Raw genomic sequence first — 57,671 nt, 5'->3', positions numbered from 1 at the left:
TTGAGGAATATTCTCCACCCATCACATCATGAGCATTGAGGTCAGCATGAACGTTCCCCTTCTGGATCTGCATCCGCAGACCGCCGCCCTGCGTGACGACATCCTGCGGGCTGTCACCGAGGTGGTTGATTCCACCGCCTACATCCTCGGCCCCAAGGTCATGCAGCTTGAGCAGGATGTTGCGGCTTACTGCGGCGCAGGCTTCGGCATTGGCGTGAGCAGCGGCACCGATGCCTTGCTGATGACGCTGATGGCCTTGGAGATCGGGCCGGGCGACCGCGTCCTGACCACGCCGTACAGCTTCTTCGCCACAGTCGGTGCAATTTTGCGGGTGGGTGCCCTGCCGGTCTTCGCCGATGTTGCGGAAGCAACCTTCAATATTGACCCCGACAAGATGGCGGAGCTGCTCGCCGACGATGCCAAGAACGGCAAGACCATCAAAGCCATCATTCCGGTGCATCTCTTCGGCCAGTGCGCGGACATGGGCAAAATCATGGCATTGGCGCAGACATACGGCATCCCTGTGATTGAGGACGCGGCCCAAGCTATTGGCTCAGAATATCCGATGCAGGAGAAAAATGGCTCCACAGTTTGGCGCAACGCCGGAGCAATGGGCTTGGTCGGCTGCTACTCCTTCTTCCCGTCGAAAAACCTTGGCTGTTTGGGCGACGGCGGCATGGTCGTCACATCGGACAAAGCCTTTGCTGAAACCTTGCGCTGCTATCGCAACCACGGCGCACAGCCGAAATATTATCATGCCAAGATCGGCGGCAACTTCCGTCTTGATCCGATTCAGGCCGCTGTCCTCAGCGTCAAGCTGCCGCATCTCGAACAATGGCACAAGCAGCGGCAGAAAAACAGCCGTATCTATTGCGAACTGTTCGCCCAGGCCGGACTGACGGACAATCCAGTGATCCTGCCGAAAGCGGTTCATGCGGCCAGCCCGGACGCGGCGGCGCACAATCACCATATCTACAACCAGTTTGTCATCCGCGCGCCGCGCCGCGAGGAGCTGCGCAAACATCTTCAGGAAAAAGGTGTGGGCTGCGAGATCTATTACCCGGTCTGCCTCCACAAGCAGGACTGCATGAAAAAATACGGCAGCAACGAGCTGTCCATGCCCATTGCCGAGCAGCTGGCGCAGGACTCGCTCGCTCTGCCGATTTTCCCGGAACTGCGCCGGGAGCAGCAAGAATACGTGGTCGAAGTCATCGCCGAGTTTTACCGCGCGTAAACACGGCAGCAGCAAAGAGCTTTTCCTTCCCCTGCGGCTTCAGCTGCTGCGGAGGGATTTTATTTTCCGCACATCGCAAACCCATTGAACAAGGAAGAGGAACGCAGCATCATGGTTGAACGCATCCCCATGTCCAAGAATGGATACGCCAAGCTGAAACAGGAGCTGGAGCGGCTGGAGAAAGTTGAGCGGCCTGACGTGGTCAACGCCATCGAGACCGCCCGCGCTCACGGCGACCTGAAGGAGAACGCTGAATATCACGCGGCCAAGGAGCGGCAGAGCCTGCTTGAAGGCCGGATCATGGAGCTGAAGGACAAGCTGGGCCGGGCCGAGGTGATTGACTGCACCAAGGTCAGCACCAAAAGGGCGGTCTTCGGCGCGGTCATCACCTTGCTGGACATGAACACTGACGAAAAGATCACCTACCAGCTGCTGGGGCCGGAAGAGGCGGACGTGAAAAGCGGCTCGATCTCCGTGCTCGCGCCGCTGGGCCGCTCCATGCTCGGCAAGGCCGTGGGCGATGAAATCGTCGCCAAAACGCCGGGCGGCGTGCGTGAATTCGAGGTGATTGCAATTCAGGCCGGAGCGGTCTGCTGAAGTGCGGGCGGCAGCAACTGAGCAGAAATTATGACATTGTCCAACGCTGCTCCTTGGCTGCCGCCACAAGTTCCCTTTCAAACCTGCTGAACGCGGACAATTGACGCAGTGGTTCAAAGGTGCTTATCCGATCTGCAACGCGATGTGCCATTCTGCCCGGATCAAAATTTCTCCTGCGGCTGATCGGCCCGCTTGCCGTCCGCAGCAAGTCATAAAGAGTTTGTTTCGGATCGGGCAAATTTTCAACGCTGCTCATTTTTGGCAATGACAAAGGCTGCCGACCATTTGGATTGCTTGCCGCCTGCCGGATGGCAGGCTCATCATGCAGCAGCCACGCTTCCGTCATTCTGACTGGCACAACACAGACTGTCGGCGGATGCTCAGTGTCTTGCAAAGCGGTTTGAATCTCAGCAATTCTTTCCTCCAGCTCCATTTTTTCAGCATCTCTATGAATAAACAACACATCGCATGGATAAAGCTCAATGCTAAATCTGATGCGATCCGGCAACGTTTTCACAGTTCCTTTGGGAAGCCTATACAGGTCTGCCCATGCTTTCTGAACAGCGAAATCTGGACAATGCTCCCGGAAGAGCCATGAAATGATTGGCAGCAGGGCTTTGTCAGAACTGCCGTCAGTAAGAAGTGTGCAGCGTATTTCTTTCATTTGGAAAAACCGGGCAGCCATTGCTGCATCCTGTCAACAACTCTGCGGCGACTGCGTGACGACTGTTCATTTTTTGTAGTTTTATTATTAGAAGGATCGGTTTCTTCGACTGTATCTTTTTGAATTTCCTTGGATGGCTCAATTGGATTGAGATATGAAAGCAGCTTGCCTCTGGAAACAATTTTTTGCCGTAGTTCTAATTTATCACGCCATGTGTCATCAAGGCAGCTTAACGACAGACCTCTGCCTCGTTTTCCATCTTGATTCAAATATTCATTTAATTCAGCAATAAGAAGACAGTCATCTGGTATTTGCGCCACTACAGCCGGAGAGTGGGTGTTAATAATCACTTGATTTAAAGGGTTGTCTGCGTCAAGCTCTATGTCAGTGTTTGTCGAAATCTCTTGAATAAGTTGAATTATTGCAGGAATTCGTTCTGGATGAATGCCATTTTCAGGCTCCTCCAAACAGAGAACTCCTTTTTCCTCTTTGTCCATGCCGAGTATTGACAAGGCCAGAAAACGCAAAGTCCCATCTGACAAAGAACGGGCCGGGTGAGCAGTTCCGTTGCGGTCAACTACTTCCAGTGTCAGCAAATCCCGTTTTTCATCGCGATCAACCCTCACTGTATTAACATCATCAATTAATTCAGACAACTGGTTTGCAAGCTCAGCGTAGACTTGACTTTCGATGTCAGTTTGTTCCCCATCAGATTGCTTTGCCGCATCTTCAGCATCCTGCTGACTGCATCCCGCCAGCCGATAAAGCGTTGCAGGCAGATGTGCGCCATTTGCCCCCAGCCTTCTCGGCGAGGTTATATCGTCAGGCTTGCGAAGTGCTGAAGGTTCCAGCTGAAGCATCCGCCACGACTGCATTTCTCTTCTGACTAGCAAGGCTGTTGGGCTTTCTACTGCATTTGTAGCAGAAGAAAGAACCGTTCTGGGCAATGCCGCCGCCCGAAAAGAACGTCCACTGCCGCGCCGCCATTTTTTTTTCTCCCCATCACCGCTGCCTTGGTGCATTTGACCACCGCTGTCTTGGTGCATTTGAATGAGTTGATCGCTTTCTTTTTTTGTGGTTGAAATGAACGGACCGCCTGCACGTCGGCCTGTGATTGCAGAGTTTATCCATGTTCCAGCTTTCTGAGAAAAGAGAAAACATTTGGCAGCATCTCCTTTTTTTATAGGCTCTAAGCTCTCGTGAACGAGTTCGACCATTCCTTGAGAAGGATGGTTGTCATCTTGTTTATATGCAAGGATAATTTTGTACCTTAAGGAAGTTATGCTGGCTTTTGCAGGCTGCCCATAGTCATCAATTCCTTCAGCAGGGATGATTAGTTCGACTTCAAAAGACATAGTATTGCTGTAAATATCTCCATTCCTGTGAAAGAGATGCCTCACGTCTGAAGCCCGTCCGCCTTCTCCTCGCACAGACATCGCTGCTTCAATAAATGTTTTTTCAGAAAGAAAACTCAGAAAAGTGATCGCATCAAAAAGATTTGATTTTCCTATGCCATTCGCTCCGGCAATACAGGTGAATGGACCGAAATGGACATCAAGATCAACGATATTTTTGAAGCCTGATATTTTCATTCTGGTGATCATCTCGGCACCCGCTGAAAGCAAAAAAAATGATAAAAATAAACAAGGAGTTACTGCTGAATAATGCCGATGAACTTGACTGAATGCGGAAGAAAAAAAGGGGCCTGCTGGAACGCAGGCCCCCTGCTGCGGCTTAGAACTTCAGCCGCAGACCGCCGCCGAAGCGGCCATATTCGGCCAAGCCGTCAAACTCGTCCACCGCGCTGCGGATTTCGAGGAAGAGCGAGGCGTTGAACGCGTCGGGATCGCCATAAACGCGGGCACCGACATTGGCCATCACATCGATGTCCGTGTCGCCAGAGTCGTCATCCACGTCGCCGGAGGTGATCCAGCCGCCCACGCCCAAGCCGATCCAGCCGTCCACGTCACCCGCTTTCCAGTTGTACTGGGCGAACACGTCGAGCAGCAGCGCGTCGTCGCCGTCTGTGCCGCCGACCTGCGCGGACACGCCGAGCATGGCAAGGAAGGAGACATTCTCAAAATCGCTGCCAGCGGCAAAGGGACTCCATTCCGCGCCGATGCGGCCAAAGGCGTAGTCGGCAGGATCGGTCTGCTTGAAATAGCCGATGTCGCCGACAAAGCGGAGCGGGCCAGCCTGGCTTTCAGGTTTGGGATGGCAGTTCAGCTCCTGGCATTCCGGCGGGCATTGCTCAGGATTGTCGTTGCAGCTGGGCGGACAGTCGTCGCAAGTGACCTGCTTCACCGGAATGCACTGCTCAGGCACGCCTTTGCAGGCTTCCGGACATTTTGCCGGATCGTCAGAATTGTCTTTGCATGAGGCAGGACAGTCCTTGGGGAATTTGTCGCAGACATTGCAGCCGAGATCCGCGCAGGCCGGAGGACAACCGGGGCCGGACGGATTGATGATGCAGTCGGCGGTGCAGTCCTCGCAGGTGTAGCATTTGATGTCCTTGCAGATGTCGGGGCAGGCGGGATCAGCGGGATTGACCTTGCACTCCGGGGTGCAGTCCTCGCAGGACTGGCACTTGACATCCTTGCAAATTTCCGGGCAGCCTGCCGCGCTTGGGTTTTTTCTGCACTCCGGGGTGCAGCTGTCACAGGAAGCCTCCTGGCATTCCGGCGAGCGGCAGACAGCGGGGCAGCCCTTGCCGTAGGGATTTTTCAAACAGTCCGGCGAGCAGTCGTCGCAGGTGTAATTCTTATGTTTTCCTCCGGCCAAAGCTCCGCCTGCGGACAGAAGCAGCAGCATCGCGGCAGTCAGCAGCACCTTTGTTCTCATCTCCCAACTCTCCTTTTCGGTTGATTTTTCCCCTCAGCGGCGGCACCTATTCCGGTCAGTTCCGGAAGAGGCAGGCGCAATGAGGGCGCAGCTTTTATTTTGGTAATAAATATATAATCTATCCGGCGGTGAGGCAAGGCAAAAGCGCAGCCGGTTTCTGGCTGCGCAAGGAGAAAATGCGCGAAAGCGCAAAATTTCGTGCAGGACGCTTTTTTGTCAGCGCCGCAGACAGGCGGCGATTGCAAGATGCCATGTTCTGAGGTAAAATAAATGCTGCCGCCCATGTTCGGGTCAATTATCACGTTCAGACGCATGTCCCGCCTGCTCCGCCTCTGCCGCTCCTCTCTGGGCAAAAAATACATCATGGCCATGACCGGCCTGCTGCTCGGCTTGTTCCTGCTGGCTCACGCCGCTGGCAACAGCCTGCTGCTCCAAAGCCGTGAAGCGTTCACCGCCTATGCCGAACATCTGCGCGAATACCGCCTGCTGCTGCCGCTGGCGGGTCTGCTGCTGGCTGCTGTTTTTCTGCTTCATGCGCTGACCGGCCTCAGCCTTTTTGTCAGCAACCGCCGGGCCAAAGGCGGCAGGAGCACCGTCAGCGCCGCCGCCGGAGGACAGACCTTGACCTCGCGGGCCATGCCGTGGACAGGGACGGCGGTGCTGGCTTTCCTCCTCGTGCATTTGGCCACAGTGCGGTTTGCTGACCCAGCTCTGCCGACAGCCGAACGGCTCGGCAGGGCCTTGACCGAGCCGCTGCCAGCACTGCTCCACGTCGTCGGAGTGGCGGCTTTGACTCTGCACATCAGCCATGGCTTCTGGTCGCTGACGCAGACTTTTGGCCTCAATTATCCCCGGTGCAACGGCCTGATCAGAGCCTGCGCTTGGCTGGCCGTCATCGTGATTGCCGGAATTTTCGGCACTATCATTCTGCTTTATCTTGCACATGCAATTCAATTTTGAAATACTAAAACTTTGCAACATTGCCGACCAATATTTATGGAACGCATATCATGGCCAGAAAGACCGCGCAAACAGTCTCATTTTTCCTCAGCATCACAGCAAAATGCGTGTCAGTGAACAGGAGGCCGGTTTGCATTAGTCGAGGCACTGTGCAGAACAAGCTCATTGAAATATTCGGTAGAAACACCCACCACAAAAAACTACAGCTTTACAGGAAAGGATGAGGTTGCAGCTCGGATTGACTTGACTGTGTATAATACGGACGGCAGCCGTATTTGCAATATTGAATTTAAAGCGAAAGGATTCAGTTGTGAGAGGAAAGATCTTCTGTCCGTCAGCAAGGATGTGCAGAAGCTGCTGCGGGAGCCTGAGCCAGCCCTCTGGTTTCATCTTCTTGAAAGTGCTGACAGGACAACTGTGAGCAAGCTGCTGGACGTACTGAAAAATTGCATCAGCCAAACCAAAATGGACATTCATGACATAGACCAGCCAGAGATGACCGTGCATGTTTGTGTGCTGAAGCAGCAAGTTATCCACCAATTTCAATTATGAAAAAGCATATGAAAAAAACAGCAGTCCTCTTCCCCGGCCAAGGCTCGCAATATCTCGGCATGGGCAAAGCCTTTATTGAAACTGATCCTGAGGCTGCCGCGCTGATCGACATGGCCGAGCGCGTCTCCGGCTTTCCCTTGCGGCGGCTCTGCTTTGACGGCCCGCTGGAGGAGCTGACCCGCGTCCTCCATCTTCAGCCCGCATTGACCGCCGTCAACCTCATCTGCTGGCAGCAGCTGCGCAAACTGCTGCCCGGCTTTACTCCGGCCTGGGCTGCCGGGCATTCGCTGGGCGAATATTCCGCCCTGCACGCTGCGGGCGTGCTGTCCGCCGAGGATGCCATCGCCCTTGTCACCAAGCGCGGCGAGTTCATGGAGCGCGAGAACGCCGCTCATCCCGGCGGAATGCGCGCGGTGCTGGGCCTGAGCATTGAGGAAATTGAGCCTCTGCTGAACAGCTGCGCCGGGGCGGGCCTGGTTGTCGTGGCCAATCACAACTCGCAGCAGCAGATCATCATTTCCGGCGATGCTGAAGGGCTGGAGGGCTTCAGCGAAGTCTGCAAAGCCGCTGGGGCCAAGAAGATCGTGCCGCTGAAGGTGGCTGGCGCAAATCATAGCCCGCTGGTGGCTGGAGCGGTGCCGGATTTCGCCGCCTGCATGGAGAAAATCTGTTTTAATCCGCCCAAGTTGCCGCTGCTCTTCAACGTCACTGCTGCGCCGGAAAAGGATCCGGCGGCTATCCGCACGATCATGGCCCGCCAGATCGCCTCGCGGGTGCGCTGGCATGAGTCGGTCTGTCAGATGATCGCGGACGGGGTGGAAGTTTTTCTGGAGCTTGGCCCAGGCTCAGTGCTCACCGGTCTGATGAAGAAAATTCTCCCGGCTGGCAGCGCGGCAGTCTGCGTGCAGGCGGACAGCCCGGAATCGTTGGCAAAAGCCGCGCAGATCATTCAAGGCGGCTGAGTTTCGGCCAGCTTCGCCGGAAGTGCCATGAAATCCAGCTTTTTTTCTTCCTGCTTGACACAAGCCCGCGCATGAGGTAAATATTTTTGTTTCCTGCGCAGTCGCTGTTCAGGATGGCGGGGCATTATTTTCCTATCGGACTGATCATGTTTGAGAATTTAACAGAACGCCTTGAAGGGGTCTTCAAAAGGCTGCGCGGCCACGGCACGCTGACCGAAGAAAATATCGCCGAAGCCATGCGCGAAGTGCGCACGGCCCTGCTTGAAGCGGATGTCAACTTGCAGGTGGTGAAGGACTTCGTCGCCTCGGTCACGGAAAAGGCGGTCGGGCGCGAAGTGCTGACCAGTCTTGCGCCGGGGCAGCAGGTGATCAAGGTGGTCTATGAGGAGCTGGTCGCGCTCCTTGGCACCTGCGCCGAGCCGCTGCGCCTTGACGGACGGCAGCCGGTGGTGATCATGATGGCCGGTCTGCAAGGCTCAGGCAAGACCACCACGTCCGCCAAGCTGGCCCGTCTGCTCAAAGAGAAAGGCCGCAAGCCCTTCCTTGTGCCTGCCGACGTGTACCGTCCGGCGGCCATTGAGCAGCTGCACGTGCTGGGCGGCCAGATCGGCGTTCCGGTTTTTGGCTCCACCACCGAGCAGCGGCCAGCGGATATCGCCCGGCAGGCTGAGGCGCAGGCCAAAGCCGAGGGCTACGACACTGTCATCCTCGACACCGCAGGCCGCCTGCATGTGGACGAGGAGCTGATGGCCGAGCTGAAGGAGATCGCCGCTGCGGTGCCGCTCTCCGAAGTGCTCTTTGTCGCTGACGCGATGACCGGCCAGGATGCGGTGACGGTGGCGGCCAAGTTCAGCTCTGATCTTGACATCAGCGGCGTGATCCTGACCAAAATGGAGGGCGACGCGCGCGGCGGCGCGGCCCTGTCGGTCAAGCAGATCACCAAGCGGCCCATCAAGTTTGTCGGCGTGGGCGAGGCTCTCGACGCGCTGGAGGTCTTCCATCCTGACCGGGCCGCCTCGCGCATCCTCGGCATGGGCGACGTGCTCTCGCTGATCGAACGGGCGGAAAAGGTTGTTGATGAGAAACAGGCCCAGCAGCTAGCCAGCAAGCTGCGCAAGAACAGCTTCACGCTGGAGGATTTTCTCAGTCAGCTTCAGCATATCAAGAAAATGGGCAGCTTGGAGCAGCTCATGAGCATGGTGCCGGGCATCAACAAGCTCCGCCAGCTCAAAGACGCGCCCCAGCCCAGCCAGAAAGAGCTGCTCAAGACTGAGGCCATCATCCTTTCGATGACCAAGACCGAGCGGCATAATTACAAAATTATCAACGCCAGCCGCCGCATCCGCATCGCCAAAGGCTCCGGCACTTCGGTGGAGGAAGTCAACCGAGTGCTGAAAAGCTACGCCATGATGCTGAAGATGATGAAAAAAATCAGCGGCAAGGCGGCGGTGGTCAAAGACGGCCAGCGACGCAAGCTGCCTAAAGGGCTGCGACGCTGAGCAGGGGCGAAAAATCTTTCGCCCTTACATCTGCATCGCACAGGATTTTGCAAAAATTACCAGCCGGGCAACCGGACGCACACCATCCACAGGAGAACAGAAAAAAATGGCAGTACGAATCCGCCTGACCAGAAAAGGCCGCAAAAAACAGCCCTTCTACCGCATCATCGTCGCAGACTCCCATTCCTGCCGTGACGGCAAATTCTTGGACATCGTCGGCACGTATGACCCGATGCAGGAGCCTGCGGCCATCCGCATTGACGAGGGCAAGCTGTCTGACTGGATGGGCAAAGGCGCGCTGCCGTCCGAGACTGTCAAAACCCTGATTGATCAGAACAGAAAAGCAGCCGCCGCGACGGCAGCCTGAAGCCATGCAGCAGCTGGTCTCGTTCATCGCCGCCAAGCTGGTGGATGCGCCGGAGCAGGTGGAGGCTTCCCAGCGCGAGGAAGTCGACGCGGTGACGGTGGAGCTGAAAGTCGCCAAGGAAGACCTTGGCAAGATCATCGGCAAGCAGGGCCGCACCGCCCGCTCTATCCGCACTGTGCTGGCCGCTGCGGCTGAGAAGCGGCAGAAACGCTGCCGCCTTGAAATCCTTGAGTGATATGGACGAGGATAACAACGAGGGTCTTGTCTTGATGGGCCGGGTTTCCGGGCCGCACGGCATCAAAGGCGAGCTGAAAGTCCGCCCTTATTCCGGCGAACCGGAGAGTCTGCTTGGCTACAGCAGCCTGCTGCTTGTTGTCGGCGAAAACGCGGAGCCGAAGGCATGGAAGGTCGAGCAGTCAAGGGCGCACAAGAGCTGGACTTTAGTCAAGCTGGAAGGCTGCTCCGACCGCAGTGCTGCCGAGCTGTTGCAACGGGCCGATGTCTACATCCATGAGGACGACCTGCCGAAGCTGGAGGACGGGGAATTTTATCTCCGCGATCTGGAAGGCAAGACAGTCAAGACCGAAGACGGCCAAGTTGTCGGTGTAATCACCGGGCTGCTGAACGGCGGCGTACAAGATATTCTTCAAGTCGAGAACAATGGTCAGGAGCATCTGATTCCGTTAGTACCGGAATTCGTCGTCCGTGTGGATGAAGATGCCTTGATCATGGCGTTGCCGTCCGGTCTCTTGGAGATCAACGCCTGACGTGCGTTTTGACATACTGAGCATTTTCCCGGAGCTGCTCGCCTCGCCGCTGCAAGAGGGCATCATCCGGCGCGCCTTGGCTGCCGGGCAGATTCAGGTCCATTTGCACAACATCCGCGACTGGGCCGAGGACAAGCACGCCATGACCGACGACCGCCCATTCGGCGGCGGCGAGGGCATGGTGATGAAGCCGGAGCCGTTGGCCGCCTGTCTGCATGACGTGCAGGGTGATGCGCCGGGACGAGTGATACTGCTCTCGCCGCGCGGCGCAGTGTACAATCAGCGTACTGCTGAGCGGCTGGCCGGACTGGAAAAAATCGTGCTGGTCTGCGGGCGTTACGAGGGTGTGGATGAGCGGTTCTGCCGCTTGCACGTTGACGAGGAGCTGTCCATCGGCGACTACATTCTTACCGGTGGCGAACTGGCCGCTTTGGTGGTGGTGGATTCCGTGACCAGATTGCTGCCAGGAGTGCTTGGCTGCGCGGATTCGGCGGCTAAAGACAGCTTCAGTCGCAATCTGCTCAAGCACGGGCAATATACAAGACCGCGTGAATTCGCCGGACTGGAAGTGCCAGAAGTGCTGATGAGCGGCGATCACGCTAAAATTGAGGAGCACCGTTTTTTGGAATCGGTGCGGTTGACCTTGGTGCGGCGGCCTGAGCTGCTGGCTGAGGCGCAGTTTTCATCCGCCGAGCAAAAACAGCTGAAAAGGGCCGGACTTTATGCACAGGTGCAGCAGGCACGAGCCGGACATGGATGCTGAATTTCATCTCGATGTGGCTCTGATCCACCATCCGGTGGTCAACCGGCACGGCGAGATCATCGGCTCGGCAGTGACCAATCTCGATCTGCACGACATCGCCAGAGCAAGCAAGACCTTCGGTGTGAGCGCGTACTGGGTGGTCACGCCCTATCCGCTCCAGCAGGAGCTGGCCGCCGGGATCGTCGGCCACTGGACTGAGGGCTACGGCGGCGTGGCGGACAGCGACCGAGCCGCAGCTTTGTCCTTGATCAAAATACGCGCCAGCTTGACGGAGGTCATTGACGAGATGACCCGGCAGCATGGCCGCAGGCCCAAAGTGGTGGCCACCAGCGCAGCATCTGCCGATAAGAAGCGCGTCAGCTTCGCCGCTTTGCGCCAAGAAATCATCGGTGAAAAGTTGCCCGTGCTGCTGCTTTTTGGCACAGCGTGGGGGCTGGCCCCGGAAGCCTTGGAGCTGGCGGACGCGATGCTGCCGCCCATCTCCGGGCCGGGGGCGTACAATCATCTTTCGGTGCGGTCCGCCGCATCCATCGTGCTCGACAGACTGCTGGGCCGCCGGGAAGAGGCTGGTCAGCATTGCGACAACTACGAACCATCAAGCGGCAGGCCCGCGCAAGAGGACGAACATGAACATCATTGACAGAATTGACCAAGAATCCATGCGCTTCGACCACCCGGACTTCCGTCCCGGCGACAATGTCAAAGTGCATATCCGCATCATCGAGGGCAACAAGGAGCGGGTGCAGATATTTCAGGGCGTGGTGCTCAAGCGGAAGCGCGGCATGATGAATGCCAGCTTCACCGTGCGGAAGATTTCCCACGGCGTGGGCGTGGAGAAGACCTTTGCCACACATTCTCCCCGGATTGACAAAATTGAAGTGGTTTCGCACGGCAAGGTGCGCCGCTCACGGCTCTACTACCTGCGCGACCTGCGCGGCAAGGCAGCCCGCATCAGCGAGCGGCAGCGGAACAACAAGCAGGCTGGGGCCTGATGCCTGTTGGACGATGCCTTCCTGTTCCCGCCGCAGCCCGGCGGGAACACCTTTTTTCATGAACGCCGCCTGCATAAGCATGGTCTGCTCCATGTCGCCGGAGTGGACGAAGCCGGACGAGGTCCGCTGGCTGGGCCAGTAACGGCGGCCTGCGTCATCCTTCCCCCTGACAGCGACTATTCCCGCTGGAAAGATTCCAAAAAGTTGACTCCGCTCCGCCGCGAGCGGCTCTACAGCGATCTGCGCCGTTCAACCGCTCTGATTGGCATCGGCCTTGCTTCGGCGGAAGAGATTGACCAGCTCAATATCCACCGCGCCTCGCTGCTGGCCATGCGCCGGGCAGTCGAGAATTGCGCCGACAGCGCGGGAAAACATCCTGATTATCTCTTGGTTGATGGCCTGTTCAAAGTGCCGGTCAATCTGCCCCAGTTAGCCTTGGTCAAAGGCGAATCCAAAAGCGCGTCCATCGCCGCCGCCTCCATTGTCGCCAAAGTCATCCGCGACCACCTGATGGCTGACTGTCACGAGCACTATCCGCAGTACAATTTCCTCCAGCACAAAGGCTATCCCACCAAAGCCCACCGCGCCGCCATTGCCGAGCACGGCCCTTCCCCCATCCACCGCCGCAGCTTTCACGGCGTGCGGGAGTTTTGCCGCTGATCAGGCAAAGAAGCGATATTTTGCTGCGTTCCACTCAAATCAGATCATCTTGCAGATGCCATGCTTGTTGGGACAAAAAATCTTCCTCTCCTGCGGCGGATAACGGGCAGCCTTCGCATCTCGGCTTGGATTTTTTGCAAAACTCCTTGCCGACGCGGACGATGAGGGCATGGTACTCATTGAAAAGGGCCGCATCCTCTTCCAGATGGTCCATGAACAGCTCCTGCATCTGGAAATAGTCGCAGTCTTCGCTGATCAGGCCGTGCCGGAAGAGGATGCGGTGCGTATAGGCATCAACAACAAAGACCGGTCGGCCTGCGGCGTAGAGAACGATGGAGTCCGCTGTCTCCGGGCCGATGCCCTTCACCCCCAGCAGCAGCTCGCGCAGCATCGCGGTCGGCTGCGCCAGCAGGGTCTCCACGCCGCCCTGTTCCGCAATCAGGGCAAGCAGATTTTTCAGCCGGGCGGCTTTCAGATTGTGATACCCGGCTGGCCGGATTATCTCAGCCAGCTCTCCCGCTGACAAAGCGGCAAGCTGCGCCGGAGCGAGCAGCCCTGCTGCCTTAAGGTTGGCAATCGCCTTTGCAACGTTGCTCCAATTTGTATTCTGCGTGAGGATGGCCCCGGTCATGATTTCAAAGGGGCTGCCGCCGGGCCACCAATGCTGCGGGCCGAAATGCGCCAGCAGGCGGTGATAGATGTCGCGCAGAACTGCCGCCGTGCGCATGGCTATTCCCGGTCGCCGAGGCAGATGCCGATGGAGCGGGCGGTCAGCACCTTGTCGCTGTTCAGGTCAACATGCTTGCGGCAGCGGATGGCCTCCTCCAGCGGCACAGCGGACATGGTCGGCGGAGTCCAGGCCACCATGTGGTCAAACTGGCCTGCCTCGGCCATGCGCACCGCCGCCGCCCCGAAACGCAGGGCCAAGAGGCGGTCAAAGGTGGTGGGCGAGCCGCCGCGCTGCAAGTGACCCAGCACCAAAGAGCGGGTGTCCTTGCCGATCCGCTGCCGGATTTCCTCAGCCACCCATTCGCCGATGCCGCCCAGCACGACCTCGGCCCGCCCGGCTTCGCCTGCGCCCCGGTCAAGCACCTTGCCGCCCTCGGCCTTGGCGCCTTCCGCGACAACGACAATGGAGTAGCGTTTGCCGTGCAGTTCATTCTCAGTGATTTTCGCGCAGACCGCCTCCATGTCAAAAGGAAGCTCCGGCAGCAGCACCACGTCCGCGCCGCCGGAAATGCCGGAGTACAGGGCGATCCAGCCGGACTCGCGGCCCATGACCTCGACCACCAGCACCCGGTCGTGGGACTTGGCGGTGGAATGCAGCTTGTCGAGCGCCTCAGTGGCGGTGGCCACAGCGGTGTCAAAGCCGAAAGTGCGGTCTGTGGCCTCCAGATCATTGTCAATCGTCTTCGGCACGCCGACCACCGGCATTCCCATCAGGGCGAAACGGTGGGCGATTTCCAAACTGCCGTCGCCGCCCACAGCGATGTGGCAATGAAAGCCCATCCGCTTGAAACAAGCCAGCGCGCGTTCAGAGACATCGACAAACTGCGTCTCGCCGATCAGATTCTGCACGGGCATTTTAAAGGGATTGCCTTTGTTGGTGGTGCCAAGGATGGTGCCGCCGATCGGCGTGATGCCCTCAACGTCTTTCGCGGTCAGGCGCACCAGCTCGTCCGGGTCAAGAAACCCTTTATAGCCGTGCTTGCTGCCGTAGACCTCCCAGCCGAGCCGCGAGGCTGATTTCACAACCGCGAAAATGACCGCATTCAGGCCGGGCGCGTCGCCGCCGCCGGTGGAGATCACTATTTTGCGCATGGTTTGTCCTGTGGTCTTTGCTGTTGAAGAGTTGCTGCCCTTTGCTGGAATAGTACGGGCAGCGAAGCGGTTTTGCAAGTTTTTTCAGGCAGGGCGGCCCGCTGCGGGCTTTAGCTGAGAATAAATCTCATTTAAAAAAGGCAGGAGGCCATTGACTTGTCCGCCCGCAGGCCGTAGTATGAAAGAAGCCACAAATCCTCCTTTGACCGATCCCCCTGCTCCTCCTCCTTGGACAGGGGGATATTTCTCTGCGCGGAATGCGGCCTGAATTTGATTTGTTCCGTCCTCCGGCACGGCGGGCGGAATTTGCTGACAAACCACAGGAGGTCCATCATGCTGGAAGTGACACATTCTGCGGCGGAGAATCTGAAAGCCTATCTCGCGCAGAACAACATTGACTCCCCTGTCCGCATCACGCTGATGCAGGGCGGCTGAGCTGGCCCATCACTGGGATTGGCTCTGGATGAGCCAAAGGACAACGACAAAACATTTGAAGAAGGCGGCGTGCAGTTTTTAATCGAGGAGGGACTGCTTCTCACCTGCGGCGCCGTGAAGGTTGATTACATGGACGCAGGCTATCGTTCCGGCTTTGCTGTCACCTCAGCCAAACCAGCAGGCGGCGGGGGCGGATGCAGTTCCGGCTCGTGCAGCACTGGCGGCTGCGGCCGCTGATCTCCAGCTTCATTTCTTTTCTGGCGGTCAGAGCGTTTTGCCTCTGACCGCCGCCAGCATTTTTTCTGCCACATCATCCAAAATCATCAGCCTCGTCCGCACTGCCGGAATCACGAAAACTTGCGCGACACAGCATCTTGGCGGATTCGTCAAAGCGAGGTTTGCGCGCAAATTCAATTTGCTTGCCCGCGAGATTGTGAAAAAGCATTTTTTCGATCCGCTGGCTTTGCTGCCGCCGCTGAACAAAAACGTCGGCAGCAAGACCATGCCGGAACTGCGCGTCGCTCTGCTTGATCCGCGCCTGCTGGCCGCTGTGCGGAAACAGCCTTGACAGCCTTGGCAAACCGCTCTTTTTCTGGTAATCTTCCGTGCAAATTTTTTCCAGCGAATTCTGACTGAACAAGGACGGCGAAATTGATGAAGAAAAAAATAGCAGTGCTGGCCGGCGACGGCATCGGCCCGGAAGTGATGGCGGAGGCCCTGCGGGTCTTGGACGCGGCCCAGGAGAAATTCGGCTTCGAGCTGCATTGCGAGGCTGCCGACGTGGGCGGCATCGCCATTGACAATCACGGCCAGGCCCTGCCGCCGTCCACGCTGCGACTCTGCGAGTTCAGCGACGCGATTCTTTTCGGCTCAGTCGGCGGCCCGAAATGGGAGAAGCTGCCGCCCGCCGAGCAGCCGGAGCGGGCCGCTCTCCTGCCGCTGCGCAAGCATTTTGATCTTTTCTGCAATCTGCGCCCAGCCAAGGTCTTCAAGGCGCTGGCCGCCGCCTGCCCGCTCCGCGCCGACATCGCGGGCGAAGGCTTTGATGTGCTGGTGGTGCGCGAGCTGACTTCAGACATTTATTTTGGCCAGCCCAAGGGCCGCGAAGGCAGCGGGCCAGACGAATTCGCCTATGACACCATGCTCTACAAGCGTTCTGAGATCGAGCGCATCACCCGCATGGCCTTTGAGGCTGCGCGGGGCCGCCGCAAAATGGTGGCTTCGGTGGACAAGGCCAATGTACTGACCACAATGGTGCTTTGGCGCGAGGTGGTGACGCAGATCGCCGCTGAATACCCGGACGTGGAGCTGCGCCATATTTACGTGGACAACGCGGCGATGCAGCTGGTGAAATGGCCGCAGCAGTTTGATGTCATGCTCTGCGGCAACATGTTCGGCGACATCATCTCCGACGAAGCTGCGATGCTCACCGGCTCCATCGGAATGCTGGCCTCGGCGAGCCTGAACAGCAGCAGCTTTGGCCTGTTTGAACCGGCGGGCGGCTCGGCCCCGGACATCGCGGGCAAAGGCATCGCTAACCCGATTGCCCAGATTCTTTCCGCAGCGATGATGCTGCGCTACAGCCTCGGACAGCCTGCGGCGGCGGATGCGGTGGAAAACGCAGTGGCCAAGGTGCTGGAGCAGGGCATCATGACCGCCGACATCGCCACGCCGGGCTGCAAGGTAGTCGGCACTAAGGAAATGGGCGAGGCCATCGCAGCGGCGTTGTAAGCAATGATCAGACGAGAAAACATCCTTCTGCTTGCCACGCAGGACACCATTCCGCTGGCCGACAAAGTCGCATCGGAACTCCAAATTGAATGGACGCCGATGGTGCGCAAGCAGTTTTCGGACGGCGAGATTTACCACGCTTTTCCCCGCGATGTCTCCGGGGTGGACATGGTCATCATCTCGGCCACGCACACGGACAGCGCGCTTCAGGAGCTGCTGGATTTGATCGCGGGTGGCCTGTACTGGAACGTCCGCAGCGTCAACGTGGTCATTCCGTATCTCGGCTATTCGACCATGGAGCGGGCCAAACCGGAGTCCGGAGAAATCCCCAAAGGCGTGACCCGCACTCGGCAGATATTCCGCAGCCGCCCGAAATATGTGGCCTTTGTTGATCTGCACTCCGAAGCGGTGCTGCATGCGCATTCCGGCGAGATCAAAACTCGGCACATCTGGACTGAGGAGCTGGCGGCGAAGAAAATCCGGGATATGGACTTGGGCGACTATGTCCTTGTTTCACCGGATTACGGCTTCAGCAAGCGGGTGGCGCGGGTGGCGGGCATCCTCAGCTGCCCGCACACGGCGGCGAACAAAGATCGCTACGATGTGGACAAAACCATCATCGGCCAGCTCTCCAGCGCGGTCAAAGGCAAGACCGCGATCATCTGCGACGACATGATCCGCACCGGCGGCTCCATGCTCCAGACCGCCGACCGCTGCTACGAAGCGGGCGCGACCGATGTGCTTTGCATGGCCACGCATCTGGTGCTCTCCGGCAACGCCCGCGCCAAATTCCAAGAGCGGGGCATCCGCCGGATTATCGGCGCGGACACCTATCCCGGCACAAAAACAGATGATATACTGGAAGTGTATTCGGTGGCTCCGGTCATCGCCAAAGAGCTGATTCATTATCTGCGGATCATCTGAGCCAGCCCGTCAGGAAAAACACTCTGCACAAATTTATTCAGGAACAGATCATGAAAAAAACAGGCATCATCGGTTGGCGGGGCATGGTCGGCTCTGTGCTTATGGAGCGGATGCGCGAGGAAAACGATTTCCAGAATTTCGAGCCGCTTTTTTTCTCCACCTCGCAGGCCGGGCAGGCCGGGCCGGAAATCAGCGGCACAACATACGAGCTGCTGGATGCCTTCAACATTGAGCTGCTCAAGGATTTGGACATCATCCTCTCCTGCCAAGGCGGCGATTACACCAAAGAAGTGTATCCCAAACTGCGCGAGGCCGGCTGGCAGGGCTACTGGATTGACGCAGCTTCTGCCCTGCGCTTGGAGAAGGACGCGATCATCGTTCTTGACCCGGTGAACCGGACGGTCATCGACAAGGGCTTGGCGGACGGGATCAAGAACTATATTGGCGGCAACTGCACGGTTTCGCTGATGCTGATGGCTCTTGGCGGTCTGTTTGAGAAAGGCTGGGTGGAGTGGCTGAGCACGCAGACCTATCAGGCCGCTTCCGGTGCCGGGGCGAAGAACATGCTGGAATTGGTCAACCAAATGCGGCTGATCGGCGAGAACTGCCAGAATCTGCTTGATGACAAGGCTAACATCCTCGCCATCGACCGCAATGTGACCGAGACCATCCGCAGCCCGCGCTTCCTCACCCAGTATTTCGGCGCGCCGCTGGCAGCCAGTCTGATTCCGTGGATAGACCGGGCCATGGACAACGGCCAGACCCGCGAGGAATGGAAGGGCATCACCGAGACCAACAAAATTTTGGGCCGGGACGAGAGCTGTCAGATTCCGGTGGACGGCTGCTGCGTGCGGGTCGGAGCGATGCGCTGCCACAGTCAGGCGGTGACGGTGAAACTGAATCAGGACATCCCGCTGGCCGAGATTGAGGCGGCGATTGCCAGCCACAACGCCTGGGTGCGCTTGGTGCCGAACACCAAAGAGGACACCCTGCGCGAGCTGAGTCCGGCAAGCGTTTCCGGCACATTGACCGTGCCAGTGGGGCGGCTGCGGAAAATGAATCTCGGCCCTCAGTATCTGAGCGCGTTCACCGTCGGCGACCAGCTCCTCTGGGGCGCGGCGGAGCCGGTGCGGCGGATGCTGAACATTTTGCTGGAACACCTTGGGTAGCCAAAATCCAGCCGGTCATGAACAGTTTGCATCTTCTGCTGCCTGCGGCGGCGTACCTGATCGGCTCGATTCCCTTCGGCCTGCTGCTGTCGCGGCGCAGCGGCATTGACATCCGCCAGCACGGCAGCGGCAACATTGGCGCAACCAATGTCTCCCGCTTGGTGGGCAAGAAAATCGGCCTGCTCACCTTGTTTTTCGATGCGGCAAAAGGCTTTCTGCCCATGCTGGCTGCCGGGCTGCTGCTCGGCGGCGATGATTCCAGCCGCGACACCGTCACCGCCCTTTGCGGCGCGGCGGCGGTGACTGGCCACATGTTCCCGGTTTTTCTCCGCTTCAAGGGCGGCAAAGGTGTGGCCACCGCGCTGGGCATTTTTCTTTATCTCGCCCCCAAAGCTCTGTTAGTCAGTGTAGCGATTTTCATCGCCGTGACTGCCCCAACCGGCTTTGTCTCTCTCGGCTCGCTGCTCGGCGCAGCAGCCATGCCGACCAGCCTTTATTTTTTCGATGAGCCATTATGGAAATTCTGGCTGGCCGCCTTTGTTGCTCTGATGATCTGGATTAAGCACCAGCAGAACATCCGTCGGCTGCTCAACGGCACGGAAAAACGCTTTGGCGAGAAGGAAAGATTGCCGCCTCAGAATGAGGTCTGATACAAGGTGTAATAGAGATGCGAGGCCAGCGGCAGAAGATGTCGCTGTTCTATATTCACCCAAAGCTGCTGGGTGCTTATTTCTTCCTGCCGCAGCTGGTTGTAAAGCAAATCCCGCCTGATCAGCAGATGGCTGAAACCTTTTTCCTTCAGCCGCTGCCCTATCTGCTCCGCCGTCATTCCCGGCTGCTTCAGCCACGCCATCAGGCCGTCCGCCTTGCCAGGTTCCTCAAAGGAATGCGGCCTGTCTATGTAATATCCCCTTCGTCCCATGAAGATGCAGAATATTTTTACCGATTTCGGCAGCTTGCTGTTGATGTGCTGAAGAAGCGGATATTCTGGAATCTGCTTGGCTAAATATTCATCTCTGCTCAAGCGTCCGCTGAGATAGCTGAAGGGATCAACTTTTGCAAATTGCTGGCGGATGTAGAGGCCGTTCCACGTCAGCATCAAAATGACAGGCAGCAGCCAGACAGCTGCGGCAAGGCGGCCTGTTCCGGCCAGCACTTCCAGCCGGTGCAGGCCGTGCATGGACAGGATCACTAAAAACGGCACCATCGGCACCAGATAGCGGATGCGCAGCACTCCGGTGTTGAAGGCGTAGAGGAAATAGAGCAGGCAGAAGGCGGTCATTGCGGCCTGCTCCAGACGCGCTTGGCGGTCTGCTTTTTTCAGGAGAAGCAGCGCAGTCAGCGGCAGCAGAAGCAGGAAGGGATTCAGGCGGCCATCGAAATAGCGGGGGTCGTCGTCCTGCGCCTCGTGAAAGAAAATCCGCACCGGCAGGAGAAGAAGTTGCCAGATATTTTCCCGATATAAAAGATAACGTCTGGCAAAAACACCTCGGACAGTGCTGTCCTGTTTTGCCTCCTCATTATCCGAATCAGTGTCAGCTTGCTGTCCTGTGCTGAAGCTGCTGAAAAAGCTGTTATACAAGGGATAGAACGGATTGCCGGTCCAGACAGCATTTCTGATCAGCCAAGGGGAAGCGGCAAAGAGTGCGGCAAAGCAGAAAATCGCCGCCGCCTTCACTGCCGGAAAAGCAGTCCTTTGTTGCTGTTTCTGTGCTCTGATGAACAGCAGCGGCACCATGAAGGTGAGAAGAAACAGCACCAGCAGGCCGTTGTATTTGGTGCCGATGCCCAAGCCGCAGCAGAACCCTGCCAGCAGCAGATCACGGAGCCGTTTTGTCTCCAGCCAGCGGAAGAGGAGGAGCAGGGCGGCGGTGCTGAAGAAAACCAAGCCCAGATCAACATAGACGGTGATTGACAACTTGACGATGACCGGAATGCTGAGAAAAAAGACCGCGCCCAGCCAAGCATGACTGCTTGACAGCCTTCTGCGCAAATGCCAGTGCAGCAGCAGGGCTGTGGCAAGGGCAAAAGAAAAATGGATGTATTTTGGCAGGATGTCGCTGCCCAGCCATAAGGCCGCCATGTAAAGCAGGCCCAGATTCATGGGGTAATAGGCAAAAAACAGCTCTGGCAGCTCATGCATGCCGCCGTGCTGGAGATAGAGCTTGGGGACTTGTAGGTGGTGAATCAGGGCATCGCGGCTGAAAGGCGGGGTGCAGGCAAGCACGGCAATGCAGAGAACAACAAGCGCAAGTGCTGCCTGTAGAAAATGCTGTCGTTTCATTTTTACGGCAGCTTGTTGATCTTTTTTAAAATCTGCGGCGGAATCTGACCTTGATAGACTTGGCCGTCAATCAGAAAGGCCGGTGTGCCGGTTATCTTGAGCTTCATGCCTTCCCGAATATCCCGGCTCAGTTGTGCGCTGATGGCAGGATGGGTGAGAGCGGCGACCAGTTCGTTGATGTTCAGACCAGTTTTGTCGGCAATTTCCTTGAGAGGAATTGTTTTGATTTTGTCGCCATTGCTGCGGATCATCGCATAGAGCAGATCATTGGTCTTCCAGAATTTATCGCGCATTGCCGCCAAGATGGCAACCTTGGCCAGTTTGCCTGAGCCTTCATGAAACGGTTCCGGCACAACGACGGGATTCACCTTATGATCCAAGGGATAATGCCGATGAACAAGGCGGAGGCTGTCAGGGTGCGCTGCGAGAAAATTCCGCAGGAGAAAATACATCTTGCTGCATTGGAAGCACTGGTAATCCGAAAACTGGGTGATGGTCAGCAGCGGTTTTTCCGCGCCGACCCACGGATGGCCGTCCTCGGTCAGACCATGGGGCAGATTGCTGACATCGGCACTGACCTCAGCAGCGGAAAGGAGCCAGTAGCGGGGCATGAGACCATAGAGCAGGAGCAGACTGACGCAGAACACACCTGCGGCAACACTGTAATTGCGCAGCGCGGTTTTCAGATTGAATGCAGCAGTGACATTGGCCGCACCTTTGGCAAAGGCTTCTTTGCACCGCCGTTGACCAAGCCAGCAGATATAGGTTAGGCCAAAGGTGACTATGTATGTGGCAAGGCAGACCAAGCAGAGGGATTTGATTTTCCAAACTGCAATGACTGCCAGCCCCAGCGTTACTGCTGAGGAAATGGACATGACCAGCAGCCAGCCGCGCCATGCGGCAAGGTCGTACCGGTTTTCTGTCAGCAGGATCAGTAGAAAAAAGAGGTAAAAGAGAACGCCCCACCAAGCAACCGGCATGCTGAACATGATCGACCAAGGACTCTGGGCGACCGTATCGCAGTTGATTGATTTGCTGATCGCGCAGAAGCTGCTGTAGAGCGGATCAGTGTAGTTTTGATAGTGGCTGTGAGCTGAGTAGAGGGCGATCAGGAGACCGGCTGTTGCGAAAAGGAAGGCGGCGAGCCAGTAGCGGAGGACGATGGTGGGGTATTTTGTGTTATGCATAATTAGCAGAAAATATTTTTTACTACAAAAATGTCAATTGTTGTTCGATAATCCAGCCGTTTTTTGATTAAGAAATGCACTGACATTCAGTATCTTATACGATAAAAAACCAAATAAAAAAATTTCAATCAATGATGCCAATCTGATAATAGCAGCTACGATCAATCCGTCTGAAAAATCCCCTCCAATCACACCGGAAGATATAGTAATGACAACCTCCTGAATTCCTATGTTTCCCGGTAGAAAATTAACGAAACTCTGTAGAGAAAAAAATAAGTTAATGAAAATAAGTTGAGAAATATTTAAATGAGCATCAACTGCAAGAAATCCCCAATGAAGCATTCCAAGTCTGATGAAGTAGCTTAACGAAGTGCATATAAATATTTTTACAGCAATAGTTTTACTTGAACTTAACTCCATAGAACCTTGAAGCAACAACAGCGCAAAATTTATGTCCCGTGTTCTTGTATGTTTTTGGCATGAATATCCATTATGCCTGATAAGTTTTAATATTAGCAATATTATCAATCCTATAGTAGTCATAGCAAACATGCCTGTTGTAAGCAGATCAAAAAAAGGTATTGGTGAATTTGGTATCAAATTATTGATGTTAATTACATTATCATTGTATATTTTTTTCATAAAAAATAAAGAAATACCTGTTAAGAAAAACAGATTAAGGTAAGTGATAAAAGTTGCAAACAAGAGTAAAGAAAAATTTTTTGTTATTGCAAAATTGTATTTTTTTTTCAAGTAAACCGCTTTTATCATTGTGCCAGTTGTAGCCGGAAAGATGAGATTAGCAAGAGAGTTGACAAATCCAAGAGGAAGCCATTCTTTCCAAAAAAGTTTCAAGCCAAAGTGTTGAATTAAGGACATGTTTAAATAGCTATTAAGGACATTTGTAAGAAATATACAAATAAATTGGGGGATAAAATATAGACAACTTATATTTTTTGTTGTTTTAACCAGTTCTTTTCCTTCTTTAAAAGAATACATAATCCATGCTATTAAAAATACTGACAAGGCGATATAACATAGATATTTTAGCTTTGATTTCATCAACATTGCGTTGTAATCAACAATAATACTATAGCAATAACTAAGGACTTGGGATGATTCCATCATTCTGGGACAAATGCAGAGTGTAGATAGATATTTGTATTTTTTTGCCAAACTATCATTGTTAGTATCGTGATTCTTTAATGGCCTCAATGAATATTCTGGCCTTAAAGTATTTTCCTATAGCTGGAATAAAAGACATGAGGTGAAGAAACTTCAGAATATTGTAATGGGAGATTAAATCGATTTTTTTAATTTCAAACCCGGCCTTTTTCAATAAATTACAATTATTGTCAATATCTCTAACAGCCACATGTTCAGGAAATTGTTTAAGAAAAAAATTATGTTTCTTCATTATTTCAAGAAAAAATTCTGCGTTAGGTGTATGAATATACAGCTTTCCTCCATCTTTTAAAGAAGAGTGTATTGCTATTAAAATATCAACCCACTCTTCATCATACACATGCTCTGAAAAATCCATAGCAAATGCTAAGTCATAAACTTCTTTATTTTTTGAGCAAAATTCAGAAATATCTGCACATACAAACTCTACATTTGAAGTTGAGCTATATTGTTTTCTTTTTGCCGCATCAATAAATTCTTCAGAAAAATCAATACCTGTATAGCTATCAACTTTATTTGAAAGAAAATGGAAAAGAATTCCATTGCCACACCCAAAATCAGCGACTTTAAAGTTTGAAGACAATGGCACTGAATTGATAAGACGTTCTATTCTAAATTTAGATTGTTTATTTGTAAATGATTCGACATATTTCTTTCCGTGCAATTCCTTTAACTGTTCTTTAGATAACATTTGAATTCCCTTAATGTTATTTACCCTGAAATAACCAACACCAGCCGCCACTTAACTCAAAACAAAATTAAAAAAGCCCAATGGCAGATGGTCGGCATTGAGCGACAAAATGAATATTCATAATTAAATTCAATTTATTTCGTTTATTGTCTGTATTATACCTTATCATCATTAATCTTCGTAGCAAACTGAAGACATTGCCCGGCAATTATTTGACATGGCGATTCCGTCTGAGGTTTGAACGTATAGCGATAATCATCGACATGATTTAAAAATTCATCAATCACTTGCGGGTCATAGCAACTCAGTACGCAATTTTTGCCTATCCCCTCCTTGCGTTCTGTGGATTGGCGCAACAGAATCACCGGCTTGCCGAGATAGTAACACTCTTCCTGATTGCTGCCGCCGTCGCTGACCACAAAATGCGCGCCGTGCAGCAGCTTGATAAAGCGAAAATAATCATAACGGGGGCGCAATTCAATCCGTGAATTATCCACCAGCCGTTGGTAAAAACCAAATTTTTTCAGGTTGATTTCCGTCGGCTTATGAAGAATAAACAGCAGCGGGCAGCTTGTCGCAATCTGTTCTATTAAATTCACTATGCGAGACAATGCTTCAACTTTATATACATTTTCGTAACGATGAAGTGTGACGACAGCATAGGTATGCAGAGGAATTTCCACATCAGTGATACGCTCAATTACAGACAGCGCGGCCTGCAAAGATTCGTATAACGTATTATTAATAGTATTGATTTTATGCCCTTTTTCTTTGACTAAATTATTTACTGCCCATTCACCTGGACAAAAAAAATAATCACTGAGTTTAAAAGTCAACAGGCGCGTAATTTCTTCAGGAAAAGGATGAAACCAGTTGAAAGAACGCAGGCCAGACTCGACATGACCGACCTTGAGTCCGGCAAACTTACCCATCAACGCTCCAAGCAGAGTGGAAAATGTATCCCCATGCACCAATACAATGCTTTTTGTTCTATCACCGGGAAAAACCTCCCGGCTGTGCCAAAATGTCCGCCACAGCAGCTTCGCACCCCAAACCGCCATTTGCTTGATTGAGGTAATGTCTGGACCGTTGTATAGCAGAGTATCCGGTGCACGTAAATCAAAATTGGCGAGAATTTCATCAATGGTTGCCTTATGCTGACCAGTGGAAATATAATGATAGGGCATGCCATGTCGCTTAAAATACGCCAGCAAAGGTGCCATTTTAATAAGTTGTGCTTTGGTACCAATAACGACATGAATCATAGCGTGGCAGTGCTGTCTCATAGTTTAAACGGTGGATTCAAGTTCCAAGTGCAACTTTTTGGCAGGCTTCCAAGAATAGCTTTTTTGGTGTATTGAAGGCAAGAGCTTTTCGTGGCCTGTTGTTGAGGTGATCCATGATCAAGTTGATGTCCTGCCGGCTCAACATATCGAAATCAGTTCCTTTCGGGAGATATTGGCGTATGCAGCCCATTCGTATTCTCGTTAAGTCCCCGTTCCCAAGCCTGAGCAAGGGTGAGCGAAGAAGCATTCAGCCTGAAAAGCGGCGGAGAACTCTTGATGAAAAGCAAATTCCTTGCCATTGTCGCAAGTTATGGTTTGAACTTGTTCCTGAGCATGGGAGCAGCGCTCCGGCAGGAGCCTGTGTGACACTGGAGGCCCGTTTGTCCGGCGCAAGGGCGATGACGCTGAAACGGGACTTGCGCTCAACCAGCGTGACAAGGACAGCCCCGCCGCGCCGGCCGATTGCTGTGTCGGCCTCCCAGTCACCAATTCTGGATCGTTCTTCAACAATATCAGGTCGTTTGTCTGTCGACACACGACTCCTGATCTGACCCCGCTGGTCAGCGCTTCCATAACGTTTTTTTCTTTCGGCGGCGTAAGTGAAGACGCAAGCTTCCTCCCCGCTTCCTGTCGCGGGCGATGTGCTGGTGCAATGCGCTCATGGCTGATCCGCATATTCTTCTCAGCAGCCAGCCAGCCGCTGATTTGTTCGGGACTCCAGTCCTTCTTTATGAGATCATTGACAATATCATACGTCTCTTCAGGGATTTTCGGCTTCGCCTTTTCACGGCGGCGAGTTTCAGCCATCTGCTGCGCCTGCCGGGGACGATATCCACGAAGACCACGATTGCGGCGTAATTCTCTACAGATGGTTGCCGGGCACCGACTCAGCTGCAAGGCTATGGCGGATGGTGTAATTTGGTTACGTTCTGATTCGGTGAGTTGTGTGTAATTTTTCATGTGCGCTCCTCTTGCTTGGTCGTGAGAATTGAGCCATCATGTTACCACAACTCACTCTTTTCTCAACCCAGCAAAATTCGCACTTACAACTTGAATTCACGCATTTATATAACATCTGGAAATGGTTTCAGCAATACACCTGAGTCTTGTTTCTTTCAAGATGTTTCTGGATATCAGCCGCTTGCAGAGGATATGCACTTATTATACGAATTCAGGTTCTTCCTCTCTTACCTGCACCGACCGGCGGTGGAAGTCAGGGCTGCTGTCTTTATCAGTTTCAAGGTTTCGGCCAGATGGGGCTGATCCTGTTCCGCAGCAAGACCTTGAGCAAGTTCCAACGGGTTGAAGTCGGCGATCGTGAGCTGCGGACACAGGGCCTCGATACGCGCTGCAGTCAGCAGCATATCAATTACCGGTGCCTTTGGCGGCAACAGTTTCACTGTACTGTAAAACAAACGATAGGTGTTAGCCAAAAGGTTTTGGTCATCGAACTTCGGCTCAATGAGGAGAAAGCCGTTGAAATGGGTAATCTTCAGGTCTTCGCTTACGAGCGGGTGTTTGCCCAGATCCGGCGAACCGTAGGTGTTTAGCATGATGGGGATGTCGGAGCGCGAGGTTAACCGGATGTTCCGGTAGTAAAACAGAACCAGTTTAGGTCTGGCACTTACTGTATCCAGCTTGATGACGCTGTCACGCAGGCTCGGCATATCTGCCAGCACTGCCGATCCTGTATCGTATCTCAGGGCACCGTACATGTAAGGCTTCCAAGAATGACTCCCGGAAAGGCTGTCGAAGATCACCAGCTCATCGTTTCTGGCTTGAGCGGCGATGGTGAAAAAAAGGTCACGCCAGTTTTCCCGTTTAGGTGTGGTCTCGAAATCCCACAGGGTGAAAAGTGCGAAAACGACCACTCCGGCGGACAGGAGCGATCGGACTATGCGCAATGATCGCCACTCTATGCGCCAGAGTCGCTCCAAACTGTAGGCGCATAACAGCAAGCTCAGTGCTTGGACACCCACTAAATAGGGCGGTCTGAGTTGGTAACCTGTCTTTGCTGAATAGACAAAAATTTGTAAAAACAAGCTTGCTGGCAGCAGAACCGCAGTGATACTGAAAAGGTGAAATCGCCCTTGCAAAAAATCCCGAAAATTGACTATCAAGGCAAAAATCAAAAAGGGTGCTGCAAGCAGACCGATGGGATCCATCTGGGCCAGATAAGCATTGATGCCGGGGTGTAGATGGAATTTTGAGAAACCATCCAGCAACAGGCTGAGACCGATGTCGTCAGCACCGGTGGCATAGCGGTTGGCGTATTGCGTCAGCCGCATATGCACGGGCAGATATATGACCAAGGCAACCAAAAGACTGCCGAGAAAGAGAAGACGCTCCCGAAGCTGGGGAAATTCTCCCAGCCGGAAATGCCTCATCGACAAATACCCCAGCATCGCGCAAAGGGTGATGACAATGAGCAGCGGTGAGAAAGTTCTGCTCAACAGGAAGAGGAAGGCAACCAACAGGATGGTTAGAAAGCCGATTGCCCCCATCGTTCGTCGTGTCAGATACCTTTCGGTGAAGAACACCAGCATCAGGCAGAAAAAGATCGCAATTGCGTAAGGGCGCGCTTCCTGCGAAAAGTAAATCTGGAACGGGGAAATGGCATAAAGCAGGGTCAGGCTGTAAAGTATCTCCCGGCGAACCTTTCCCTGGAGCAGCATCATGAAAAGGAGCACGCTGCCGACCCCGAAGAGGGCGGCAGGCAGCCTTGCGGCGAAGTCACTGGTAGAGAATTTGAAAACAAAATGGCCGAGCCAGTAGTCCAGAGGAGGCTGCACCATTCCCAAGGCGCACTTCGTTACCTCCGCAAAGGGCAGTCGATAGCAGGAGACCTGGTGGATTTCGTCCATGAACAGGCTTTCATGGTCGATCTGGTAGAGATTGACCGCGAGTGCCGCAATCGCAATTAGGGGCCTCAGCAGGCGATCAAATTGCGCTTTCTCAGAGGTGATCGTCAATTAGGGAGCCTCAAAAAAAACAAATCGTTAGTAAGTGATCGCGGAGTGCCGTTCAGGCCCAGCTTAAATCCGGCGTTTGTCCTCTGAAATAGCAGCGCACGGCTTAAGTGAGCACCTCGAAAGTGGAGTTTTCCCGAAGCACAGGCATGTCTGCCGAAGGAAAAAGATGCGTTTAATCCATCGTTTTCTCTTATCGCTGTCAGTGTCCTGCGAGCGTTTGCGCCACAGCACGCCGAAGCGTGTCATCCGTTCTGCAACGTTGCTGGTCGCCTCAACGCCCTCTTTTGTCAGAAAAGTGAACAGCGCATCCATTTCCTTCTCAATATGGCGAACAAATGTGCCTTTATCATTTAGCATTTCAAGTTAAACTTCTCATTCTTATTCAAGAGAAGAAAAGACAATATTTATATGCGAATTAATAATATTAACGATATAGTTAATTACCAATGGATGAAAATCATGCTTCTCTATCTCGTTGATCGAATCTTTGATTGTTGATATTGGATGTTTATCAAAAATATCGGCAAGAATCTTTTCTGCTCTCTTATAGTCGTTGTCAAAATAATATACAGCACTAAGTGTAATCCAATATTCTACATTGCTTGGCCAAAGGTTGACAGCTTTTTGGAGAAAGAAAAGAGCATTTTGGTAACTTTTGTATTTAAGCAGAATAAGCCCCATTAGATATAAGCCTTTCGGTTTATCTAAAGATTTTATTATAATTTCCTGCATATATTGCTGAGATTTTGTTAATTCTCCTAACTGATAACTTACTGAGGCGGCAAGATATTTTCCAAATAAATAGGACGGATATTTCGCCACAAGAGCTTCCGCATCATTCAAAGCTTTTTGCAGCAAATTAAGCTGTATATATGACTGCGCCCTATTGGTCAAACAGTACATATTATCTTTTTTCAATGCAAGACATTGATCAAAATAAAGAAGAGACTGTTCATATTGATCTAATGTGTAATGTATCTCCCCAAGAGCCTGAAGAGCTGCTAATTGAGATTGTTCCGGTGTTGGCGCCAGATGCGAATTTTGTAAAGATTTTTGAAAATAAAAATAGGCTTCTTTAATTTTGCCGTTTTTTTGGTGCCATCTCCCCAGAAAACCGGCAGCTCGTGGGCTTGACGGAGCTTTCTGGATGCCATCTGTCCAGAGTGTCCCTTCATTTGCCCAAGCAAGATTTCTGGTATAGGTTGCATGACCAGAAATAACCAAAAAGCATACGGTTCCTGCTATGATGGCAAAACGTCCAACAAAGGAAAGTCTGTTTGGTGTATATATTGCTTGTGCAATTAAAAAACTAACAGGAACGAAGAGAAAAAACGAAGGAAGATAATTTCTATGCTCGAAAACTATCTCTAAAGGCAATATTGTTGATTCTACAACATGATTAAGGAAAAAGAAAAGGATTGGAAAAGAAAAAATAGGATATTTTTTGAGAAAAATAAACGACAGGACAATCAACGCTAAAATAATTGCGATTGCTGGTAAAGTGTTCCAAGGTGCAAAAATAGATGTCGAAAGCTGAATATCATGAACTAAGGAAAGACGGGAGACGAGAGGGAAAAATATCTGTGAAAGATACATCAATATAATTCTTGGTTCAGTTAAAATTCGTTCATTCAAAGTGAATGAACGATCTTCATAACTGTCGATCAGGCGGGATAGTTCGAAGATATTCAGCAAATTTTTTCCGAGCAGAAAATGTGCTGCCAAGAGACCTGCAAGCAAAGCGGCGGAACTGGCGACAACTATCCAGCCTATTTTCTGTTTTGAAACATGATGTCTGAAAAAAGAAAATTCCAACAGCAGGAGAGAAGCTGGCAGCATAATTGCATTTTCTTTGCTGCCAATTCCGGCAATAAAAAACAGAACGCAGAACACTCCCCAGCGGATGTATTTTTCTTCTGTCCGTGCCTTCAGATAGCTGTAGATGGCAAAAATCGTAAACATCGCTGCCAAGGATGTCATGCGCTGGACAATATAAGTGACTGCTTGGGTTTGAATGGGAGCAACAGCCCATAATGTGGCTCCCAGCAAGGCAACGAAATGATGTTTTGGACTTTTTTCTTGTGTCGCATCTACTATCTGCATAAATTGAAGAATAACAAGATAAAGAAAAAAAGCAATGATGATATGAATTGATATGTTTACTATATGGTAACCAGTTGGATCATCCTGACCAAAATACCAGTTCAAAGCAAAGGTGACACAGGATACAGGTCTATAGAATTTAGGAGCTGACCAGTCTGCGCCAGAAATCAAAGTATTTGCAAAAGATGAGAGGTCGAGACTGTTTATCTGAATATATGTATTCTGTAATATATTATCATTATCATCAAGATGCCAAGAAGAACTTAATGTATTAGAATATATTTGAAATATAAAAACAGAAACAAGCAGAAAAGTACATAAAAAATCACGTCGCTCAGTTTTAACAATATTGCTCATTTTTCTACATCAAAAGAATATTTTTTTGATAAATCGAAAATTGCGTTTTTCAATTCCTTAGCTGTGTTGTTGTCTATATTTTTAGATATTTTCTTAAATTCTTTTGTTATTTCTGACAGAGGATATTTATCAATTGCTCCTTGCAGAATTTTCCTCCCAAGAGGGAATTGATTATTACCATAATATGCCCCAGCAAGTACTAATAAATAATTCAGTGTATTTGGCGACAGAGCTTGATCTCTCTTTAAAAAAAACAGGCTATTTTGATATGCTTGATTTTTTAAAAGAACAAGACCTATTAAATAGGCATACTTATAATTGCCGAGTGATTGAGAGGCGATTTCTTGCATCCACGTCATAGCTGCTTCATAATCATCTGCCAAATAAGCTGATGAAGCAGCTAAATATTTATAGTCAAAAGAGGACGGATAATATTGAATTAACTTGATTGCATCATTTAATGATTTTTTTGGTTGATTAATCTGTAAATAAATTAATGCCCTGTTATGAAGACATGATTCATCTTTTGCCTCTATTGCAAGACATTCATTATAATACTGTATGGCTTGTCTATTTTTACCCAATAAAGATGCAGCTATTCCAGATCCATTCAAGGCCAATGTTTTGCTTGTCTTTGGACTATCTGGTTTTTTTGCATTTTTCAAGGCAAGCTTAAAGAAATACGATGCCTGTGTGTAATTTCCAGATTGTATAGATGATCTTCCTAAATAATGAGCTGCTCTGGAACTGTTTGGATCTTTACGCAAAGCATCACTCCATAAACTCTCCACTGTTCTCCATGCCTGATTTCGTGTGTATGTGGCATGACCGAAGATAACAACAAAAAGGATAGTGCAGGATATGGCTGTTACCCGACGAAATATTGATTGCAGCGGATAGCTGTATATAATATGTGCGACAAGAATACCAAATGGAAGAAATAAAAAAAGCGAAGGCAGATAATTTCTGTGTTCAAATACAAGTTCTAACGGTACAACAGTTGATTCAACTATGTGATTGAGGAAAAAGAAAAGAACAGGAAAGCAAAATAGAGGATATTTTTTAAAAAAAAATAATGAACTGAATACCATCAGGGAAATAGATAAAATAGCAGGCAAAGTTGTCCAAGGATAAAATAACGAAGTGGATAAAACAATATCGTGATCTATCGAAAGACGTTGAACATTAGGAAATAAAATTTGAGAAAGATACATTACAATGATCCGTGGCTCTGTTAGCAGGCGTTCATTGAGTGTAAAGAATCGTTCATTGTAACCTTCCAAAAAATTGAACAACTTTGAGGCATGAAATGAAAAAACGTCCAATCCGTGACGAATGAAAAAGAAGCCAAATCCTACAATAACTATAGCTGTGACTATAAAAAAAAGAACTATGTTTTTCTTTGAAATTTGATGACGAAAAAAAGAAGCTTCAATAAGAAAAATAGAAGCTGGCATCAGTGCTGAATTTTCCTTACTGCCCATCGCAGCAAGGAAAGACACCAGACAGAGAGAAAACCAGAAATATTTTTTTCCTTGAGCAGCAGTCTTGCCCCGTAAATAAGCATAGATGCCAATGATGCTGAACATGGTTGCCATAGCAGCCATGCGCTGAACAATATAAGTGACTGCTTGCGTCTGAATAGGAGCAAGTGCCCAAAAAAGAGTGCTCAGAAGCGCAGCCGTCGTAAAAAAATGAGGAGGGTATTCTACTTGAGTATTATAATAGATATGCAGTAGCTGATATATAGTCAAAAAAAGAAACCAAGCAGTACAAATATGAACAGCAAGATTGACTACATGATAGCCGAACACATTGTCCTGACCAATATACCAATTGAGACCAAAGGTCAGGCAGGGAAGAGGGCGATACAATTTATTTTCATTGCCTGGCACTGGATGCGCATGCAACGTTCTGTTGAGTTGTTGAAGAGTTAATTCGGTAACTTGAAGTTTCCTGTTAGTAACAATATTTGGAATGTCGTCTAATTGCCATTCCACTTTAAATGTATTGGAATATGAAACATAAATAATCACCGCGAGCAAAAAAAATATAAAAGGAAAATAGTTGTCTCCTGCCTGATACAGGTAGTCTTTATCTTTGTACATATCGTTGTCGTTGCAAAGAAAGGCTCCTCGCACAAAAAAAGAGGGGGAAAGCAAGACTGCTTTCCCCTTTTTAGGCATGTCCGTTGCTATTTTTACTCCATTGTTTTAGTGTACGTACCTGGTCCAGCAGTGGTAGTCCACTCTGCGGGGTTAGCCTTACGATAGTCCTGTGGACAGCGCCCGCTTCCATCGGTAACTTGGATGACAATTGCAGACACACCACCACTTAATGTTCCTGTATTCTTCCCTGTAAGTTTAGATACAGGTACACCGTTGACAGAGGTTACAGAGGCACTAAGGTTGCTGGGTGTCAAAGTCCCCAAGGTGGTATGGGTTGGAATCGCAAAGTAGTCAGCCAGACTTGCAGCAACTGCATTTGCATCCGCTTCCGCACCGCTGCAGAACGCCTTGTCACGATAGGCGATGAAGTTCGGAATTGCAACTGCTGCCAAAATACCGATGATGGCGATAACGATCATCAGCTCGATCAGGGTGAAGCCTTTGTCGCTGGCCAGCATTCTCAGTTTATTGATCTTCATGGTGTTCCTCCATTCAGGTGTGTTGGTTGCCGGGGGCGTGGCTGCCGTCATCCGGCCTTTCTCATTTGATCTGTACCAAGCAAAAGCCGTGCCAGTTTTTCCGCTCGGTTCCTGCAAGCGTGTTTTTCTTGGCAGCGCAGGCAGTTGACCGTCCTAATGCGATCCTGCGTCTGCCGCCTGCTGTGTTGTTCAACCCTCAGCGGTGACGTTTTTTGTCACCGAGTGACAATTTTTGTCACTCGGCAGGGCATCGGTGCTTTTCCTTGTCGCATTCGCCGCCGCTGTGCTATCTTGGAACTGCGATGAAAACCAGACTGACGCTGACTGTCGCCGCGTTGCTGCTGGCCGCCATGCTGCTGATCAACTTCGTGCTGCTCGTGCTCTGGCAGCGCGATGCCCTCCAGCGGGAGGCCGCGCTGGATCAAGCCGCACTGATTCATATTGCATACCGCATGGCGGCGGAAAAAGCAAGGCCGCAGGCATTTTTTTTTGCAGAATTCTATCCCGGCGCACAGACTGGAGAAATCGCCGTGCTGCTGCGGGATGAGGAGAGGGCCGGTCTGCCGCCGCTGCTGGCGGCAGCCGCAGCCGAGGCCATGCGCACCGGCCAAGCCGCAAGCCGTTCAACAGCCTTGGCGGCGGAGCTGCTGCGCGGCAGGCCGCCGCTTATCGCCAGCGCGCTGCCGCTGCAGCAGGACGGGCGGATCATCGGCGCGGCCGCAGTTGTCCGTCCGCTGGAATCCGTGTTCCATACCCTCTGGCAGGCGGAGCGAATTGTCCTTATATATATAGTTGTCAATTTGCTGGCTCTGGCCGCGATATTTTTCTTCCGCCTGAACAGCTTGGTTGTCCGTCCAGCGGAACGACTGGTGGAGCTGGCCAAGCGGCACAGCGGCAGCGAGGCGGTCTGGTTCGCGGCTGAGGATTCCGGCAGCGAGTTCAACCGGCTGGCGAGCAGCCTCAACAGCATGTTGGCGCGGATTGAGCAGGACCGGCAGATCCTGCGGACGACGGTGGTCGAACTGGAGGCTGCCAACCGCCAGCTGCATGAGCGGCAGGAGGAAATGATTCGGGCGGAGAAATTAGCCACGGCGGGCAGGCTGGCCGCCGGGCTGGCGCATGAGATCGGCAATCCCTTGGCGGTGATCCAAGGCTATCTCGGCCTGCTGGCCCGCAGCGGCCAGAGCGGGGAGAATCAGGATTTCATCCGCCGGGCGGCGCAGGAATTGGAGCGGGTGACGCGGCTTGTCCGTCAGCTATTAGACTGCGCCAGAAGCTCCAAGGGCAGGCCGGAGGATGTTTCGCTGCACGAGCTGATGGAGGTTGCGGCGGAAATGGTGCGGGTGCAGAAGGCGTTCCAGCAGATTAAGCTGACTGTGCAGACTGAGGCGGCGCAAGACAGGGTTCATGCTGATCCTGACCAGCTTCGCCAGGTGCTGCTCAACTGCCTGCTCAACAGCGCAGATGCCATCGGCAGCGCAGGGCGGACGGACGGCGCAATCACGCTGACCACCGATCTGCCGGAGCCGGGCCTGCTCCGCCTCCGCATTGAGGACAACGGCATCGGCATTGCGGCGGAGCAGCTCGGCGCGGTCTTCGATCCTTTTTTCACCACCAAAGAGCCGGGGCGTGGTACAGGCTTGGGGCTGTCGGTCTCGCGCTCCATTGTCGAGGCGGCGGGCGGCTCGATAAAGATGGAAAGCAGGGCAGGGCAGGGGAGCACGGTTTCGGTCTGCCTGCCCTTAGTTCAAGGAGGCGGCAATGGCTGAAGAGCTGAAACGCGTGCTGGTGATTGATGACGAAGAAAACATGCGGCACATGCTCGCCGCTCTGCTGCGGGCTGAGGGCTATGCTGCGGAGACCGCCGCGCATGGCCGGGCCGGGCTGGATATGCTGCGCGGCGGCAGGTTTGATTTCGTTCTCTGCGACATCCGAATGCCGGAAATGGACGGCATCGCCTTTCTTCAAGCCGCCGCCGAAGTCCGCCATTCCGCTGTCATTATTATGATGTCCGCTTTCGGCACTGTGGACACCGCCATTGAGGCGATGAAGCAGGGTGCCTACGATTTCATTTCCAAGCCTTTCAAAAATGATGAAATCGTGCTGGTGCTGAAAAAGGCCGAGGAGCGCGAGCGGCTGCGGCGGGAGAACATCCTCCTGAAAAAGCGACTGGCCGTGCTGGAGCAGGCCGCCGGGCTGGGCGGGATGATCGGCGGCGGCAAGGCGATGCAGGCGGTCTTCCGGCTCGCGGCCAAAGTCGCTAAACACAGCACCACCGTCCTGATCACCGGCGAATCCGGCACAGGCAAGGAGCTGGCCGCTCGCGGCATTCACGAGCAAAGCGGCAGGGCGGCCAAGCCCTTTCTGGCGGTGAACTGCGGCGGCATCCCGGAAAATCTCTTGGAAAGCGAGTTGTTCGGCCATGTGCGCGGAGCTTTCACCGGCGCGGACCGCGACCGCAAGGGCCTGTTCGAGGAGGCGGACGGCGGCACGCTCTTCTTGGATGAAATCGGCGAGCTGCCGCTGTCCATGCAGGTCAAGCTGCTGCGGGCAGTGCAGGAGCAGGAAATCCGGCGCGTCGGCGCGTCGGCCAGCCGCAAGGTGGATGTGCGGCTCATCGCGGCCACGGCCCGCAATCTGGCTGAGGAAGTGCGGGCGGGCCGCTTTCGCGAGGATTTGTTCTACCGCCTCAACGTGGTCAACATTCACCTGCCGCCGCTGCGGGAGCGCATCGCCGACATCCCGCTGCTGTCCGATTATTTTGTTGAAAAATTCGCTGTCAGCATGAACCGGTCTGAAATTGAGGGCATTGCACTAGCGGCCTTGCAGCGGCTGCTCGCGCACTCGTGGCCGGGCAATGTCCGCGAGTTGGAGAACGTGCTGGAGCGGGCCGTTCTGCTGGCTGATGACAGACTGATTCAGCCGGACAACCTGCCGGAAATGCTGGCGGAAGGCGGCGGCAGGCATCCGCTGGAGCTGCTGCGCGGCGTTTCCTCAATCAAAAAAGGGCGGCAGATTGTCGAGCAATGGCTGATCGGGCGGGCGATGGAGGCTGTCGGCGGCAACAAAAGCCGGGCCGCCGAGCTGCTGGAGATCAGCTACCCCTCGCTGCTCAGTAAATTGAAACTGTCAGAATCAGATGACGGTTCGGCGGATGAGGTGTAAAATATTTTTACAAGCCGCTGCCAGAATGGAAAGTTTTTTTATCTTCAGCGGGCGGCGGCAGTGCGGAAAATCGAGGCTGAGGAATATTTTTTATGTTGCGATCACAAAATATTACGGCTTTTTCGGACCGAAATTTTTCTTTGCTGGAACAGAATTTGCATAGACAAGGCTGGGGCATTTCAACCGCAAGCCTGAACCGACACGAGACCATGACCAGACGAATACGACACTGCGCAAAGGATGAAGCGGGCTTCTCTTTTGCCGAGCTGATGGTGGTCATCGCCCTGATCGGGATTTTATCTGCCATCGCCCTGCCGAGCCTGCTGGGCGGTTTGCCGGAGAAGAAGCAAAAAAATGCGGCAATAGCATTGTACTCCGACTTGCAACGGGCACGGCTGACCGCCGTGAAAGAAAACCGTTCCCAGTCAGTGCAGTTCAGCGCAGATGACGGCGGTTATTATTATTTTGAGACAGATGGAGATGCCGGGTGGAAAAGTGGTGAATTCCGACGTGATCTTCGTGATTACAATGTCAGCTACGGCTGCGGCAGTGTGAATAAGGATTGGAATGACAATGCGGCGGAGGATTCAAGCATAAAGTTTGTTGAGGATGGCTCTCCTCCTGTTGAGCACGGCGTTGTCTTCACCTCCATCGGCAATGCAGTCATCAGCGGGATAGACAACAACAATATTCTTGAAGGCATGATCTATTTTGGCAGATCAGGAAGCAACGTATGTTACGCTGTCGGTGTTGGCATGTTTGGCGCAGTTAAGGTGAAAAGATTTGACGGCTCGAAATGGAAATGATCCTGTCCAGCAGAGGCAGGACAGAACGGGAGGCTTCTCGCTGGCAGAGCTGATGGTGGTTGTCGCCCTGATTGGAGTTTTATCCGCCATCGCCGTGCCGAATTTGCTGCGCAGCCTGCCTGAGAAGCGTCTGAAAGCGGCAGCGAGAACGCTTTACGCCGATTTGCAGCAGGCGCGGCTCTTGGCGGTGAAGGAAAACAGAAGCGTGCGGGTCAGATTTCAGGCGGAAGCAGACGCAGATTATTATTACTTTGACAACGACGACAGCAAAGACTGGAATGCGGACGAGCCAAGACGGGCTGTGTCAGATCAGGGAGAAGTTCGCTACGGCTGCGGCGGCACAAAGAAAAATTGGAATGGCGACGAAATACCTCTGTCTGGTTTGCCGAAGTCGCCACGTGTCACTTTTTCCAACGTCGGCACTTGCGACTCCCGCAGCATATATTTGCGCACCAGCAGCGGAAAAGTTTGTTATGCTGTGACCACAACGGATTACGGAATGATCAAAATACGAAGATTCAACGGCGGCGCTTGGGACAAAAATCATTAAAAGCCGCTTCGCGTGGAGACAGGAAAAGGAAAATATGAAAAAAACAATGACAAAATTCGGCTTCACGCTGATAGAGATCATGGTCTCCATGGTCATCTCCAGCTTAGTGATCGCAGGAGTGTACGGAGTGTACACTATCCAGCAGCGATCCTACACCACTCAGGAGCAGGTGACTGAAATGCAGCAAAGGCTGCGGTCAGCGGTGGACTTCATGAGCCGGGACATCAGAATGGCCGGCTATGCCCTTGACAACACCTGTTCGATCAGTCAGGAACTGCTGACTGTTGCTTCAGACCGTTTTTCTTTTCAGTACTGCGAGCGGTCAGGCGCAACATGGGTGACAAACCGGGTCACTTATTCCCTGACCGACGCAGGCGAGCTTCGCCGCGAGCTGCACCAAAGCGGCAGCCTCACCCCCTTGACGCGGACAATTGCCGAAGGCATTGACGGCATTGAATTTCAGTACCTTGCAGGCGACGGTTTGACTGATTCATCCGGCAACGTCGGCGGCATCCGCGTGGTGGGGCTGTCCATTCTGGCCCGCGCCGCCTATCCTGACCGCAAGTACACAGACAACATCACTTATTCTCCTGCCAGCGGCGACAGCACGTGGTCTGGCCGTTTCAGCCCCAATCCGGCCAATGACAATTTTCATCGGCGGCTGCTCGTCACCTCCATTGAACTCCGCAACGTTGGACTGTAGCCATGAAAACACAAAAAAGCAACAGCCAGGGCGGTTTCACCCTGATAGAGACGCTGATGGCGATGGCGATATTCACCATCGGCATTCTCGGCCTTTTCGGAATGCAGACGGCGGTGATCAAAAAAAACCTTGCCGCCAACACCATCACCACCGGCGCGACAAGGTCGGCGGACGGCATTGAGAGGCTGCTGGGGCGGGATTACGATGAACTGGATGACACAAACAATGACGGCTGTGCCGGGCTGAACAATAGAACAAAAGATACAGATGACAACCCTGCTGCCGATCCCGTCATCAGCGGCACAGATCATCCTGTCTACAGAATGTACTGGAACGTCGCTGTCGGCTGCTCCATGAACACGATTCCCAAGGCGAACAGCGTGAAAGAGGAGCAGAAGCCGAAGCACATCCGTGTGATCATCACAGTTGAGCGGCTGATTGGCGAGAAGGAGGTCGCAGTTTATGATTACATCAAACAGAATTCCAGAGAAGATTGAGGAGAGGCGGCTATGAAAATAAAAAGCAAGCGCCGGAGCGGCGAAGAAGGCTTTGTGATGGTCGCCTCTTTGCTCATCCTCTTGGTGCTGACCATGCTCGGCATCGCGGTGAACCGCAACACCGACATCGAATGGCGGATCGCCATGAACGACCGTGTGCACAAGGAAACATTCTATGCTGCTGACGCGGCCACAGAGCTGGCTTCGGAAGCCTTGGAGCAGGGCATCGCCTGCCTTGGCTTCAAGCAGAACGCTGCTGACACTGAAGGCGGCGGAATGATGATCATGGGCGGCTATCCTGATCTGGAGCGTTCCGAACACAACGTGGCCATTGAAGGCAACTCTTTAGGTTTCTGGCGGAATTACGCTCCAGCCGGGCTGGCCATGCCGACGGACACCGAGCGCAACATGGTCTTTCCCGCCGTGGTGAACAGCGCCGGCGAATTCGACCGGGACGAGACTAACAAACGCAGCCATGCCAACATCAACATCGGCGGCAACACGGATCTGACCAAAGGCGCGGCCCTTCAGCTGGCGGCAGGCTATGAGGGCTTGGGCAAGGGCATGGGCGGCGGCGGCGCCACGCTGACCTACACCATCAACGTGCAGCAGCGGGGACGGGACGGCAGCGAGTCAACCATTTGCGTCCAATATGGCCATGTGCTTGGTTCGAGCGGCAACTGCAATTATTGAGATTGAGCGCGCAGTTCAAGGATTCAACAGAAGGGAGATGCGGTTATGAAAAAAAAGATTATCTGTGCGGCTCTTGCCTGCCTGGCCGGGGCGGCTCAGCCGCCTGCTGCCGCATTGGCGGCTGACGTGTGCGGCGAAGGAGTGGGCATTCCTCCTTTTCTGTCCTCCGGGGCCAAGCCCAACCTGCTCATGGTATTGGACAACTCCGGCTCGATGCTGGATGCGGCCTACAGCCAGGAAGGCGAGCTTCTTGATGCGAACGGACAGCCGGTTGAAATCAGCAGCGGCTTGAACGCGCTCTATCAGCGCTGCGTGGACGGCGATTATGAGATGATAAAGTCAAACGACGACACGATCGAAGTCACCGGCTATGACAGCACGGCGACCTATGCCGGATATTTCAAAAATGACGCATGGTACAAGTGGAGTCCGGGAGAATACCTTGAATGGACGAACGGCGCAAACTACACTGAAGGCACTAGGGTTTATGCTGGCGGCAACATTTATGAAGCGGCCACTGACGGTGTTGCAGACGGCTCTTCCATTGACAAAGACACTGGAGTGCAGTGGCGGCATCTGACAGTAAAAAACATTCTTCCATCTTTGCAATACTGGATCAACAACCGGGCGTATCCGGCCAATTCGTTCACGTGGTCCGGCCCGCAGCTGTATTACACCGCAGCAGGAGGAACCAGCAGCGACAGCAACACCGCCAACGGCTTGAGCCTCCTTGAGGACACCGGCATCACTTGGGTGGCGGTGGAGCACACATGGCGAGACGATCTGACCTATGCTGTCGATGACATCGTCAGCTACAAGGGCATTTATTATCAGGCGCTCACTGCCGGCACGGGCAAAATTCCCGACGCGACCAAGGGCGTGAACTGGAAAAGCCTGCGGCAGGGCGAATTTCAGGAGATCACGGCCAGCGCGGCGGCCAGCCATTGCTCCGGCGCGACCGGCACTAAATACACGCGGGCGGACAACCTCTGCATCACCGTTGACAACACGACGACTCCAAAAAAAGTCAACGCCTTCGCAGCGCGCGGCAACCTGCTCAACTGGGCGATGGCCTCCAAATTTGACGTGCAGAAGAAGATTCTCACCGGAGGCAAGCACAGCTACCACGAGGGCGTTCTGATTGCAGAGCACCGGGGCTGCTCCGGCTCGCGCCTGATCAAGCAGGTCAAGCTGGACGGCGCAGCCGGATATTTAGTTTTGGGCGTGCGCGGCTCCAAGAGCGAGTTTGACGATCAGTTCATCCGCGACAAAGTTGACACCAGCGACGACACATCACGGCTGGAGGTGCTGGCTGTCAACGCGACCGGCTATCAGTCCTCGGCGGAATGCCAGGAGATGATGGACACCATGATGACCAAAGATCCCAAAGGCGCGAACTGGAGCCAAGCTATCACCGCCTGTTTGGAGACTTTTCCGGAGAATGATGCCGCAATCACCCACCAGCGGCCTATGTTGAACCACAGCCTTCAATTTTGCTCCAAATTTTGGAACGGCGATCAGCGCAACATCAACACGGTCCAAAAAGAATGCGGCGACCTGTACACGGGAACTTCCTCTCAGCCCACGGCCTACCATCCTTCCACATTGGAGCCTGCCTACGGCGCCTATATCTGTTACGGCATCTATGATTCCAATCTGCCGCACGGCGACAGGGCAGGCTACATAGGACGCTGCTGGAAATCGCCAGAGGGCGCTTGGAAGACGTGCGTGCCGAAACCAGCCGTGCCTAATCCTGATGGCTGCAACATTACAGGCAAGAGCACTTTCTGCTACTACGGCAGCAGCGGCAACTGGTTCAAAAACGAGATAGTGAACGGCGCCGAATATAATTACAGCTGCAACGTGGTTGCTGAGCAAGCGACTTCATGCACTACGAATGACTGGAAGCCGGTCTATGAATGGAGCGACGGCTCCGGCGGCTGCGCCGCAGGAACTCCGCCTCAGATGGGCGGCGGCAGCAGCAGCGCCGGCGAATGGGAGGAAGATCCCAGCACTCCGCAAGACAGAGATTACACCAAAAAGTGCATCATCGAAGCCAGCGAGGACTACTGCCGCGACACCGCTGTGCCGGAAGTGATTGACCCCTCCGATCAGGCGGGCGACACCACCAAAGTTTGGAACATTCCCGGCGTGGTGGCGGATTCGCACATCATCGCCATGATGGGCGGCACCCAGCCGTTAGCCACCATGAAGGGCTACATTCAGCGCGGCGCGCGGCCTGAAGGCGTTGTCCACAGGGTGGCCAGCGATTTGCGCCTCGGCGTGATGGCCCTGCGCTACGTGGGCGCGGCCACTGAATGCCAAGCGAGCTATCTCACGGACGGCATCCAGCGCTTCTGCCCGCAGAACAACCGTGACGGCGGCGAGCTGCTGGTGGAGATGGAAGTCGGCGACACAGTGAAAGCTGATGACGGCGACTACCCCGGCGGCAAGCGGCGGCACATGCACGATCTGGCTGACGCCATCAACAGCGTCCGGGGCACGTCATGGACCCCGCTCGCCGAGACGCTTTACAACGCCTTGGGCTATTTCACCCAGAACGACAGCTTCTGCTTCAATTTTGACGAGAACGGCAAGTGCGCCGACTTCCCGATCTGCGAAAGCTACAACAGCTCGAACAGATGCACTGACGCGGAAAGAAAAGACCCGGTGCAGTACTGGTGTCAGGACAACCATATCCTTCTGATCACCGAAGGCGAGTCCACAGCGGACGTGCAAGCGGATGTGGTTGGCTTCGCCTCCAATCCGTCGGCTGAGGATAAGACGAAACGTTTTCCGTCCGCGCTGGAAGGCGATGATTTGGACGGCGACGGCACCGCCGAGCCGGACTTCACGCCCGGAACCAGCACGCCCTGCGGCGACAAGCTCTTCCGCAGCACCTATCTCGACGACATGACGTGGTGGGGCCAGAACGCCGGGCCGCTTTACCAAAAACGGCATCTCCTTGACTCGGACGGACGGTCCATGCCCAAGCAGAACATTTACACCCATGTTGTCACCACCGGCACGCTGACCAACAGCGGCACGGGCGAATGCAATCCGGTCACGCTGATGACGCAGGCGGCGGCAAGCGGCGGCACCACCGACTACTATCCGGGTGAAAACCCCCAGCAGCTGGAGGACAACCTCTATGCGGTGCTGGACGACATTCTCAGCCGCTCCTCCGCAGGCTCAGCGGCCTCGGTCATCTCCAGCTCGCGCAGCGGCTCCGGCGCGGTCTATCAGGCCGTGTTCTGGCCCAAGCATGAGGACGACGCGACCCCTAAAAACAAGGTCACTTGGATCGGCGACGTGCATTCGCTCTTCGTCAGCTCCGAAGGCAAGATGTATGAGGACAGCAACGGCAACGGCCGGATTGATCTGGACGGCGGCGACACGGCGGACAAACGGGTTATCTTCTACTTCAGCAACAAGGCCAACAGGACACGCGGCTGCTATGCCGATCTGAACAGCGCAGGCCAGTGTCCGGATGAGCCGGAGCCGGCGGAAGGAAACCTTGATCCGAAATGCGCCCCGGAAAACACAACGCTGACTCCTCAGCACAGCTGCGTGGAAATCACTGACATCAAGTATTTGTGGTCAGCCAACAAACGGCTGGCAGCGGCTGATGTCATGAACGAGCGCAAAATCTACACATGGAATGATGTCAATAACAACGGCATTGTTGATTCCGGCGAGTTTTTCACCCTGACGGATCTGAGGGATCAGCTCGACGCGCTGAACAGCAAAACGAATGACGCTGACCTGCCGCGCGGTTCCGTAGGAAAGGATTTCATCACCCCTGAGGACTGGGAGACCTTCGCCGGCTACACGCCTCGCCGATCGGGCGAGACTGAAGTGGACTACAAGAAGCGGCGGGAGCAGGAAGCGCTCGACGCGCTGGTGCAGTGGCTCCAAGGTCTGGACTCGCTCAACGATGAAACAACAGACGAAACAGCCGACGGCAAGGGCAACGGCAACGGCAGGCTGGACACCTCCTTGCGTTCACGCCAGTTCACCTTCAAGGATGTCAGCGGCTCCACTGTGGTCAAAGAGTGGAGGCTGGGCGACATCATCCATTCCACGCCTATTGTGGTGGCCAAACCGGCGGAGTATTATCATTACATCTACCGCGATCCGACCTACAAAGATTTTGTCGAAAAATGGAGCGGCCGGCGGAACATGGTTTATTTCGGCGGCAATGACGGAATGCTGCACGCGGTGAACGGCGGCTTCCATTTTGAGAACAACGGCAGCCAGTTCTGCTGCACCGAGGACATCAACACCGACGGCAGCTGCAAAGTGCCGCCTGTCAACGGCGAATGCTCCAGCGGGCCTGATTTGGGCGCGGAGAAGTGGGCATACATTCCTTACAACCTTCAGCCGCATCTGAAATGCTTGGCTGACAAATACTATGCCCACAAATACTATGTGGATCAGAAACCGCGCATTTTTGACGTGCAGATATTCAAAGCGGATGAAGATCACCCCGGCGGCTGGGGCACCATTCTGGTCGGCGCTCTCCGTTTCGGCGGCGCGCCGATCAAGGCCAGCGAGCTGAACGGCGACCCCGATGACAAACGGGTCTTCACCTCATCCTTCTTCATTCTCGACATCACCAACCCGGAAAAAGAGCCGGTGCTGCTCGGCGAGATGACGCAGCTGCTGGACGAGAACGGCAAAACTGTCTATGCGGACATGGGCTACACCACGTCCTCACCGGCGATGGTGGTCATGCGCGACGGCTACCCGAATTCCAAAGATGCGGACAACATCAAGACCGACTGGTATCTTGTCTTGGGCAGCGGGCCGACCGACATGTCCAAGCTGGACGGTGTCAACATCGCCGCGACCCCCGGCAAGCTGGCGGTGCTGCCGCTTGGCTGGCTGCCCGGCCCGGCGACCAACTGGAACGCCGGCGCAATTTCTGCGGTGGGATCCCAGGTGGCGTTCCGCATTCCCAAGGAAGCTCCTGGCAGCAACGGCAATGGAGAGGGCGGCATTTTCACCCTGCCCGGAACAGTCTCCAGTTTCATTTCTGACATCATTTCCGTTGACTACAACGTCAATCTCACTGCTCCAGGCAAACTGGGCGCCCGCTACCGCGCCGACGCGGTCTATTTCGGCACCGTGGACGGCGCTGACTTCACCCAGTATCCGTCCGGTTATCAGGACGGCCTGGAGGAGCAGTTTTACTGGGACAAAGGCGGCAGGATTTTCCGTTTGGTGACCAAAATGCTCGGCGGCACCGAAGATGCCAACGGCAACGGCAGGTTGGACATCGGCGAGGATGAGAACAACAACGGCAAACTCGATGTCGGCAATGTGGAGCAGGCATCGAAACCGTCAGGCTGGCCCGGCATGTGGACGGACGGCAATCCGATCCGGCTGCTTGCGGATGTCAAGATGCCGGTGGTCGGCGCGCCTTCCATCGGCTACGACGGCAGCAACTATTGGATTTACGCCGGAACTGGGCGTTTCTACGGCGACAGGGACAAGACCGACGACGGCTGGTGCCTGCCCGGCTCCTCGACAGATTGCGACAGTGACGGCGACCGGAGCAAGATCGGCTATTTCGGCCTCAAAGAGCCGCTCAAGGATGCTAACACGCTGTCCTTTAACGGCTGGAGCACGCCGCTTGCCCTGCCTGAGACATACGCGTACCATAACGATCCGATCATGACGTGGGCGGCAATTGAATGGGACATCAACACCCAAGACAACGGCGATCTGCCGGCCGATCCGGCAGCGGCAATTGCTCCCGGCAAGCGGGGCTTGATGCAGACTGACAAAATTATTGTCAGCGACATCAATAAATCGCCTTATGTGGATGAGAGCGGCGCTCGCGTCGCCCCTCTTAAATGCTATGACTGCAAGACCAATGTGCTGGACCGGTCAAAGTATTCCTGCTCGGAAGTCGCCAGTTCGGATGCTGACTACTGCTTCCCCAGCAACATCTGGGACAAAGTCGCTAAAGAGATCATTGACACGCGTGATGACAGCAGCAGCGTGAAGCCGACATTTGACCTGCTGGTCAAATACATCGCGGGCGAAGAGGCAAACAAAGGCTTCATGACTAAGGACGGCAAGGAGTACTCCACCGGTCTGGACGGCTGGTACCGGGACTTCCACGACCTGCGGGAGCGAAACCTCGGCGCGGCGGCGCTGCTGGGCGGCCTGCTGACCTACACCACCTATCAGCCTTTCAACGACAAATGCAAGGCGGAAGGCGAAAGCACCCTCTATGGCGTGCATTACCAGACCGGCACGGCGTGGACAGAGACCGTCTTCGGCACCTTCGACAGCGACGATGGCGCAATTTATCAAGGCGCGGAGGATGGCGAGTTTGTCATGGACAAGCTGAGTCTTGGCCGCGGCTTGTCCACCAGCCCCAGCATGCATGTCGGCACCGGCGATCAGGCGGCCAAAGCCTTCATCCAAACCAGCACCGGCGAGATCATTGAGGTGGAACAGGAAAACCTGCCGATCAATACAGGCAAAAGCGGCAGGATCAACTGGACCGACCGCTGCGGTCAATAAACGGCTGACAGCGCAGTTTGCGGCAACGGCTCCCGGCATCGCGCCGGGGGCCGTTGTCTTTTTCCGCTCCGCTTGTTTTTCGCTTGACTTCCCCGCCCATTGTCCTATATTAGAAGATTTCATCTTCAGAGAAACAGTTCTTGCTGCGGCCTTAATGCGCCGCATTTCTTTAAGAGAAAATAAACCATCATTTGAACGAGGAACACGTCATGTCTAAACTGGTAGCCCCCCACGGCGGCAAAGGTCTGGTCTGCGCTCTGCTGCATGGCAGCGAGCTGGCCGCAGAGAAAGAGAAGGCCGCAGGTCTGAAGAAGGTGAAAGTCAGCGCCCGCGCCAAGGGCGACCTGATCATGATGGGCATCGGCGGCTTCTCCCCGCTGTCCGGTTTCATGACCAAGGCTGACTGGAAGAACGTCTGCGAGAACTTCCAGCTGGCTGACGGCACCTTCTGGCCCGTGCCGATCACTCTGGACATCTCCAAGGAAGATGCCAACGCCATCACCGCCGGCGACGAGATCGCGCTGGAAGCTGACGGCGAGATCATGGCCACCATGAAGGTCACTGAGAAGTTCGACATGACCGAGGCCGACAAAAAGTGGGAGTGCGAGAAGGTCTTCATGGGTTCCGGCGCGGACTCTGTGGACGGCAAGTTCTGGCAGGTTGCTCCGGCGGATCATCCCGGCGTGATCATGGTCATGAACCAGAAGGACGTGAACATCGCCGGCCCGGTGAAAGTGCTGTCTCAGGGCAGCTATCCGTCCGAGTATCCGGGCGTGTACCTGACCCCGGCTGAGACCCGCGCCATGTTTGAGGAGCGCGGCTGGTCCAAGGTTGCCGCTCTTCAGCTGCGCAACCCGATGCACCGCTCGCATGAGTTCCTGGCCAAGATCGCCATTGAGGTCTGCGACGGCGTGCTGATCCACTCCCTGATCGGCAACCTGAAGCCTGGCGACATTCCTGCGCCGGTGCGCGTGAAGGCCATCGAGATTCTGATTGACAACTACTTTGTCAAAGACAACGTCATCAACGCAGGCTATCCGCTGGATATGCGCTACGCAGGCCCGCGCGAGGCCCTGCTGCACGCCACCTTCCGCCAGAACTACGGCATCACCGACATGCTGATCGGTCGTGACCATGCCGGTGTGGGCGACTTCTACGGCCTGTTTGAGGCCCAGGAGATCTTCGACCGCGTGCCGGTCACCGGCATCGCTGGCAAAGACCTGCTCTGCAAGCCGATGAAGATCGACTGGACCTTCTATTGCCATAAGTGCGACGGCATGGCTTCGCTGCGCACCTGCAACCACAGCAAGGAAGACCGCGTCATCCTCTCCGGCACCAAGCTGCGCAAGGCGCTGTCCGAGGGTCAGCCGGTGGTTGACCACTTTGGCCGCGAGGAAGTTCTGGAGCACCTGCGCGCCTACTACAGCGGCCTGACCGAGAAAGTTGAGGTCAAGATGCAGAAGGCTGCTTCCGGCGCAGGCATGTAATCCCGTCTGATTCCGCCAAGGAACGAAAAAGGAGATGCCTTGCGGCATCTCCTTTTTTATTTCTGCGATTAGCTCCCTTGCCGCACATCCAGTATATCCACCAATCTGCCGCCGTAAGGGCTTCTGACCATGCCCGCCAAGGTGTTGTATTTGTTGACCCGCACCTCCAAGCTGGTCAGGGCTGAACCAGCATAGCCGGGCAGCGTGCACGTCCCGTTGGCAGCCACGCGCACTGCATCGCCTGCCGCGCCGCCATCCTTCATATCCAACAACGAAAAGCGCAAGTCGCCGTCCTGCGCGTCCAGCAGAACCTGAATGCGCGCCCGCGCGCTGGCTGCGGTCAGCGTCCCGCCTGTGACCGAGACCAGCGGCGCTGTTCCGCCGCCGCTGAGAATGCCGGTCTCTGTCCCCAAAACCACTGCCAGCGGCGTGCGCAGCCTGCGCTCGTAGATGCCGGTGCGCAGCGTGCCGTTCTCGGTGTACTGGGTGGAGATGGAGAGGATGTACTCGTTGTTCCAAGGGTCTTGCTGAACGGGAATGTCGGGCAGGAGGGTGATTTCTGAATTGAAGACCGCAGTGCAGCGGGTCTGCCTCTGCCTGCCGCCGCGCGTTCCTTCGAGCACGCAGCCGCAGACCTCGTTCTCCTGATCAAAGAGGAGGGCGCTGCCGCTCAGATGCAGCGCGCCGTTCGGATTGAGCACGTCGTTCAGCTTCAGCACCATGTCTTCAGCAGAGGTGATCAGCGGCAGCTTCTTTGACACAGGCAGCCGCTCCAGCTGCGCGAGCCGTCCCACCTCCGCCTGAAAGGCTTTGGCGACAATGACCCGGACATTCAGGATTTTCTCTGTCGGCGGCAGCGGATCGTCCGGCTCATCCAGACGGGCGTTCAGGGAGACGCGGAAAGTGAACGCATCCTCCAGCGCGGCCTGATTGCCGTTGATCAAGTCCAGCTTGATCTCCTCCACCAGAGCTTTCAGCGTGGTCTTGACCATCTCCTCGTCCAGCGCGGAATGCTTCTGCGCGATCCGGGCGGCCAAGTCATTGCCGCCGCTTGTGTCATGCGGCAGATGCAGGGGCCGCCAAGACTGCGGCGTGGTCAGGGGGTTGACTTCAGGTCTCCACTGTACGGTTGCCATAACTGTCCTCCAATTCAGTTAATTGCTCGGCATGAACATGAAAGTGTATGAACAGGCATGGTAAAGGGCGCGGCGTTTTCTGTCAACAGGAAAACATCATGCAGGAATGATTGCGAGCGGCATGAACTCATGGGCATTACAGACAGAAGATCATGAGCATGATTCTCAGGAGATCATGAACGTGATGAACTGAACATCACGAGCGTGAGTTTCAGGCAGTCACGATCATGACTGCCTGAAACTCATAATCTGTAGAATTTATTGCAGACAAATGAAATTTTTTATTGACTGAATGCCAATGCGTCGGTAAATTGCTGCTTATTGATCGTATCACGAATGATTACGAAAAGAAAGGATAAGAATTATTCTCAGGACAGCTTTGTCTTTTGCGCCATGACCACACACAATGACACTGCGGGCATCCTTCCGGGCCTGAAGGAACTCTGGGCCGAAACTCTCGGCAGCCCGGAAGTTGTTGTCGCGGTGCTTGACGGCCCGGCAGACCTTTCTCATCCCTGCTTTGCCGGAGCGGCGTTGCGCAGCCTCAGCGCGGAAGACAGCAGCGCAGCGGGCGGCGGCACGGCGGCCCAGCACGGCACCCATGTCGCCAGCATCATCTTCGGCCAGCATCAGAGCGAAGTGAAGGGGATTGCGCCCAAATGCCGTGGGCTTCTGGTGCCGGTCTTTGCTGATGAGCCGAACGGAGGCTTGGCTCCCTGTTCTCAGATTGACTTGGCGCGGGCGATCACACAGGCGGTTGAAGCCGGAGCGCATGTCATCAACATCAGCGGCGGCCAGCTGGCGCCTTCCGGGGAAGCTGACCGGCTGCTGATGAACGCCATCCGCCTCTGCCAGGAACGTGATGTGCTGCTGGTTGCGGCGGCGGGCAATGACGGCTGCGACTGCCTGCATGTGCCCGCAGCCTTGGAGTCTGTGCTGGCAGTCGGGGCGATGGACAGCATTGGGCAGCCGGTTGCGGTCAGCAACTGGGGCAAGGCGTATCAGTCGCAGGGAATTCTCGCGCCAGGAGAAAATATTCTCGGCGCATTGTCCGGCGGCGGCACAGCGCGCAGAAGCGGCACCAGCTTCGCCGCGCCGACAGTATCAGGCATTGCCGCCTTGCTGTTGAGCCTTCTGCGCCAGCAGGGCAGGCAGGCATCTCCTCATGCAATCCGCGAGGTTCTTTTGCAAAATGTCTTGCCGTGCAATCTGCCCCAAGGGACGGAGCAGCAGCGGTGTTTGATGGGAAGGATAAATGTTTCAGGAAGTTGTAGTTCATTAACTAAGTCAGCACAAGGAGGAAGTGTTATGTCGGAAAACGAAGTGATGGTCACGCCATCAGCTTGCGGCTGCGGCGGAGCCAAGGAAGAAGTGCTTGAGCAGGATGCTGCTCTTGAGACGGCTGAAGGTGTTCAGCCCAGCGCGGCGGTTGCCTCTGCACCGGTGCCTGCGGCGGTGACACCTTCAGCAGGCTGTCCTTCATGTCCAGGCGGCGCAAGGCTGGTTTACGCGCTGGGCGAGCTGGGCACCGACTTTGGCAGCGAAGCCCGGAAGGACTCTTTCACGCAGGACATGATGGGCGCAAGCCTGCTGGAGTATCTGGCAAAGAATCCTTGGGCCGCCCAGAATCTGATCTGGACGCTGAATCTGGATGCGACCCCGATTTATGCGATTGTGCCGCAAGGGCCATTCGCCAGCGTGGCCTATGAACGGCTGCGTGAGTTCTTGGCAGACAACAAAATAGAGCGTGTCTCCATTCCTGGATACATTGGCGGCACCATCAAGCTGATGTCTGGTCAGGCTGTGCCGGTTATTGTCCCGGAAGTGCGGGGCATGTACAGCTGGACGCTTGGTGCCTTGGCGGAAGCTGCTGTCAGCAATATGAGGGCATCTGCTGAAGTTTCTGAAGAAAGAGCAAGAATGGCGGACAGCCAGCTGCGGGATTATCTGAACCGTGTGTACTACGATTACCGCAACTTGGGTATAACACCGCAGGAACGCGCCTTGAATTTCTCCGCCACCAACGCATTCCAGATCACGTCGGTGCTGGTGACAGAGACGAACGAGGGCCAGCGGCGTGTGCTTGATGAAATCACGGTCGAGAAAAGCCCGCTTTGCCGCCCGGATTCTGACTGCTACGATGTGAAGCTGACGTTCTTTGACCCGGACAACACACTTCGTTCGCGTCGTGTCTATCGCTACACAGTGGATGTGAGCGAGGTGCTGCCAGTGACTATTGGCAAAGTCCGTTCTTGGGCGCAGTCTTGATCTGAGGAGAACACTGCAATGACATTACCTAATTGCGTTTCGGCTGTCGAAAGAAAAGTCTGCACAGCAACGTGTTCAAATTGGAACACTGAAGGGGTTGTTCCTGCAAACAGTCAATTTATATGCGATCTTTGCTGCGAGATGAGCAGGGACATCCAGATAGATTGCAGCCGGATTGTTCAAGGGTGCACATGCTCTTTCAGCGGAACTTCTGAGCCTTGAATGGTGCAAGGCTCATTTATATCAACTAAGGAGGAATATTATGCCGTTTATGCCAAAGCAACATGCACCAGTGGACAGAAAGGCTATCAGCCAGACCTTTCAATCATACGTTACCGTAAGTGCTTGGAATTGCATTGATGCTTCCATCGAGAATGGTCAAGCATGTGTTAATCTTCCCATTGTCGGAAGAAAATGCATTAACGTGCCAAGCAGCATACCAGATGGTTCTGCCTCTGTTTGCGGATCAATATGTACCACGTGGGGTATTCCAACAGGGGCTTGCGCAACTGTTAAGGTGGGTGGTAGGCAAGTTGCTCGCAAGTGTTTTGGTTGGGGATGTTAACAGAGTAAGCTGACGGTATAGCAGGCTGAAGAAAGTGCAGTAATTATTTCAGCCTGCTATACAGAAGTAATCTTTATGACAATACAAGGCAGATAATGAATTGCACAAAAAAATTCATGCTGCGCCCTGTGGCCCACTGTTCAACCGGCTGTTAGCTGTCCTGCGCAGGGCACATGCAAACCGCAATCTACCTCTCCTTCATCACCGCATCCATTTCCTTCACCGTCACCGAAACCAAGCTGTTCAAACGGCTGCGGGAGTGGGTGACGGAAAGGAACGCCTTCTTCGGCGAGCTGCTGCATTGCGGCTACTGCTTCGGCCACTGGGTTGCCTTCGCATTGACAGCCATCTATCAGCCAAAGGTCGTTGTCGCTTGGCCCCCGCTTGACTATTTCCTCACCGCCTTGCTCATCGCTTGGTTCAGCGGCATCCAGTGGGTGCTCATGTGCTGGGTGATGGCTAAGGCGGGGAAGTGAGCGGCAAACGACCTGCTTCCCGTCTCCGTCTCCTGCCAGATAAACTTGCTTTGCAGACAAAAGTTGCATACATTGGAATGCACAATGCTTGGCAACCTCATCCCGCAGGAGAACCCTCATGGAATGGACTGAAGTCCTCAGCAATCCCCTTCTCCAGAATCTGCCCTTCAAGATTGAACTGAACCGCTTCGGCACCATCCTGATGAGTCCTGCCTCCAACCGGCACGGGCGCATTCAAGGGCGCATGGCCGCCAATCTGATCAACAAGCTGCCAAGCGGCGAGGTCATCACCGAATGTTCGATTCAAACCTCAGAGGGCGTGAAAGTGGCGGATGTGGTCTGGGCTTCGGATGCGTTCATCCGCCAGTTTGCCTATGAAACGCCGTATCCTAAGGCGCCGGAACTTTGCATTGAGATTGTCTCGCCTTCCAATGCCAAGGCGGAGATTAGGGGCAAAGTTGATCTTTATTTAGCCAAAGGGGCGCAGGAAGTTTGGGTGATTTCAGAGGACGGCACGACCGCCGTGTACAGCCATATCGGTAAGATTGGTAGAAGCAGCATTGCGCCCGATGCGGAGCGGGTGTAAGCAAGCAGGGGGAGCAGCTGGGTGATGGCTCACGCCGTCTTCCGTCAGAACTGCTGCATCACCGACTGCTGATCGGTCGTGACCATGTCGGCGTGGGCCTGCGCGCCTGCTTGCAGCGGCCTGACGGAGAAGGTTAAAATTCGCTTCTGGCGCAGGCGATTGATTCCACTAATAAGAAAATAAAAAGGAGATACCGCAGGGCATCTCCTTTTTATTTTTGATGAGACGCAGCTTACACCGCGACCAGCGTGATGCCCGGATTGCCTTTGTTCAAATCGCCATGCTGGCGGAGGACGGGAAAACAGCGGAGAATGTTCCGGCCCGGCCCGCTGCGGGAGCTGAAATCCTCGCCGCAGACGATCTCCCTGATGCTGCCCCGGTGCTGAAGGTAGAGCAGGCGGGCGCGCACCTCCTGCCGGATGAAGCCGCCCGCGCCGCTGGAGCCGTAGCCGTGGATCAGAGTCAGCACACGCCGCCGCTCCAGCTTGGCCTGCGCCAGCTCACGGTCAAGACGGAGCAGCGCCTGCTCCACTGTCGGCATCCCCTGCTTGAGATTGACGATTTTATGCAGATCAAGCTGGCCGGGCAAGACAAGCTCCAGCGCGGACTCGCAGTAAGGGCAGCGGCGCAGGCCCGGATCCACCTCGTTGCCGCAGATCCCGCAGCACAGCTCCCTCATTGCCGCCTCAGGCGCATCGCTGCCCGCCTGTCAGGCCCGCCCGGCCCGGCGCACTTCGGTCACGCTCGGCAGCTGACTGAGGTGGATTTGCAGACGGTGGAGCTGATCCAAGCCGCTGACCTCGACCAGCACGCGGAACTCGGCGACATTGTCCGACCGGGTGCGCGAGTGCATCTCGATGATGTTTGCGTCGTCGCTGGAAATGGCCGAGCTGATGTCGGCAAGGAGATTCTTCCGGTCATGGGCTTTCAAAAGCAGCTCGGCGCGGTGCGGCCCGGCCCCGCCGTCCGACCACCGCACCTCCAGCAGGCGCTCCGGCTCGGCAGTGAGGAGGCTGGGGCATTTGGCCTTGTGCACAGCCACGCCGCTGCCCATGGTGATGTAGCCGATGATCTCGTCGCCCGGCACCGGACGGCAGCACTGGCTGATTTTGATCAGCAGATCGTCGATGCCGTCCACCTGCACCGCCCCGCGTCCGGCAGGCACCGGCCTGCCCGCCTTGGACTCGCCGTCTGCTGCCTTCTCCACCTTCTCGCGCAGCTCCGCCTCCTGCCGCTGCTGCTCCTCCGCTTTGAGCTGCTCATCCGGCAGCAGGGCGCGTTCTATCTGCTGGACAGTCAGCTCGCCTGCGCCGACCTTGGTCAGCATGTCATCAAGCGAAGCAGCGCGGAGCTTGGTCAGCAGCTCGCGGAGCAGGCCGCTCTTGATCAGCTTCTTCAGGCTGGTCTCGCGGCTCTTCAGCTCGCGTTCGCAAATTTCCCGGCCCAGCTCAAGGGCGCGGGCCTTCTCCTCCTTGCGCAGCCACTGCCGGATTCTCGCCTTGGCCCGGCTGGTCTTGGCCATTTGCAGCCAAGCCTGCTTGGGATGCGGCTCTTTGGCGGTGATGATCTCAACAATGTCGCCGTTTTGCAGCTCGTGCTTGAGCGGCACGATGCGGCCATTGACCCGCGCTCCGGCGCAGCGGTCACCCACCGAAGTGTGGATGGCGTAGGCAAAATCAATCGGCGAGGCGTTGCGCGGCAGCTCGCGCACCTCGCCAGTCGGGGTGAGAACGTAGATGTCCGGGTCGTACAGCTCGCCGCGCACGGTGTCGAGGAACTCAACCGGATCCTCCACCTCCTGCATCCCCTGCACCAGCCGCTTCAGCTCCTGAAAGAGGCGGGCATCCTCCCGGTTGATCTTCTGCCCCTCCTTGTAGGCCCAGTGCGCGGCCACGCCCTCCTGCGCCACCTCGTCCATGGCCTGGGTGCGGATCTGGATCTCCATGAAATGCCCGCCCGGCCCAACCACTGAAGTGTGCAGCGACTGGTAGTTGTTCGACTTGGGCGCGGAGATGAAGTCCTTGATCCGGCCCGGCACCGGAGTCCAGCTGCCGTGGATGGTGCCAAGAGCCGCGTAGCACTCATGCACGGTGCTGACAATGATGCGGAAGGCCACCTTGTCGTAGACCTGCTCGACCGGGATGTTCTGCACCACCAATTTCTTGTAGATGGAGTAGAGATGCTTGGGCCTGCCCAGCACCCGCAGCGGGGTGATGCCCGCCGCCTTCAGCTTGCCGCGCAGGATGGCGATGACTTCCTGCACGTATTTCTCGCGCTCGCCGATGGTGCTGTCTATATGCTTGATCAGCGACTCGTGCTCCGCCGGGAAAAGATGCTGAAAGGAGAGGTCTTCGAGCTGCCGCTTCATCCAGTCGATGCCGAGGCGGCTGGCCAAGGGCGCGTAGAGATCCATGGTCTCCCGCGCCAGCTGCCGCCGCCGCTCCTCGTCCGCGTTATGCAGGCCGAGCATGTCGTGCAGGCGGTCGGCCAAGCGGACGAGCAGCACCCGAATGTCCGCTCCCATCGCCAGAAAAAGCCGGCGGATGTTCTCGGCCTGATGCGTCAGGCTGGAGTCGTAGCGGACGCTGGTGATCCGGGTCGCGCCGCTGACGATGTTGGCGACCTCTGGCCCGAACTGCGCCGCCAGCTCCTCTTGGACCGCGTAGCCGTGGCGGATCGCCCCGTGCAGCAGGCCGGACGTGATCGTCACCACGTCTAACTTCATCGAGGCGATGGTGGTGGCCACATCAAGGATATGCCGGACGTACAGCTCGCCGGAAAGATGGAGCTGGTCTTTGTGCAGTTCGCAGGCAAAGGCGTAGGCCCGCTCCAGCGGACTCAGGTCGACATCCTGAAGATAGCTGCGGGCGACCGAAAGCAGGTGTTTGAAATCAGGCATTGTTATCTTGAAAAATTCGCGGCGGCTCAATCTTTCTTCTGATCCCGCACCGGCAGGACATGGAAGCTGTTGAGCTGGAAGGCATGACTGTCCATGCCGTAGGTGATGCCGACATAAAAGGCGTAATCAGGATACAAATCGCCGACGCTGGATGACCAGTAGTAGAAGGGCTGGATGTCAAGCAGCACCTCGCCCGCCTCCCATTTCTGCCCGCCGCTGACATCGTTGGAGATCTCCAGCAGCTCCTCCCGCGTTGGCAGCCGCCAGTCGCCTGCCTGCGAGCCGTCCTTCAGGCCGCAGAAGCCGTCGCCAAGTCGGCTGGCCGCCACGCGGGCCTCATGCCAGGAGCGGCTGTTTTTGCCGCCGCTCTGATCCTCTTCAAAAAAAGCGGCGCAGTTGGCGTTTTTCAGCCAGAGCAGGCCGGTGCGGCGGTCAGTCAAAGTGCCGTCGCCGTTGTCTTTGAACCGGGCTGGCCGGGCCGTTGCAGCGGTTTCTTCCTGCTTCTTCTGCTCGGACCGCCGGGCAAGCAGGTCTTTCAGCGGTTTGGCCATGTTCCAGCTGGCCGAGCTTGGCAGCGGCTGGAAAAAAAACAGAAAAACCGCAGCCAGAGCGGCTGTTCGGAGCATAGATCGCATGGGCATCCTCCTTGGGGAAGAACTGGATTCAACGAAATGCAGCTTAACAGCTTGCCGCTGTTTTTCAAAGAGGAAAGAGCGCGGGCAAACCCGGCTTGAAAAAACGGCGGCGCACGGGTATGCTGAAAAGGCGGGGCATATCGCCTCCATTTCAGGCAAGGAGACCATCATTTCCATCGTCGGCCATGCAGCAGGATTGAAGAGCGGCCAGCTCCGGCAGCTGGAGCTGCTGCTCAAGAAGAAGATCAGCCCGGACGAGGTGATCAGCCGGGATGCCGCCCGCAGTCTGGCGGCCTTGTCCATAGAGCTGAACCGCCAGCTTGGCCTGCTCATCCAGCGTTCCGGCCTGGTCGAGACCGTCATTGTCGGCGACCACGACCGCATCGTGATCCCGGTTTTGCAGAACGCCCGCAGCGGCGGCGGCAGGCTCTGCGGCCTGCGCTGCATCCACACGCATTTCAGCATGAACGGCCCGGACGAGGAGGACATCATGGACCTGGTCTGCCTCCGTCTGGATCTGATGGCCGTGCTGACGCTCAGCGGCGGCCAGCCGGAATTGCTGCGCAGCGTCCATATTCAGCCTGAGCGCGGCGGCGGCGACGGCTGGCGGCTGCTGGAGCCGTTCCGCCCGGCCGAGGAAGCCTTCTCCTGCCTCGGTCTGATCGAAGGCCTTGAAGAGGAGCTGGCCCGCAGCCAGCCGCTGCGCGCAGTGGACAAGGGGCGCGACCGGGCCATCCTTGTTTCGGTCAGCAGCGGCTCGCGCGGCTTGGCGGCGGAGTCCATGCTGGAGCTGGCCGAGCTGGCCCGCGCCGCTGGCGTGGATGTCGTGGAGCGGGTGATGCAGCAGCGCGGCAAAGCGGATCCGCGCTTCATCTTGGGCCGGGGCAAGCTGATGGAAGTCATGCTGACGAGCATCCGCAGCGGGGCTGATCTGCTCATTTTCGATCAGGAACTGACCCCCTCGCAGGTGCGCTCAATTACCAGCCGCACTGATCTGCGGGTGATTGACCGCACC

The 57,671-nt window shown here is 54.8% G+C and carries 52 protein-coding genes and 1 pseudogene (2 of these 53 running past the window's edge); 33 read left to right on the top strand and 20 right to left on the bottom strand.

Translation table 11 applies throughout. The features are described from left to right. From ACNKH3_RS12505 to greA, 3 genes are all read left to right on the top strand, one after another. On the top strand, nt 1-4 hold the final stretch of the coding sequence (locus tag ACNKH3_RS12505; RefSeq protein ID WP_420209463.1) for a sigma-70 family RNA polymerase sigma factor. Its footprint begins 998 nt before the window's first position; the window shows 4 of its 1,002 coding nt (coding positions 999-1,002); its start codon lies beyond the left edge, outside the window; it ends in the stop codon at nt 2-4. 42 nt (nt 5-46) lie between these two features. Continuing rightward, complete coding sequence (locus ACNKH3_RS12500; RefSeq protein ID WP_420209462.1) at nt 47-1,234, top strand: DegT/DnrJ/EryC1/StrS family aminotransferase; 1,188 nt, start codon at nt 47-49, stop codon at nt 1,232-1,234. A 111-nt stretch (nt 1,235-1,345) separates the two neighbouring features. Next, nucleotides 1,346-1,831, top strand: coding sequence for a transcription elongation factor GreA (gene greA / locus ACNKH3_RS12495; RefSeq protein WP_420209461.1), 486 nt, complete (start codon nt 1,346-1,348; stop codon nt 1,829-1,831). Nucleotides 1,832-1,859: 28 nt separating this feature from the next. Here greA and ACNKH3_RS12490 read toward each other — a convergent pair whose 3' ends face one another. From ACNKH3_RS12490 to ACNKH3_RS12475, 4 genes are all read right to left on the bottom strand, one after another. Further along, on the bottom strand, nt 1,860-2,516 hold the full coding sequence (locus ACNKH3_RS12490; RefSeq protein ID WP_420209460.1) for a hypothetical protein: 657 nt from the start codon (nt 2,514-2,516) through the stop codon (nt 1,860-1,862). Further along, nucleotides 2,492-4,099 (bottom strand): AAA family ATPase, encoded by a 1,608-nt coding sequence (locus tag ACNKH3_RS12485; RefSeq protein ID WP_420209459.1) that lies wholly within the window; start codon nt 4,097-4,099, stop codon nt 2,492-2,494. Before ACNKH3_RS12485 ends, ACNKH3_RS12490 begins: the two co-directional genes overlap by 25 nt. 130 nt (nt 4,100-4,229) lie before the next feature. Beyond that, entirely contained in the window at nt 4,230-5,336 is a 1,107-nt protein-coding gene (locus tag ACNKH3_RS12480; RefSeq protein ID WP_420209458.1) for a hypothetical protein, read from the bottom strand. Next, entirely contained in the window at nt 5,333-5,650 is a 318-nt protein-coding gene (locus ACNKH3_RS12475) for a hypothetical protein (protein WP_420209457.1), read from the bottom strand. The genes ACNKH3_RS12480 and ACNKH3_RS12475 overlap by 4 nt, the downstream gene beginning before the upstream one ends. On the opposite strand from ACNKH3_RS12475, the gene ACNKH3_RS12470 reads away from it, so the two are divergent. From ACNKH3_RS12470 to ACNKH3_RS12420, 11 genes are all read left to right on the top strand, one after another. Continuing rightward, nucleotides 5,649-6,296 carry a succinate dehydrogenase gene (locus tag ACNKH3_RS12470; RefSeq protein WP_420209456.1) on the top strand — a complete coding sequence of 216 codons (648 nt, stop codon included), beginning with the start codon at nt 5,649-5,651 and terminating at the stop codon, nt 6,294-6,296. The two genes, ACNKH3_RS12475 and ACNKH3_RS12470, sit on opposite strands and share 2 nt — an antisense overlap. Nucleotides 6,297-6,461: 165 nt before the next feature. After that, on the top strand, nt 6,462-6,848 hold the full coding sequence (locus ACNKH3_RS12465) for a hypothetical protein (protein WP_420209455.1): 387 nt from the start codon (nt 6,462-6,464) through the stop codon (nt 6,846-6,848). Between the two features lie 8 nt (nt 6,849-6,856). After that, complete coding sequence (gene fabD, locus ACNKH3_RS12460; RefSeq protein ID WP_420209454.1) at nt 6,857-7,810, top strand: ACP S-malonyltransferase; 954 nt, start codon at nt 6,857-6,859, stop codon at nt 7,808-7,810. Between the two features lie 146 nt (nt 7,811-7,956). Next, nucleotides 7,957-9,309 carry a signal recognition particle protein gene (ffh, locus tag ACNKH3_RS12455; RefSeq protein WP_417916344.1) on the top strand — a complete coding sequence of 451 codons (1,353 nt, stop codon included), beginning with the start codon at nt 7,957-7,959 and terminating at the stop codon, nt 9,307-9,309. Nucleotides 9,310-9,415: 106 nt separating this feature from the next. After that, complete coding sequence (rpsP, locus tag ACNKH3_RS12450) at nt 9,416-9,676, top strand: 30S ribosomal protein S16 (protein WP_417916343.1); 261 nt, start codon at nt 9,416-9,418, stop codon at nt 9,674-9,676. A gap of 4 nt (nt 9,677-9,680) precedes the next feature. Then, nucleotides 9,681-9,911: a KH domain-containing protein gene (locus tag ACNKH3_RS12445; RefSeq protein ID WP_420209453.1), complete on the top strand. Its 231-nt coding sequence runs from the start codon at nt 9,681-9,683 to the stop codon at nt 9,909-9,911. A gap of 1 nt (nt 9,912) precedes the next feature. Then, entirely contained in the window at nt 9,913-10,443 is a 531-nt protein-coding gene (gene rimM, locus ACNKH3_RS12440) for a ribosome maturation factor RimM (RefSeq protein ID WP_420209452.1), read from the top strand. A 1-nt stretch (nt 10,444) separates the two neighbouring features. Further along, complete coding sequence (trmD, locus tag ACNKH3_RS12435) at nt 10,445-11,206, top strand: tRNA (guanosine(37)-N1)-methyltransferase TrmD (protein WP_417915710.1); 762 nt, start codon at nt 10,445-10,447, stop codon at nt 11,204-11,206. Then, entirely contained in the window at nt 11,196-11,846 is a 651-nt protein-coding gene (locus ACNKH3_RS12430; protein WP_420209451.1) for an RNA methyltransferase, read from the top strand. The genes trmD and ACNKH3_RS12430 overlap by 11 nt, the downstream gene beginning before the upstream one ends. Then, entirely contained in the window at nt 11,833-12,198 is a 366-nt protein-coding gene (gene rplS, locus ACNKH3_RS12425; RefSeq protein ID WP_417915712.1) for a 50S ribosomal protein L19, read from the top strand. The genes ACNKH3_RS12430 and rplS overlap by 14 nt, the downstream gene beginning before the upstream one ends. 6 nt (nt 12,199-12,204) lie before the next feature. Beyond that, entirely contained in the window at nt 12,205-12,858 is a 654-nt protein-coding gene (locus ACNKH3_RS12420) for a ribonuclease HII (RefSeq protein WP_417915713.1), read from the top strand. 34 nt (nt 12,859-12,892) lie between these two features. Here ACNKH3_RS12420 and ACNKH3_RS12415 read toward each other — a convergent pair whose 3' ends face one another. Together ACNKH3_RS12415 and ACNKH3_RS12410 are read right to left on the bottom strand one after the other, a co-directional pair. Next, on the bottom strand, nt 12,893-13,585 hold the full coding sequence (locus tag ACNKH3_RS12415) for an endonuclease III domain-containing protein (RefSeq protein WP_417915714.1): 693 nt from the start codon (nt 13,583-13,585) through the stop codon (nt 12,893-12,895). A 2-nt stretch (nt 13,586-13,587) separates the two neighbouring features. Further along, complete coding sequence (locus ACNKH3_RS12410) at nt 13,588-14,679, bottom strand: 6-phosphofructokinase (protein ID WP_417915715.1); 1,092 nt, start codon at nt 14,677-14,679, stop codon at nt 13,588-13,590. Nucleotides 14,680-15,012: 333 nt separating this feature from the next. On the opposite strand from ACNKH3_RS12410, the gene ACNKH3_RS12405 reads away from it, so the two are divergent. The 6 genes from ACNKH3_RS12405 to plsY all read left to right on the top strand — a co-directional run bounded on the left by ACNKH3_RS12405 (nt 15,013) and on the right by plsY (nt 19,588). Next, nucleotides 15,013-15,351, top strand: coding sequence for an IscA/HesB family protein (locus ACNKH3_RS12405; RefSeq protein ID WP_420209450.1), 339 nt, complete (start codon nt 15,013-15,015; stop codon nt 15,349-15,351). A 196-nt stretch (nt 15,352-15,547) separates the two neighbouring features. Beyond that, entirely contained in the window at nt 15,548-15,682 is a 135-nt protein-coding gene (locus ACNKH3_RS12400) for a hypothetical protein (protein WP_420209449.1), read from the top strand. An 86-nt stretch (nt 15,683-15,768) separates the two neighbouring features. After that, complete coding sequence (leuB, locus tag ACNKH3_RS12395; RefSeq protein WP_420209448.1) at nt 15,769-16,845, top strand: 3-isopropylmalate dehydrogenase; 1,077 nt, start codon at nt 15,769-15,771, stop codon at nt 16,843-16,845. Nucleotides 16,846-16,848: 3 nt separating this feature from the next. After that, nucleotides 16,849-17,769, top strand: a complete 921-nt coding sequence (gene prs / locus ACNKH3_RS12390) for a ribose-phosphate diphosphokinase (RefSeq protein WP_420209447.1) — start codon at nt 16,849-16,851, stop codon at nt 17,767-17,769. Between the two features lie 50 nt (nt 17,770-17,819). Further along, a complete protein-coding gene (gene asd / locus ACNKH3_RS12385; protein ID WP_420209446.1) occupies nt 17,820-18,938 on the top strand; it encodes an aspartate-semialdehyde dehydrogenase in 1,119 nt (372 codons plus the stop codon). Nucleotides 18,939-18,955: 17 nt separating this feature from the next. Continuing rightward, the gene (plsY, locus tag ACNKH3_RS12380; protein ID WP_420209445.1) at nt 18,956-19,588 is read left to right on the top strand and encodes a glycerol-3-phosphate 1-O-acyltransferase PlsY; all 633 of its coding nucleotides are present in this window, start codon (nt 18,956-18,958) and stop codon (nt 19,586-19,588) included. On the opposite strand, the gene ACNKH3_RS12375 is transcribed toward plsY, so the two are convergent. From ACNKH3_RS12375 to ACNKH3_RS12330, 10 genes and pseudogenes are all read right to left on the bottom strand, one after another. Further along, nucleotides 19,573-21,222 carry an ArnT family glycosyltransferase gene (locus tag ACNKH3_RS12375; protein ID WP_420209444.1) on the bottom strand — a complete coding sequence of 550 codons (1,650 nt, stop codon included), beginning with the start codon at nt 21,220-21,222 and terminating at the stop codon, nt 19,573-19,575. The two genes, plsY and ACNKH3_RS12375, sit on opposite strands and share 16 nt — an antisense overlap. A 2-nt stretch (nt 21,223-21,224) precedes the next feature. Then, nucleotides 21,225-22,409, bottom strand: a complete 1,185-nt coding sequence (locus tag ACNKH3_RS12370) for a vitamin K epoxide reductase family protein (protein WP_420209443.1) — start codon at nt 22,407-22,409, stop codon at nt 21,225-21,227. Nucleotides 22,410-22,442: 33 nt separating this feature from the next. Then, nucleotides 22,443-23,471 carry a lysylphosphatidylglycerol synthase domain-containing protein gene (locus ACNKH3_RS12365; RefSeq protein WP_420209442.1) on the bottom strand — a complete coding sequence of 343 codons (1,029 nt, stop codon included), beginning with the start codon at nt 23,469-23,471 and terminating at the stop codon, nt 22,443-22,445. A gap of 124 nt (nt 23,472-23,595) precedes the next feature. Then, a complete protein-coding gene (locus ACNKH3_RS12360) occupies nt 23,596-24,336 on the bottom strand; it encodes a class I SAM-dependent methyltransferase (protein WP_420209441.1) in 741 nt (246 codons plus the stop codon). 104 nt (nt 24,337-24,440) lie between these two features. Further along, complete coding sequence (locus tag ACNKH3_RS12355) at nt 24,441-25,550, bottom strand: UDP-N-acetylglucosamine 2-epimerase (protein ID WP_420209440.1); 1,110 nt, start codon at nt 25,548-25,550, stop codon at nt 24,441-24,443. Nucleotides 25,551-25,587: 37 nt separating this feature from the next. Beyond that, nucleotides 25,588-26,531 (bottom strand): annotated as a pseudogene (locus ACNKH3_RS12350) (IS30 family transposase). Nucleotides 26,532-26,758: 227 nt separating this feature from the next. Next, nucleotides 26,759-28,543 (bottom strand): hypothetical protein, encoded by a 1,785-nt coding sequence (locus ACNKH3_RS12345; RefSeq protein WP_420209439.1) that lies wholly within the window; start codon nt 28,541-28,543, stop codon nt 26,759-26,761. 378 nt (nt 28,544-28,921) lie between these two features. Further along, nucleotides 28,922-31,003, bottom strand: coding sequence for a tetratricopeptide repeat protein (locus tag ACNKH3_RS12340; RefSeq protein WP_420209438.1), 2,082 nt, complete (start codon nt 31,001-31,003; stop codon nt 28,922-28,924). Next, nucleotides 31,000-33,189: a tetratricopeptide repeat protein gene (locus tag ACNKH3_RS12335; RefSeq protein ID WP_420209437.1), complete on the bottom strand. Its 2,190-nt coding sequence runs from the start codon at nt 33,187-33,189 to the stop codon at nt 31,000-31,002. The genes ACNKH3_RS12340 and ACNKH3_RS12335 overlap by 4 nt, the downstream gene beginning before the upstream one ends. Nucleotides 33,190-33,203: 14 nt before the next feature. Then, a complete protein-coding gene (locus ACNKH3_RS12330; RefSeq protein WP_420209496.1) occupies nt 33,204-33,629 on the bottom strand; it encodes a type IV pilin protein in 426 nt (141 codons plus the stop codon). 323 nt (nt 33,630-33,952) lie between these two features. On the opposite strand from ACNKH3_RS12330, the gene ACNKH3_RS12325 reads away from it, so the two are divergent. From ACNKH3_RS12325 to sat, 9 genes are all read left to right on the top strand, one after another. After that, nucleotides 33,953-35,419: a sensor histidine kinase gene (locus ACNKH3_RS12325; RefSeq protein ID WP_420209436.1), complete on the top strand. Its 1,467-nt coding sequence runs from the start codon at nt 33,953-33,955 to the stop codon at nt 35,417-35,419. Continuing rightward, entirely contained in the window at nt 35,412-36,815 is a 1,404-nt protein-coding gene (locus ACNKH3_RS12320) for a sigma-54-dependent transcriptional regulator (protein ID WP_417916053.1), read from the top strand. Before ACNKH3_RS12325 ends, ACNKH3_RS12320 begins: the two co-directional genes overlap by 8 nt. Nucleotides 36,816-36,907: 92 nt before the next feature. Beyond that, nucleotides 36,908-37,621 (top strand): pilus assembly FimT family protein, encoded by a 714-nt coding sequence (locus tag ACNKH3_RS12315; protein WP_417916052.1) that lies wholly within the window; start codon nt 36,908-36,910, stop codon nt 37,619-37,621. Then, nucleotides 37,599-38,171 carry a GspH/FimT family pseudopilin gene (locus ACNKH3_RS12310; RefSeq protein ID WP_417916051.1) on the top strand — a complete coding sequence of 191 codons (573 nt, stop codon included), beginning with the start codon at nt 37,599-37,601 and terminating at the stop codon, nt 38,169-38,171. Before ACNKH3_RS12315 ends, ACNKH3_RS12310 begins: the two co-directional genes overlap by 23 nt. 34 nt (nt 38,172-38,205) lie before the next feature. Then, nucleotides 38,206-38,874, top strand: coding sequence for a prepilin-type N-terminal cleavage/methylation domain-containing protein (locus ACNKH3_RS12305; protein ID WP_417916050.1), 669 nt, complete (start codon nt 38,206-38,208; stop codon nt 38,872-38,874). A 2-nt stretch (nt 38,875-38,876) separates the two neighbouring features. Next, entirely contained in the window at nt 38,877-39,371 is a 495-nt protein-coding gene (locus ACNKH3_RS12300) for a type IV pilus modification PilV family protein (protein ID WP_417916049.1), read from the top strand. Between the two features lie 12 nt (nt 39,372-39,383). Then, the gene (locus ACNKH3_RS12295; protein ID WP_417916048.1) at nt 39,384-40,064 is read left to right on the top strand and encodes a PilX N-terminal domain-containing pilus assembly protein; all 681 of its coding nucleotides are present in this window, start codon (nt 39,384-39,386) and stop codon (nt 40,062-40,064) included. A 45-nt stretch (nt 40,065-40,109) separates the two neighbouring features. Beyond that, a complete protein-coding gene (locus ACNKH3_RS12290) occupies nt 40,110-46,604 on the top strand; it encodes a hypothetical protein (RefSeq protein WP_420209435.1) in 6,495 nt (2,164 codons plus the stop codon). A 209-nt stretch (nt 46,605-46,813) separates the two neighbouring features. Beyond that, complete coding sequence (gene sat, locus ACNKH3_RS12285; RefSeq protein WP_420209434.1) at nt 46,814-48,091, top strand: sulfate adenylyltransferase; 1,278 nt, start codon at nt 46,814-46,816, stop codon at nt 48,089-48,091. A 68-nt stretch (nt 48,092-48,159) separates the two neighbouring features. Here the strand turns inward: sat and ACNKH3_RS12280 are convergent, their stop codons facing one another. Then, nucleotides 48,160-49,227 (bottom strand): DUF4469 domain-containing protein, encoded by a 1,068-nt coding sequence (locus ACNKH3_RS12280; protein ID WP_420209433.1) that lies wholly within the window; start codon nt 49,225-49,227, stop codon nt 48,160-48,162. Between the two features lie 393 nt (nt 49,228-49,620). On the opposite strand from ACNKH3_RS12280, the gene ACNKH3_RS12275 reads away from it, so the two are divergent. The 3 genes from ACNKH3_RS12275 (at nt 49,621) to ACNKH3_RS12265 (ending at nt 53,122) form a co-directional block, all read left to right on the top strand. Then, nucleotides 49,621-51,495 (top strand): S8 family serine peptidase, encoded by a 1,875-nt coding sequence (locus tag ACNKH3_RS12275; protein ID WP_420209432.1) that lies wholly within the window; start codon nt 49,621-49,623, stop codon nt 51,493-51,495. A 738-nt stretch (nt 51,496-52,233) separates the two neighbouring features. Next, nucleotides 52,234-52,536: a DUF1360 domain-containing protein gene (locus ACNKH3_RS12270; RefSeq protein ID WP_420209431.1), complete on the top strand. Its 303-nt coding sequence runs from the start codon at nt 52,234-52,236 to the stop codon at nt 52,534-52,536. A 118-nt stretch (nt 52,537-52,654) separates the two neighbouring features. After that, nucleotides 52,655-53,122, top strand: coding sequence for a Uma2 family endonuclease (locus tag ACNKH3_RS12265; RefSeq protein WP_417916733.1), 468 nt, complete (start codon nt 52,655-52,657; stop codon nt 53,120-53,122). A gap of 232 nt (nt 53,123-53,354) precedes the next feature. On the opposite strand, the gene ACNKH3_RS12260 is transcribed toward ACNKH3_RS12265, so the two are convergent. The 3 genes from ACNKH3_RS12260 to ACNKH3_RS12250 are packed head-to-tail and all read right to left on the bottom strand — an operon-like array spanning nt 53,355 to nt 56,656. Further along, the gene (locus ACNKH3_RS12260) at nt 53,355-53,801 is read right to left on the bottom strand and encodes a Smr/MutS family protein (protein WP_420209430.1); all 447 of its coding nucleotides are present in this window, start codon (nt 53,799-53,801) and stop codon (nt 53,355-53,357) included. A gap of 30 nt (nt 53,802-53,831) precedes the next feature. Next, nucleotides 53,832-56,021: a RelA/SpoT family protein gene (locus ACNKH3_RS12255; protein WP_420209429.1), complete on the bottom strand. Its 2,190-nt coding sequence runs from the start codon at nt 56,019-56,021 to the stop codon at nt 53,832-53,834. 26 nt (nt 56,022-56,047) lie between these two features. Further along, nucleotides 56,048-56,656, bottom strand: coding sequence for a DUF1566 domain-containing protein (locus ACNKH3_RS12250; RefSeq protein WP_420209428.1), 609 nt, complete (start codon nt 56,654-56,656; stop codon nt 56,048-56,050). On the opposite strand from ACNKH3_RS12250, the gene hflX reads away from it, so the two are divergent. Then, nucleotides 56,655-57,671 carry the 5' portion of a GTPase HflX gene (hflX, locus tag ACNKH3_RS12245; RefSeq protein WP_420209427.1) on the top strand. The gene runs 777 nt beyond the window's last position, so the window shows 1,017 of its 1,794 coding nt (coding positions 1-1,017); the start codon lies at nt 56,655-56,657; its stop codon lies beyond the right edge, outside the window. The two genes, ACNKH3_RS12250 and hflX, sit on opposite strands and share 2 nt — an antisense overlap.

The sequence above is a fragment of the Candidatus Electronema sp. JC genome, from assembly GCF_048287365.2.
Classification (GTDB): Bacteria; Desulfobacterota; Desulfobulbia; order Desulfobulbales; family Desulfobulbaceae; genus Electronema.
The sequence above is the reverse complement of the archived record's forward strand: the minus strand, read 5'-3'. Positions and strand labels throughout refer to the sequence as shown.

Coding starts and splice junctions, on each gene's coding strand:
- ACNKH3_RS12475 (WP_420209457.1), bottom strand. CDS start 5,650: ATGCGTCTGAACGTGATAATTGACCCGAACATGGGCGGCAGCATTTAT.
- greA (WP_420209461.1), top strand. CDS start 1,346: ATGGTTGAACGCATCCCCATGTCCAAGAATGGATACGCCAAGCTGAAA.
- ACNKH3_RS12290 (WP_420209435.1), top strand. CDS start 40,110: ATGAAAAAAAAGATTATCTGTGCGGCTCTTGCCTGCCTGGCCGGGGCG.
- ACNKH3_RS12325 (WP_420209436.1), top strand. CDS start 33,953: ATGAAAACCAGACTGACGCTGACTGTCGCCGCGTTGCTGCTGGCCGCC.
- ACNKH3_RS12355 (WP_420209440.1), bottom strand. CDS start 25,550: ATGATTCATGTCGTTATTGGTACCAAAGCACAACTTATTAAAATGGCA.
- ACNKH3_RS12265 (WP_417916733.1), top strand. CDS start 52,655: ATGGAATGGACTGAAGTCCTCAGCAATCCCCTTCTCCAGAATCTGCCC.
- ACNKH3_RS12340 (WP_420209438.1), bottom strand. CDS start 31,003: ATGAGCAATATTGTTAAAACTGAGCGACGTGATTTTTTATGTACTTTT.
- ACNKH3_RS12330 (WP_420209496.1), bottom strand. CDS start 33,629: ATGCTGGCCAGCGACAAAGGCTTCACCCTGATCGAGCTGATGATCGTT.
- ACNKH3_RS12300 (WP_417916049.1), top strand. CDS start 38,877: ATGAAAACACAAAAAAGCAACAGCCAGGGCGGTTTCACCCTGATAGAG.
- ACNKH3_RS12485 (WP_420209459.1), bottom strand. CDS start 4,099: ATGATCACCAGAATGAAAATATCAGGCTTCAAAAATATCGTTGATCTT.
- fabD (WP_420209454.1), top strand. CDS start 6,857: ATGAAAAAAACAGCAGTCCTCTTCCCCGGCCAAGGCTCGCAATATCTC.
- rplS (WP_417915712.1), top strand. CDS start 11,833: ATGAACATCATTGACAGAATTGACCAAGAATCCATGCGCTTCGACCAC.
- ACNKH3_RS12375 (WP_420209444.1), bottom strand. CDS start 21,222: ATGAAACGACAGCATTTTCTACAGGCAGCACTTGCGCTTGTTGTTCTC.
- ACNKH3_RS12445 (WP_420209453.1), top strand. CDS start 9,681: ATGCAGCAGCTGGTCTCGTTCATCGCCGCCAAGCTGGTGGATGCGCCG.
- ACNKH3_RS12490 (WP_420209460.1), bottom strand. CDS start 2,516: ATGGCTGCCCGGTTTTTCCAAATGAAAGAAATACGCTGCACACTTCTT.
- prs (WP_420209447.1), top strand. CDS start 16,849: ATGATCAGACGAGAAAACATCCTTCTGCTTGCCACGCAGGACACCATT.
- ACNKH3_RS12430 (WP_420209451.1), top strand. CDS start 11,196: ATGGATGCTGAATTTCATCTCGATGTGGCTCTGATCCACCATCCGGTG.
- ACNKH3_RS12365 (WP_420209442.1), bottom strand. CDS start 23,471: ATGAAATCAAAGCTAAAATATCTATGTTATATCGCCTTGTCAGTATTT.
- plsY (WP_420209445.1), top strand. CDS start 18,956: ATGAACAGTTTGCATCTTCTGCTGCCTGCGGCGGCGTACCTGATCGGC.
- leuB (WP_420209448.1), top strand. CDS start 15,769: ATGAAGAAAAAAATAGCAGTGCTGGCCGGCGACGGCATCGGCCCGGAA.
- rpsP (WP_417916343.1), top strand. CDS start 9,416: ATGGCAGTACGAATCCGCCTGACCAGAAAAGGCCGCAAAAAACAGCCC.
- ACNKH3_RS12295 (WP_417916048.1), top strand. CDS start 39,384: ATGAAAATAAAAAGCAAGCGCCGGAGCGGCGAAGAAGGCTTTGTGATG.
- ACNKH3_RS12260 (WP_420209430.1), bottom strand. CDS start 53,801: ATGAGGGAGCTGTGCTGCGGGATCTGCGGCAACGAGGTGGATCCGGGC.
- ACNKH3_RS12410 (WP_417915715.1), bottom strand. CDS start 14,679: ATGCGCAAAATAGTGATCTCCACCGGCGGCGGCGACGCGCCCGGCCTG.
- ACNKH3_RS12480 (WP_420209458.1), bottom strand. CDS start 5,336: ATGAGAACAAAGGTGCTGCTGACTGCCGCGATGCTGCTGCTTCTGTCC.
- ACNKH3_RS12335 (WP_420209437.1), bottom strand. CDS start 33,189: ATGCCTAAAAAGGGGAAAGCAGTCTTGCTTTCCCCCTCTTTTTTTGTG.
- ACNKH3_RS12275 (WP_420209432.1), top strand. CDS start 49,621: ATGACCACACACAATGACACTGCGGGCATCCTTCCGGGCCTGAAGGAA.
- ACNKH3_RS12305 (WP_417916050.1), top strand. CDS start 38,206: ATGAAAAAAACAATGACAAAATTCGGCTTCACGCTGATAGAGATCATG.
- ACNKH3_RS12250 (WP_420209428.1), bottom strand. CDS start 56,656: ATGCGATCTATGCTCCGAACAGCCGCTCTGGCTGCGGTTTTTCTGTTT.
- ACNKH3_RS12270 (WP_420209431.1), top strand. CDS start 52,234: ATGCAAACCGCAATCTACCTCTCCTTCATCACCGCATCCATTTCCTTC.
- sat (WP_420209434.1), top strand. CDS start 46,814: ATGTCTAAACTGGTAGCCCCCCACGGCGGCAAAGGTCTGGTCTGCGCT.
- asd (WP_420209446.1), top strand. CDS start 17,820: ATGAAAAAAACAGGCATCATCGGTTGGCGGGGCATGGTCGGCTCTGTG.
- ACNKH3_RS12370 (WP_420209443.1), bottom strand. CDS start 22,409: ATGCATAACACAAAATACCCCACCATCGTCCTCCGCTACTGGCTCGCC.
- ACNKH3_RS12470 (WP_420209456.1), top strand. CDS start 5,649: ATGTCCCGCCTGCTCCGCCTCTGCCGCTCCTCTCTGGGCAAAAAATAC.
- ACNKH3_RS12315 (WP_417916052.1), top strand. CDS start 36,908: ATGTTGCGATCACAAAATATTACGGCTTTTTCGGACCGAAATTTTTCT.
- ACNKH3_RS12320 (WP_417916053.1), top strand. CDS start 35,412: ATGGCTGAAGAGCTGAAACGCGTGCTGGTGATTGATGACGAAGAAAAC.
- ACNKH3_RS12280 (WP_420209433.1), bottom strand. CDS start 49,227: ATGGCAACCGTACAGTGGAGACCTGAAGTCAACCCCCTGACCACGCCG.
- ACNKH3_RS12415 (WP_417915714.1), bottom strand. CDS start 13,585: ATGCGCACGGCGGCAGTTCTGCGCGACATCTATCACCGCCTGCTGGCG.
- ACNKH3_RS12255 (WP_420209429.1), bottom strand. CDS start 56,021: ATGCCTGATTTCAAACACCTGCTTTCGGTCGCCCGCAGCTATCTTCAG.
- ffh (WP_417916344.1), top strand. CDS start 7,957: ATGTTTGAGAATTTAACAGAACGCCTTGAAGGGGTCTTCAAAAGGCTG.
- ACNKH3_RS12500 (WP_420209462.1), top strand. CDS start 47: ATGAACGTTCCCCTTCTGGATCTGCATCCGCAGACCGCCGCCCTGCGT.
- rimM (WP_420209452.1), top strand. CDS start 9,913: ATGGACGAGGATAACAACGAGGGTCTTGTCTTGATGGGCCGGGTTTCC.